This is a genomic window from Microbacterium sp. NPDC087591 (assembly GCF_044743625.1).
GTDB lineage: Bacteria > Actinomycetota > Actinomycetes > Actinomycetales > Microbacteriaceae > Microbacterium.
In genome coordinates, this window is sequence record NZ_JBIUWU010000003.1 from 559,452 (window position 1) to 614,877 (window position 55,426).

The window sequence follows — 55,426 nt, forward strand, 5'->3', positions numbered from 1 at the left end:
GCGCGAGACGCCCACGATCATGAGCATCCGACTCGAGGACCCGGACGGCGCTGTACTGCCTCCCTGGGAGGCCGGCGCTCACCTCGACGTGCAGCTGATCACCCGGCACGAGCGACAGTACTCGCTGTGCGGTGATCCCGCCGATGTGCACGGCTATCGCATCGCCGTCCGGCGCGAGCCGCTCTCCCGCGGCGGATCGCACTACATCCACAGCTTCCTCCGCGTCGGCAGCCGCGTCTGGGTGCGCCCGCCGCGCAACCTCTTCGCCCTGGCTCCCGCCCCGTCGTATCTGCTTCTGGCCGCCGGGATCGGTGTGACGCCGATCCTCGCCATGGCTCGCCACCTCGCGGCGGACGGTGCAGACTGGCGGATGCTGTACCTCTCACGTCGCGCGGAGGACGTCGCGTTCGCGAGCGAGATCGCCGCGCTCGGCGACCGTGCGCGCGTGCACGTGAGCGGTGAGCAGGGCCGCCTCGACCTCGCCGCTGTGCTCGCTGAACTCGCCCCCGGCACCGATGTGTATGCGTGCGGTCCGCAGCGATTCGTCGACGCGCTCTCGGACCTGACCGAGGTGCTGCCGGAGGGCAGCCGTGTGCACACGGAGAGGTTCGAACCGAAGAAACGCGAGTTCCGGCCGAACGAGCCGTTCTCGGTCGTGTGCGCGCGATCGGACGTCACGATCGAGGTGCCGGCCGACCGCTCCATGCTCGGTGTACTGGCGGGCACCGGAGTGCCTCTGGAGGGGTCGTGCCTGCGCGGCGTCTGCGGCTCGTGCGCGGTCAGTGTGCTCGACGGCACACCCGAGCACCGCGACTCGCTGACGAGCGACGAGGCATCGATGACGATCTACCCCTGCGTCTCGCGCTCCCTCACCCCGACGCTGGTGATCGACGCGTAGGAGAACGCCGCCGCACGCCATGCGGCCCGCACGATCTCGGCCCGGCTGCGACAGTCGACAGGCACTGGGGGTGCGGCACCGATCACGGCGTCGTCAGTCCCCGCCCGCCACAGCATCCCCGGAACTAGGGGATTTGGAAGACGTCGCACTCCGAATCCTCACCATCCGAGGAATTGCATACCGATATACGGGTCGCTATCACCAAGACTGTATGAGGCCGCAACCGCAGGCGGCCGATGACGTGGGCGTCACATGCTCCGCTGCCGCACTTCGGCGCCGCGGTCTCGGGATCACGGAACCGACCCAGTGGGGAACGGGAAACCGGCAGCCGCATGTGCTCGCGTCGTCCGTGACCGGCGGGTGCCCTCAGGCGCCCTCCGGTCACAGAGCGGTCACGCACCCCGTGCGTCCCACCGTTCGGGTATTGGCACTGCACACGATTCATGATGTAGTTGCCCTCCCGGGCGAAGATTCATGGGGTGCCCGGGAACAGAAGGACAAAACTGGGGGCAGTTCCATGAGCATCACGGAATCCAAGAACATCGGTGAGAGCAAGCAGCTGTTGGCTGACGAGGTCTTCCACCACATCGGACAGCAGATCATCGACGGCGTCCTGCCGCCACAGCATCGGATCCGTGACGTCGAGGTCGCCGAGGAGTTCCACGTGTCGCGCACCCCCGTGCGCGAGGCGCTCCAGCGGCTGGAGCGCCTCGGCCTTGTCATGATGTACCCCAGCCGGTACACCGAGGTCACGACCGTGACAGCGGAGATCGTCGAGCAGACGCGCGTGTTCGCCGGCTACCAGGCCGGGGTCTCGGCCCGGATGGGCGTCCCCCGCATCACGGCGACCCAGCGCACGCACCTCGCGAAGCTGGTCGACGACATGCACATCGCGCTGGAGGCCGACGAGGCGACGACCGAGAGCCGCTGGGCGGTGTTCTCGTATCTGAGCGACCACAGCGGCAACGCCCAGCATGTCTCCCTGATGACGGATGCCGAGGTCGCCCTGTTCCGCAACCTGCGCGACTGGCGCGTGCCGAGAGAAGATCACGAGCGCATGCACACCACGTACGCGAGCTTCCGGGCCGCCATCCTGCGTGGCGATGCGGATGAGGCGGAACGTCTCTCCCGGGCGATGTACTACGTGTGAGCGACGCTCACCACGTCGCTCGCCATCCCGTGACCCAGGTGGCGAGCCGACGGTACGCGTCCTCTCGCGCATCGTGCCGTGACAGGAAGATGTCGTGGAGTGCGCCGTCGACGCGCTCGACGGTCACGGTCGAGCCGAGCTTGAGCGATGCGCGCGCGATGTCGTCCACCACGAGCACCGAATCGGCCCTGGTGAGCTCGTCGGACCACCGTGTAGGCGTCGCCGAGCGGGCGGAGAGCAGCACGCACACGGGCGCGGAGATCGAGAGCCCGGCCGCGACCGTGTTGTGCCCCGAGAGAATCGCGCTGAGCCACCCGGCATAGACCGCCATGGTCTGCACCGGCCGCCATTTCAGATTGACCTCCATCGGGTCATCCGGATCGACGACCTCCTGCTGCGCCCGCGTGTAGAAGCCGAGATCCACCTGGGGCGCGACCTCGAGCGGACGCAGCCGCGCCGTCAGCTCGACCATCGGCGCGATCGCCGAGCGCACCGATGCGAACTGGAACTCCAGCCACGGGCTGTTCAAGATCACGGCATCCGCCACGTCCGGATGCCGTGATGCCCAGAGGCTCAGTGTCAATCCGCCGGTCGAATGCCCCAGGAGCACGAGTTTGCGCGTCGAGTGCTCTCCATCGTCACCGCGCCCCATCCCGTCGAGGGCGGCCGCGATGTCCTCGTCGTAGGTGCGGAGATCGGTGATGTACCCCGGTGTCTGTCCGTCACGCAGGCTGCGGCCGTACTTGCGCAGATCGAGCGCGAAGAACCGCGCACCGCGTGAGGTCCAGAAACGCGCCAACCGCTTCTGGAAGAAGTAGTCCGACCACCCGTGCACATACAGCACGTCGACATTCTCGAGTGGTCGCCGAGCGCCTCGGAGCCGGTCCCACCAGCTCGACGGCGCCGGCAGCGCCCGCACGAGCGTAGCGACCACCGGGCCCTGATCGTCTTCGCCGAGGTCGAGCGTCAGCTGCTCGAACTCGTCGCCGAGCACGTCCGGAGTCCAATCGACCATGTCGCCAGGCTAGCCGAGGCGACCTGGCAGACGGTGCCGCAGGCCCGTTCGGGCCGGTTCCTCACTCCCCGCGGGAGACCCGGACCATCTCGTCGCGCGGCACGACCTTGATGCGCGCACGCTCCTCGGGAGCGCCGAGGGCGATCTCGTGCTCGTCGAGTCGGTGCCAGCCGTCGAGGTCGGTCCACTTGACGTCCCGCTCCTTCAGCAGCGCGGGGATCGCCTCTTCCGAGGGGTCCTCCGGGTGCCACCAGGAGCCCTGGTCGTTGATGATGTGCCGCACGGTCTCCATCGCGTCGGACTTGGTGTGTCCGATGAGCCCGACCGGTCCGCGCTTGATCCAGCCCGTGGCGTAGACACCCGGCAGCTGCTGGTTCGAATCCTTCGCGAGCACCTGGCCCTCGCGGTTCGGGATGACGCCGTGCTTCTTGTCGAACGGCACGCCGGGCAGCGGTGAACCGAAGTAGCCGATCGCGCGGTACAGCGCCTGGATCGGCACCTCGCGCATCTCGCCGGTGCCGATGGCCCCGCCCTGCCCGTCGGGCTGGGTGCGCTCGTAGACGAGGGCGGCCACGCGACCGGCGTCGTCCGTGCGCACCTCGACCGGGCGTGCCCAGAAGTGCAGGTGGAGTCTGCGCGAGGCCGTTCCGCCGGCGTTGTTCACGGAGTCGCGCTTGCGCCACGACTGCAGCACCCGGTCAATGACCATGACCTGCTTGTTGCTGGCGACGGCATCCTTGGATGCCTCGTCGTAGTCGAAGTCCTCGTCGTAGACGACCATGTCGACGTCGCGCAGCTCTCCGAGCTCACGCAGCTCGAGCGGTGTGAACTTCACCTGCGCCGGTCCACGGCGTCCGAACACGTGGACATCGGTGACCTCGCTGGCCTTGAGTCCCTCGTAGACGTTCGCCGGCACCTCGGTGACGAGCAGATCCTCGGCGTGCTTCGCGAGCATGCGGGCGACGTCGAGCGCGACGTTGCCGTTGCCCAGCACGGCGACGGAGGGCGCATCCAGCGGCCACTCGCGCGGCACATCGGGGTGTCCGTCGAACCAGCTCACGTAGTCGGCTGCGCCGTAGGAGGCGACCGCATCGATGCCGGGGATGTCGAGGGAGGTGTCGTGGATCGCACCGGTCGCGAAGATGACCGCGTTGTAGTGGCGCTTGAGGTCTTCGAGGGTGATGTCCTCGCCGAAGCGGACGTTGCCGAACAGGCGGATGTCGCCCCGGTCCAGCACGTCGCGCAGAGCCGTGATGATGCCCTTGATGCGCGGGTGGTCGGGGGCGACGCCGTAGCGGACCAGACCGTAGGGTGCGGGGAGCTGCTCGAAGAGATCGATGGAGACGTCGAACTTGCGCTCGGCCTTCAGCAGGATGTCGGCGGCGTAGATGCCGGCGGGCCCTGCTCCGACGATGGCCAGTCTGAGCTTGGTCATAGGGGGTCCTTTCGTGTGCCGTCGCATCCGCCGCACGCAGCCGAGGAGGCCGCGCCGCGGTCAGCTGGAGCGTTCGACGAGGGTCTCTGCGAAACGGGTGAGCGCGTCGCGCACGGTGCCGCGCGGGAGCGGGGCGAGCGCGTCGATCGCATCCTGGGTCCAGGTGTGCGCGAGCGCGAGCGTCTTCTGAGTGCCGGTGTGGTCGCGCAGCTCGGTGAGCGGTCCGTCCAGGATCGCGGGATCGGCGCCCTCAGCGATGCGTGCGACGCCGTCGTCGATGCGCGCGGCGAGCTCGACCGACGCCGCATCCGACTCGGCCTTCAGCAGCAGGTAGGGCATGGTCGGCACACCCGCGCGCAGGTCGGTCCCCGGCACCTTGCCCGTGTCCTCGGGCTTGGCGGACAGGTCGATGACGTCGTCGAGCAGCTGGAACGCGACGCCGATCTTCTCGCCGTACACGCGCAGCGGCTCCTCGTACTCGGCGGGCGCGTTCGAGAAGATCACGCCGCCCTGCGTCGCCGCGGCGATCAGGGAGCCGGTCTTGTCGGCCAGCACCTGGATGTAGAACTCGATCGGGTCGTCGTCGGGCTGCGCACCGAGGGTCTCGTGCATCTGCCCGAGCACCAGACGCTCGAAGGTGTCGGCCTGCAGGCGGATGGCCCGCTCGCCGAGGCGCGACATCAGCTGGCTCGCCCGCGAGAACAGGATGTCCCCCGTGAGGATGGCGATGTTGTTGCCCCACACCGCGTGCGCGGCGGGCACGCCACGGCGGCGGTCGGCGCCGTCCATCACGTCGTCGTGGTACAGCGAGCCGAGATGCGTGATCTCCAGCGCCTTGGCGACGTCGATCACGGCCTCGGTGTTGCCATCGCCGAGCTGCGCGGCGAGCAGCGTGAGCACCGGACGGATGCGCTTGCCCCCGGCCTCGTACAGATAGCGGCTGGCAGCGTCGGCCAGCGGATCGGCGACGCGCACGTCTTCCGCCAGTCCCGTCTCGACGAGCTCCAGCCCGTCTTCGATGGACTGGGCGATTCGCCGTGCGGCGGGACCGATGAAGACGCGGTCGCTGAAACCGAGACGGCTCGCCAGTCGCGAACCCGGGGCTACGCGGCTCGAAGTCACGACCCCAGCCTACCGTCGTCGCGCAGGGGTGATACGTCCATGCGACTACTCCGGCTTGCGCGCACGGTGCAGGGCGACGATGCCGAACGTGAGGTTGCGGTACGCGACGTCGGTCCAGCCCGCATCGCGGATCCAGGCCGACAGCTTCTTCTGGTCGGGCCAGTCGCGGATCGACTCGTTCAGATAGTCGTAGGCATCGCCGTTCGTGCCGGCGACGCGGGCCACCCGCGGCAGGACCTTCGCGTTGTAGAAGCGGTAGGCGCTGCGGAAGAGCGTGCCGGGCGGGGTCGAGAACTCGTTGATCACGAGGCGTCCACCGGGCTTGGTGACACGGAACAGCTCGCGCAGCGCCTGGCGCGGGTCGCTGACGTTGCGCAGGGCGTACGACATGGTGACGGCGTCGAACTCCGCATCCGCGAAGGGCAGGTTCGTGGCGTCCGCCTCGACGAACGACAGATTGCGCATCGCGCCGTGGCGGCGCTGCCCCTCGGCGAGCATGCCGGGCGAGAAGTCGGCGGCGACGACCTGGGCGCCGCTGCGAGCGAGCGACGCGGAGGACGAGGCGGTGCCTGCCCCCAGATCGAGGATCCGCTCCCCCGGCTTCGGGGCGACGGCACGGGTCGTGGCGGCACGCCACAGCGCATCGTTGCCGAAGGTCATGGCCGTGTTGGTGCGGTCGTAGCCGGCCGCGACCTGGTCGAACATGCCGCTGACGCGGGCGGGGTCCTTGCCGAGATCGGCGCGATTGGGCTCGTTCGGGGTCACCTGACCCAGTGTAGGTGTCACGACCTGGGTGCGAGCCCCAGCGCCTCGAGCCGATCGAGCCAGACGTCGGCGGTCGCGTCGTCGAAGGGAGCGATCTGCCGGCGGACCCTGTCCTCGAGGTCGAGCGCGAGTGCCTCCAGCCGCGACATCACCTCGGCGGGATAGCCGTAGCGGATGCTGTGCTCCGCCCACTCGTCACGGTCGTCGACCCAGGTGCCTCGCTCGCCCTCCACCCGCACAACGTCGAGGTCCATGTCGATGCCGGTGGCCAGCAGCGGGTCATCCGACCACCGCACGTCCCACCCCAGGTCGATGTAGATGCGCATGCCTTTGGGATGGTCGCGGTTGACGGTGAGGGCGAAGTCGCCCTCCGGCGCGACGAGCGTGACGTTGGGCCCGGCGGCCACGAAGGCGGCACCGGGTCGCGCACTGTTCCACCCCACCGGCTGCCCGACCCAGTCGCCCCATCGGTCGGCACCGAGGTACACGCACTCGTGCCGCCAGTGCGGCGAGCCGTCCCACTTGCGCCACTGGAAGATCATCTCGGCACCTGCTGCGGGACGTGCGTCACTCATGCGCCCACCCTAGGACGACGCGCTGTGCCCGATGGCGTCCCGCCCACAGCGCCGAGTCTTAGGCTGGAGCAGTGAGCAGCACGCTGGTCGTGGAGACCCGAGAGATCGATCCGGTCGAGGATCTTCTGGCCGCGGCAGACCCCGCACGACCGCTGGCCTGGTTGCGACGCGGCGACGGCATCGTCGCGGTGGGAGAGCCGCTGCGCGAGCTGCGCGCGTCGGCCGGCTCCACCGGGCTGCGCAGTTCCGCCCTCGCGACGGCGTGGCGCTACCTGGCGTCCGGAGCCCGGATCGACGACCCTGTCGGCCTGCCCGGTACCGGGCTGGTCGCCTTCGGCGCGCTCGCCTTCGACGAGAAGTCGGCCTCCGACAGCGTGCTCGTGATCCCGTCGCAGGTCATCGGACGACACGGCCACACCTTCTGGCGCACGACCATCCGCGTCGCGGACGGCCCCGCCCCCGTCGTCGCCGACGACCAGCCGTATGGGCCGCACTGGGCCGGCACGGTCGGTCCTGGCGCGCAGAGCCCGCAGGGCTACCAGGACTCGGTGCGACAGGCGCTCGGGCGCATCGCCCAGGGCGAGCTCAGCAAGGTCGTGCTCGCGCGCGACCTCACCGGGACCATCCCGGCCGGTTCCGACCTGCGGCGACTGGTGCGCGCTCTCTCGACCGGCTACCCCGACACCTGGGCCTTCGCGGTCGACGGACTCATCGGCGCGAGCCCCGAGACCCTCGTCACGGTGCAGAACCGCACCGTCACGGCGCGCGTGCTCGCCGGCACGGTCAGTCGCGGGGCGGATGCCGATGCCGACACCGCCGCTTCGGCTGCGCTGGCATCCAGCACAAAGGATCTCGACGAGCACCAGTACGCGGTGCAGAGCGTGCTCGCCTCCCTCCGACCGCACACGCGGGCCCTCGCCGCGAGCGAACAGCCGTTCCTGCTCAAGCTGCCGAACCTGTTCCACCTCGCGACCGATGTCGAAGGAGAGCTCGCCGAGGGCGAGTCGGCGCTCGACCTGATCGGCGCCCTGCATCCGACCGCCGCGGTCGCCGGAACTCCGACCACGATCGCGATCGGTGTGATCCGCGAGCTCGAGCCCTTCGACCGCGGCCGCTACGCCGGACCGGTGGGCTGGGTCGACGCAGCGGGCAACGGCGAGTGGGCGATCGCGCTGCGGTGCGCGCAGTTCGAGGCAGGAGTCGACGACATCCACGTCACCGCCTACGCCGGAGCCGGGATCGTCGCGGGTTCCGACCCGGAGTCGGAACTGCTCGAGACGCGCGTGAAGTTCCGCCCGCTGGTCGACGCGCTGGCCTGAATCGGTCCAGGAGCCGGGGGCGCGACCTCCACAACTCAGGCACACCGGGACCGGCGACACCCGAATCCGCCGTTTCCGACGCGAGCGGGGCCGATCGTCCTGAGTTGTGGCGGGGCTCGGCGGTCAGCTCGCCTCGAGGCGCTTCTTCTCGGCCTCGACATCGAACTCCGCGACCGGCCATTGCGGATCGATGTCCTCCAACGCCGCGAGCAGCAGCTCCTGCACGGCCAGTCGCGCATACCACTTGCTGTTCGCCGGGATCACGTGCCACGGCGCCACCTCGGTCGAAGTGCGGTCGAAAGCCGTCTGATACGCCTCCATGTACTGCGGCCACAGCAGGCGCTCGTCGACGTCGCCGGGGTTGTACTTCCAGTGCTTGTCCGGCCGGTCGAGGCGCTCGCGCAGGCGCGCCTTCTGCTCGTCGGGCGAGATGTGCAGCATGACCTTGATGATGCGCACGCCGGATGCCGCGACCTGCGCCTCGAACGCGTTGATGGCCTCGTAGCGGCGCTCGATCTCGGAGGCGTCGGCGAGTGCGCGGACCTTGCCGATCAGCACGTCCTCGTAGTGCGAGCGATCGAACACGCCGATGAACCCCGGCTCGGGGAGGCGCTTCTCGATGCGCCACAGGAAATCGTGCTCCCGCTCCTCGGGGGTAGGGGCCTTGAACGCCGCGAGCGCGACGCCCTGCGGATCGACGCCTCCGACGACGTGCCGCACGATGCCGCCCTTGCCCGCCGAGTCCATCGCCTGCAGCACGAGCAGCACGGCGTCCTGCGCGACACCGGCGCGGCTCTCGGCGAACAGCCGTTCCTGCAGCGTGTTCAGCGACGCGAGCCCCTCGTCGAGGTCGCGCTTGCCGTGCGCCTTGCCGTGCTCGTAGCCTGGCGTGCTCGCGGGGTCGACGTCGGCGAGCCGGAACCCCTCGTCGACCCGGAGGATGTCTGCCCAGCGATGTGCGTTCATCATGTGCTCATCCTGCCCACTCTCGGCCGGATCCGCACGTGCGCGCGTCAGCGCGGCAACGGCACCTCGATGAGCTGGCGGCCGCCGACGGGTGTGGTGAGGACCTGGTCGAGCGCCGTGCGGGTGGTCACCCTCTGATACTCCCAGCCGTAGGCGAGGGCCAGGTGCTCCAGTCGCACGGTGTGCGGCGTGTAGAAGGCGCGGTCCAGATCGGCGGGTGCGGCGGAACCCGCGACCTCGAGCGAGTCGAAGATCGTGCCGCCCCCGTCGTTGCCGACGATGACCTGCAGTCGCGGCTCGGCCTCGTCCGGCGGCAGCAGCAACGAGCCGACGTCGTGCAGGAAGGTGAGGTCGCCGAGCAGTACCCGGGTGACACCGGGAGTGCCGTCCGCCTGACTCGCCAGCGCGATGCCGGTCGCGGTCGCGATCGTGCCGTCGATGCCCGCGAGACCCCGGTTGGCGTGCACCGGCACCTTCTTGCCGCCGAGCACCGCGTCCGCCACACGCACGAGCCGCGAGGACCCGAACATCAGCCGGTCGTGCGGCCACGTGGCCCGCCACACCGAGTCGACGAGCAGCTCCCGATCGAGCGGTCGGCGCACCGCGTCGAGCTCGGCGCGGACGGCGTCGCGTCGTGCCGCGAAGTGCGTGGAGGAGAGACCGTCCTGGTCGGGCGCCGCCTCGCTGAGGTCGACGGCCGCCGCGGCAGAGGCCTCGAGCCAGGAGCCGAGCCACTCCCGGTCGGTGGTGCCCTCGGCGACCGCCACGGACGCCACCGCGATCGTGCGGTGGTTCAGGTCGAGCCCCTCGCCGCCGCGCCGCACCGCCACGACATCGACATCCGCACGGGAGAGCAGCGCCGTGACCTCCCGGCTGAGCGTGGGGTGCCCGAGCACCACGGCGCGCTCGACGCGACCGCCGAGGTCGTCGCGGCGCAGGAGCCCCCGGTAGCCGTGCACGATCTGACGCCCGAACCGCGCCCCGCTGACGATCTCGGCGATCAGCGGCCAACCGCCGGCATGTGCGATCTCCTCCGCAGCGGCTCCGGCATCCGCCCCGGCGATCACGACCGTGCGTGGCCCTCGCTCCAGCACGAGCGGTTCGCCCGCCACGATCACGGGGGCCGGCCCCGGGACCACGGCGGGCGCGGAAATTCCTCCGGACAGCGGCTCGCGCGAGGGCAGGTTGAGATGCACGGGGCCGGCGACGCCGGCATGACCGAGCGCCGCGTCGGCGCCGAGGGCAGCCGAGACGACGCGCGCGGCCAGGCCCGACCATTCGTCGCCGCCCACCGGGACCGGTGCATCGATCTCCTCGCGTGCCCAGGAGGAGAACATCCCCGGCTGCGCGGTGGCCTGGTTCGCCCCGACCCCCCGAAGCTCCGGAGGGCGGTCGGCGGTCAGCAGCAGCAGCGGGACACCGGAATGGAAGGCCTCCATGGCCGCGGGCAGGAGGTTCGCCGCCGCGGTCCCGGAGGTGCACAGCACGGCGGCCGGGAGCCCGGTCTCTCGCGCGATGCCCAGAGCGGTGAACCCGGCGACGCGCTCGTCGATGCGCACGTGCACGCGGAGCAGTCCCTCATCGGCCCGACGGACAGCGGCGAGCGCGAGTGCCTGGGAACGTGAACCCGGCGACAGCACGAGGTCGCGCACGCCGTGCTCGATGAGTTCGGCGATGAGCGATGCCGCCGCATCGGAGGCGGGCGACGCGGTCACGCGCGAGGTTCCGGCGCCGGACCTTCGTCGGTCTCGTCGTCCAAGCGGGCGAGTTCCTCTTCGAGACGGCGGATGCGGGCATCCTGCTCGGTCTTGCTGATGCTGCGCAGGAACGCGGGGTCGTCATCGGGGGCGAGCATGCGGGGCACGCCCTGGTCGTTGGCGCGGCGGCGTCCGATGACGAACCACAGGATCCCGCCGATGACCGGGATCAGGATCACGATGATCAACCACACCGGCTTTCGCACGCCACGATGCCGCGTCGCCGGCTGCACAGCGCAGTCGACGATGCTGAACACCCAGAACACGGCGGCGAGGAAGCCGCCGATGATCAGTAGTCTCGCCACCCTTCCAGTGTAAGCGGGTCGCAGACGGCCAGGTCCGTCTCCCGCTGCCCCCTGAGCCGTCGTTGCTAGACTGCCCGGGAAATGCCGCCCTCGCTCCCTCGTCTTCCGCTGCGAGCGCGGACCGAGCAGATGCTGTGGGCGAAGGTCGTCACGGCCCTCGGTCTCGCGCTCCTGCTCGTCGTGGGCGCCTGGTCGACCTCGCGCGGGGACGCCGACGTGCATGCCGCGCTCTGCCTGGCTCCTGGCGTCTCCGCCCCGGCTGCCGCGGCGGGAGCCGAGCACCACGACGACGTCGCCGCCGTCGATGTGCTGTCGTCGGATGCGGCACTCTGCGTGATCGCCGTGCTCTGCGGTGTCGCGCTCGTGCTCCTGCTGCGCCGTCTGCTCACGCGCGGCCGTGGCGTTCCCACGGCACGAGCGCCCCGGACGGTCCCGCCCGCGCGCGCGGGCCCGCGCCGGCTCCCCTCCGCTCTCACCCTCGCCCAACTCTCCATCTCCCGTACCTGAACGACAGCGCGTCGAACGAGCCGCCGCGCGCGGCACCCTTCCCCTGTCGTTGCACCTGTACCTGGAGACCCCTATGAGAACCTCTGTCAAGGCGACCCTGATCGCCATCGCCGTCGCCATCGTCCTGCTGATCGTCGGCATCGTCTTCGCCATCAACCAGCGCGCTGCCACACCGGAGCCGCAGGCCGGAGAGAAGCTGCAGACCGTCCGCGCCGACTCGCATGTGCTCGATCAGGGCGGTGCGGATGCCGTCACGGTCGTCGAGTTCCTCGACTTCGAGTGCGAGGCGTGCGGCGCCTTCTACCCGATCGTGGAGGAACTCCGCGAGACCTACGCCGGAGACATCACCTACGTGGTGCGGTACTTCCCGCTCCCCGGCCACATCAACTCGACCCAGGCCGCACTCGCTGCGGAGGCCGCAGCCCAGCAGGACCGGTTCGAGGACATGTACCACCGCCTGTTCGAGACTCAGGCGCAGTGGGGCGAGGGTTCCGAGGAGACCCCGGCCGTGTTCCGCGCGTTCGCCGAGGACCTCGGTCTCGACATGGCTGCGTACGACGCCGCGATCGCCGACCCCGCCACGCTGCAGCGCGTCGAGTCGGACAAGGCCGACGGCGAGAAGCTCGGCGTGAGCAGCACGCCCTCGTTCTTCATCGACGGCGAGCCCGTGGTGCTGCAGGAGTGGGGCGACCTCGAGCAGGCGATCGAGAAGGCCGTGAACGGCTGAGCCCCCGCTTCCCTGTCGGCGCCCGGTGCGGCGCCGACAGGGGTGCACGCCGTGTTCCGGGGCCGCCGATACGCTGGGGGCCACACCGTGGAAGGGACCCTGGACGATGGACGTGACCTCTGTGCTGCCCGTGACGCACAACTCCCGCGAACTGTCGGGACTGCCGACATCGGACGGAGGCACGGTGGCATCGGGCATCCTGTTCCGCTCGGATGCATTGGGCGCACTCACCGACGAGGGTATGCAGGGGCTGGTCGATCTCGGCGTCGGCACGGTGATCGATCTGCGCACGGACGGCGAGCGCGCCCGGTCGGCCGATCGTCTTCCGTCCGACGGCAGCATCACGCTCATCCCCCTGTCGGTGCAGGGCGGGGCCATGGACGAGATGGTGCAGAAGCTGCTGCCGGCCGCCGACGGAACCCCGCTCTCCGAGGCGCAGCTCGCGGACGTCCTGGACCAGGTGCCGACGCTGGAGGACCTGTACACCGCGATCCTCGGAGGCAGCGCCGCGCAGTTCGCGACGGTAGCCCGCGCGGTGATCACCGCATCCGGCACAGATCGTCCCGGCGTGCTGTTCCACTGCACCGCCGGGAAGGACCGCACCGGGCTCGCAGCGGCGCTGCTGCTTCAGGTCGCCGGGGTGCCGCGCGAGGTCATCGTCGAGGACTACACGCAGACCGGGAAGAACCTGGCGCGGGGCTTCGCCGAGGCGCTGACGGGTCTGATCACCGCGATCGGCGTGCCGCTGACCCCGCGCCTGAAGACCCTCGCGACCGAGTCGCCCGCGTCGGCCATCGAGGCGGCGCTCGATTGGATCGCCACCGAGCACGGCGACGCGGCCGCGTATCTGCGCAGCGGCGGCCTGACCGACGACGAGGTCGCCGCGCTACGGCGGGTGCTGCGCGGCGAGTAGTCCTCGGGCGGAGGTCACTCCACGTCGAGGCGGAGGATACGGTCGTCGCCGTCTGAGGGATCGCCGCGGCCGTCCGTGTTGTTCGTGACGATCCACAGCGCGCCGTCCGGGGCGACGACCGCGTCGCGCAGGCGGCCGAGCTCCCCGCGGAACCACTCGGATGCCGTCGCCGGATCGCCCAGCGGCACGACCCGTAGTCGCTCACCCCGCAGGTTCGCGATCATGATCCGGTCGTCCAGCACGGCGATGCCACTCGGGCTGGCGTCCGACGGCGTCCACTGCTGTACGGGGTCGATGAAGTCGTCGTCACCGGCGATGCCTTCGACGACCGGCCAGCCGTAGTTGCCGCCCGCCTCGATCACGTTCAGCTCATCCCACGTGTCCTGCCCGAACTCGCTCGCGTACATCGTGCCTGCCGCATCCCAGGCGATGCCCTGGGGATTGCGGTGACCGTAGCTGTACACCGACGAGCCGTCGAACGGGTTGTCCTCCGGCACGGCGCCGTCGGGGGTGAGCCGCAGGATCTTGCCGGACAGCACGTCGGGGTCCTGCGCGCTGTCGCGGTCCCCGGCATCGCCGGCCGTGACGTAGAGCATCCCGTCGGGCCCGAACGCGATGCGGCCGCCGTTGTGGGTGCCGGCGGACGGGATGCCGGCGAGCACGGTCTCCGGTGCACCGAGAGTCAGCGCGCCGGGGTCGCCGAGGATCGCGCGCTTCTCGATGCGGTTCCCGTCGTCGGCGGTGAAGTACGTGTAGAGCTCGTCGTCGTGCACCGCGAGGCCGAGCAGCCCGCCCTCGCCACCGGCGGCGACGTCAGCGATGAGGGCGACCTCGCGGACAGCGCCGTCGTCGCCGAGTTCGAGCACGCGTCCGCTGTCGCGCTCGCTCATCAGGGCGATGCTGCCGTGGAACGCGATCGACCACGGCGCCTCCAGCCCCTCGGCGATGACCTCGGGCGACGGCTCGGGATCGGTGCTGACCGGCCCAGTGGCGGCAGGGACGGATCCCGGCTGCGGCGTGCACGCGGCGAGCGCCAGCATCGTGGCGATGGTCGCTGCGAGCATCGTCCCGCCCCGCCTGACCGCCATGTGTCCTCCCTCCTCCATCCCACACCGAACGGCGCGTTCAGGGAAGGGCGGATGTGTGCCGCCGCCGCCCTCGCTACGCTGAGCGCATGACCGAGGCGCGAACGCACACGCCGAACCGCGTGCTCTCCGTGGTGAGGCGCATCCCGGCGACGCTGTCGATGGTGCTGCTGATCCTGGCAGTGGGCGTGATCTGGCACGGCCTGTGGGCCCCGTTCGAAGACACGGCTCTGTTCCGCAGCGTGGCCTACGGCCTGCCGAACCTCGCCGACGGCAAGTGGTGGACCCCGCTGACCGGCACGTTCTTCGTCAACCAGCCCTGGGTGTACATCTTCACGATCACCGGCTTCTGGGGCATGGCCTACCTGGAGTTCCGACGCGGGTCGCGCGTGGCGCTCGCGTACTACTGGATCGGTCAGCTCTTCGCGATCTTCGCCACTGCGCTCCTGCTTCTCGCGCTCTCGCAGTTCCCGTGGGCGTGGGCCACGGCACAGGCGCAGGCGCTCGACGTCGGAGCATCGGGCGGCACCATGGCCTGCATCGCGGCGGCGGTCGGCCTCTTCCGTCCGCCGTGGCGGGTGCGCGGCTGGTTGATCCTGCTCGGCTTCGTGTTCATCGCGATGCTGTTCTGGGGCAAGCTCGCCGACCTCGAGCACCTGCTCGCGGTGCTGCTGATCCTGGTCATCGACCGGTCGCTGCGCGTGCGCCGCACCACGGTGCGGGAGCAGCGACTCATCGCCGTGGTGGCGATCCTCGTGCTGGGAGCGGTCGAGATCATCACGACCTTCGTGGCGACCGACGGCCCCTTCGGCCCGACCGACCCGGCATCAGGCGGGTTCATCGATCTCGCGATCGACCTCGTGGTGATCCTCGTGCTGGTGAACGGTCTGCGTCGGGGCCGGCGCTTCGCCTGGGTGCTCGCGATCCTCCTCGGTCTGTACAACCTGCTGGGCGCCGCACTGGTGCTGACGCTCATCATCCTGACCAGCCAGGCCGAGCTCGATCTGCGCTGGGATGGCGAGACCGAACTCGTGATGGCCAACGGATTCCTGTGGCTGGTCATGCTGGTCTACCTGGTGTGGGTACGGCGCGCATTCCGAGCCCGCCGGAAGTCGACTCTGGGGAGCCAGCCCTCACCCACGGTCGACGCGGTGAAGGAGGAGCTGCGCGCTCACGGCGGCGGGACCCTGTCGTGGATGACGACGTGGGACGGCAACAGCTATGCGCGGGTGACCGGCGGCATCGTGGCCTACCAGCGGCGCAACGGCGTCGCGCTGGCGCTCGCCGACCCCATCGGTCCCACGCCGCTCCGGGCCGCCGCGGTCGACGCCTTCATCCGCGACGCGGAGCATGCCGGACTCGTGCCGTGCTTCTTCAGCGCGGATGAAGCCACCCGCGCCGCGGTGCCCCCGACCTGGCGCAGCATCGTGGTCGCCGACGACACGATCGTCGACCTGCCCGGTCTCACCTTCACCGGCAAGCGATGGAACTCCGTGCGCACCTCGCTCAACAAGGCGGGTCGAGAGGACATGACCTTCCGGATGACGCACCTGAAGTCGGAATCGTGGGGCGTGCAGCAGCAGCTGCGTGCGATCTCCGAGGCCTGGGTCGGCGATAAGGACCTGCCCGAGATGCGCTTCACGCTGGGCACGCTGGAGGAGGCGGAGGACCCCGAGGTGCGACTCGCACTGGCGCTCGCGCCCAACGGCGACGTCGACGGCTTCCTCTCGTGGCTCCCCGTGTACGGCGAGGGCGGCACGGTGCGCGGCTGGACGCTCGACCTGATGCGGCGCCGCGAGGGCGGCTTCGGTCCGGTGATGGAGTACCTGATCGGATCGTCGGCGCAACAGTTCTCGGAGGAGGGTGCCGCGATCATGTCGCTGTCCGGTGCCCCGCTCGCGCACGACTATCCGCCGGATGCGGGAGTGATCGCCGCGCTGAGCGATCGGCTCGCCGAGGCGCTGGAGCCGGTCTACGGCTTCGGATCACTGCACCGGTTCAAGCAGAAGTTCCACCCGCGCTACGAGACCATGTATCTGCTGTTCCGCGACGAGAGCGACCTCACCCGGATCGGCGGGGCGCTGACGCGGGCCTTCCTGCCGGATGCGACGCTGCGGCAGTTCGCTGGCGCCGGCCTGGAACTGGTGCGCGGCGGCGAGAAGGACTGACAGCGACCGGGTCAGGCGCGCACGACCGCGTGCGACCGTGTGCGACCGCGTGCTGCCGCGTGCGACCGCGTGCGACGTGCAGGAAGAAGTGCGAGATGCAGGAGCATCCGCCCCCATTTCGCCCCGCACGTCGCGGATGATCCTGCAGGTCGCGCCGGGAACGAGGCGGGTGTGAGCACGCCGGATGCCGGCCGTCAGGAATCGCGCGGACGCTGACGCAGCTGCTTGACGTCGGTGCGTCGCTGCTTCGCCTTCAGGCGACGCTCCTTCGCGCCGCGGCTCGGTTTCGTCGGGCGACGCGGCGGGGACGGCGGGCGCAGAGCTTCGGCCACCAGGGCCACGAGCCGCTCCCGCGCGGCGTCCCTGTTGCGCAGCTGGGCACGATGCTCGGACGCGGCGATCGTCAGCACGCCATCGACCAGGCGCCCGGCCAGGCGCTGGAGCAGCCGCTCCCGCTGCGCCGGAGATAGCGCGGTCGAGGCGGCGGCGTCCCACACGAGCTCGGCGCGGGAATCGGCCGTGTTCACCCCCTGTCCGCCGGGGCCGGATGACCGCGAGAACCGCCACGACAGCTCCGCCTCGGGGATCGTGAGACCCGCCGAGACGCGCAGACCGGGGCGGTGGGCGGAGGGCATGAGTCCATCATCCTCCGCCCACCACCCCGGCGGCCAGCCGGGGCTCAGGCGAGAGCGTCCGCCCGCTCGACGTGCGCCTCGTTCGGCGCGACCTTCGCCGTGTTGGCGATGTGCGCGCGGGCGACCACGATGGCGGCGACGACCATGAGCGCGGCCCCGAGCCAGTACGGAGCCGCGTGGCTGACCGTGACGTACAGCGCTCCGGCGATCAGCGGGGCCGCGGTGTTCATAGCTGCGGTCAGCGACTGCGTCGCCCCGCCGAGCCAGCCCTGCTCGTCGTCGCCGACCGCATTCGACATCGCGCCGTCCATCGCGGCCGTCGATGCGCCCTGACCAGCGGCGAGCATGAGCGCGCCGACGATGAAGACCCAGGGCTGGGCGAAGACCGAGGCGACGACCGCGAGAGCGATGAGACCGATCATCTGCGCGATGATGGCGCTCACGATCACGCCGCGCTCGCCGATGCGCGGGAGAAGGATGCCGAGCAGCACGCCCTGGATCAGGATGTCGATGATGCCGACGGCCGCGGTCAACAGCCCGATCTGTGTCGGGCCCCACTGGATCGCGTCGAACGCGAGCACGCTGAAGTTGTTGACGAAGAACCCGAACGGCAGCGCGAGGATGCCGAAGCCGATCATCAGACCGCGCAGCTCCTTGCGACCGAACGCCTCCTTGAAGACGCCGAACGGCTGGATCTCGCGCAGCGCGATGCGGGGGATGCGGTTCTCGGGCTTGAGGCTCTCGGGGAGCAGGAAGATGCTGAGGATCGCGATCACGAGACCGACGCCGGCCGTGACGAAGACCGGGAGCTGGATGCTGACCGCTGCGAGCAGCCCGCCGACGGCCGGGCCGACCATCATTCCGATACCGGTGAGGGCGCCGAGCAGACCGAATCGCTTGGCGCGCTGCTCCGGTGGTGTGATGTCGGCGAGATAGGCGAACAGTGCCGGCATGTCACCGGCGGTCAGGCCCTGGATGACGCGGGCGAGCACCAGCACCCAGAGGGCTCCGCCGATGCCGAAGAGCGCCATCGAGAAGGCGGCGCCGAACGCGGCGCCGATGATGACGGGGCGACGCCCGAAGCGGTCGGAGAGACGGCCGAGGAACGGCGCGACCAGGAAGGCGCACAGGCCGTTGACCGCTTCGAGGATGCCGACCCAGACCGCGAGGTCCTTCTCCTCCGAGACGTACTGGAGCACCACGAAGGGAAGAACGGGGAGGACGACGGTCATGCCGATGACGGTCAGCATCGTCAGCACGACGAGCATGACCCAGGCGCGGTTCACGCCGCGCACGGAGGAAATGAGTGAAGTCATACCGAAAGTGTATCGATACCAGTTTTGGTGTCAACCCAGTTTTGTATCGAGTGCGCGATAGGCTGGGGAGATGAGCAGCACTGAGCCGATGGGGCGCCGTGAGCGGAAGAAGGCCGCGACCCGCAAGGCGATCTCCGACGTCGCGACGATGATGTTCCTCGAGCGCGGCTTCGACAACGTGAGCATCCGGGAGGTCGCGGATGCCGCCGACGTCTCCCCCACCACCGTCTTCGCGCACTTCCCCCAGAAGGAGGCGCTGGTCTTCGACGAGGACGACGAGCAGCGGGACCGGCTCGTCTCCGCCGTGCGCGATCGCCCCGATGGGAGCACGATCAACCGCGCGATCCACGACTTCTACGCCACCGAGCTCCGCGCCAACGTCGATGAGCACGGCGACGACGTCACCCGCATCTTCATGACGTTCCTGAACGAGACACCGGCACTGCGGGACTACGCGGCGCGCATGTGGCTCCGCCACGAGGACGCCCTCTCGGACGCGATCGCGGACGAGCTCGGGCTGTCGGAGCCGACCGCCGAGATCCGGGTCTACTCGCGCTTCATCCTGCAGATGCAGCTGCTCGTCAACGACACGGACGACCAGCTCGGCACGCTCGACGCCGGATTCGCGATCCTGGAGAGCGGATGGTCGCCGATCGAGGCACGATTGGCGCGCACGACCGACGAACACCGATGAACTCATACCGGCAGGATGATTGGGAGGCGAGCCCGGAGCTCGCGTCGACCGTGGTCCCGCCGTACCTCATGGGAACGGGGGTCGTCACCGGGGAGGACACCGGCACCCGCCCGCTCTCCCCTCCGCACTCCCACGCCGACGCGATGCTCGCCTGGTGCTATCGCGGCACCGTATGGGTGCACCTGCAGGACGCGATGTGGCGCCTCGCTCCCGGCCAGGGCGTGTGGATCCCCGCGCGGACGCCGCACACGGCACACCACGAGCGGGACTCCGTCGGCTGCTACACGTACCTGCCCGCGACATCCGCGATCACACCGATCGACGACATCACCCGGGTCCTCGTGCCGCGGGCCGTGCAGGAGATGCTGCTGCACCTCAGCATCAACGACATGCCCACCGATCTGCGCGTGCGCATCCAGTCCACACTGATCGAGATGCTGCAGCAGCCGGCTCCTGAGGCACTCGACGGCTGGGGCGAAGTGCCGCTGCCCACCGACGAGCGCGTGCGCGCCCTGGTGCAGGCGGTGCTGGACGACCCGGGCGACCCGCGCAGCGCCGGCGAGCTCTTCCTCGCCCACGGGCTGCACGAGCGCACCGTGCTGCGCATCTTCCAGAACGACGTCGGCATGACGTTCGGCCGGTGGCGCACCGGCGTGCGGATGACCCTCGGCGCCCGCCTGATCGTCGACGGCACCCCGATCGGCGCTGCCGCTCACCGCTGCGGCTACGCCACGACCAGCGCCTTCTCCGCGAGTTTCAAAGAACGGTTCGGACTCACGCCGCGTCAACACGTCGCCCGCGTGCAGGCCGACTCCGCGCACCACCTCTACTGGCGCTGACGTTCGCGCCCATCCGACGCGATCTGTCCGTTTCGCGACACAAGTCGTCCGTCGATCGACACTGGCCGCGGCATCCGCGTTCTAGCATCGTTCTGTTAGGGCATGCTTACCTAACTTCTCGCCGCGTCGACGCGGCACTCCCCTCCCCATCTCTCTGAAGGAGAACCATGTCGCACGCTCTCGCGCGCCCGAAGATCCGACGAGGCTCTGCGCTCGTCGCCGCGGCCATCGCCGCCGCCCTCACCCTGGCCGGGTGCTCGACCACAGGCGAAAACGCCGAATCCGCCCCGTCGTCGACGTCTACCGACGGCGTGGTCATCGAGCACGGCCACGGCGAGACCGTGATCCCCGAGAAGCCCCAGCGCGTCGTCGCCCTCGGCTGGATGACGCCTGACATCGTCGCTGCCCTCGGCACCAATCCCGTCGGCATCGAAGAGGTCTGGGGCGCCGGCGAGAGCGGCTACCAGCCCTGGTTCGAGGACTTCGTCACCGAGGAGTACGGCGAGACCCCCGAGATCATCCCGTTCACCGAGGACGGCCCCAATTACGAGGCGATCAAGGCCCTCAAGCCCGATCTGATCCTCAGCCTGTACTCCGGCGTGAGCGACATCGAGTACGAGCGCCTCAGCGAGATCGCGCCGACCGTGCCGTACATCGAAGGCCCTTGGAACCCCGGCACCTGGGAGGGGATGACGCGCACCGTCGGCAAGGCTCTCTCGGAGGATGCGAAGGCCGAGGAGCTGATCGCCGAGACGGAGGAGCAGATCACCACCCTCGCCGGCGAGCACCCCGAGTTCCAGGACAAGACCTTCGTGTGGGGCCTGACCCTGAACGAGGGCGGCACCGATCTCGGCGTCTACCTGGAGTACGACCCCCGCGTGCGCATCACCGAGGCGCTCGGCTTCACCTCCACCTCCTCGATGGACAGCTTCCTCGCGAGCGCCGAGGGCGACAACTGGTACACCGGCGTCAGCCTGGAGAAGCTGTACGACGTGCAGGCCGACCTGTTCGCCGCCTGGGGCAGCACCGCCGCCGAGGGCGAGTACACGGTCGAGAACAAGGTCGTCTCGCGCTGGAACCCGATCGCCAACGGCTCCTACGTGATCTACGCGGATGCCGCAGAGGCCTCCGCGATCAGCGCTCCGACCGTGCTGTCGCTGAAGTACATCCTCCCGACGTACGTCGACGACCTCGCAGCCGCGCTGCAGGGCGAGCCGACCATCGCGGGAGAGTGACGCGCGAGATGTCCCTGGCGACGGAAGACGGCACGGACGTCTCGAACACAGGTGCGGGTGGTCGTGCAGACGGCTCCCCGCACCGGCGCGGGACGATGGTGGTGGGACTGATCGTCTCGGCGGTGGTGCTGGTGCTCGCCACCGTCGCCTCGCTCGCGGTCGGCAACCGCGCGATCGATCCCGTCACGGTGCTGCAGTCCCTCTTCGCCTACGACGATGAGAACGCGCTGCACCTCATGGTCATGGAGCTGCGTGTTCCCCGCACGCTGCTCGGCATCGTCGTCGGCGCCGCTCTGGCGGTGTGCGGCGGTCTCATCCAGGCCTTCACCCGCAATCCCCTCGCCGACCCCGGCATCCTGGGTGTCAACGCCGGTGCGTCCTTCGCCGTCACCTTCGCGGTCGGCGTGCTCGGCCTGACCACGCCCGGCGCCTACGTGCCCTTCGCTCTGGCCGGCGCCTTCGTGCTCACGATCCTCGTCTACACGCTGGGCTCGTTCGGGGCCTCCGGCGCCACGCCGATGAAGCTGACGCTCGCCGGGGTCGCCCTCGGGGCCGCCTTCACGGGCCTCACCACCGCGATCGTGCTGCGCGATCTGGGCACCCTCCAGGTCATGCGCTTCTGGGGCGTCGGCTCCATCGGCGGGCGCACCCTCGACCAGCTCGCCTGGGCGGCGCCGCTGATCGTCGCCGGCCTCCTGATCGGGCTGCTGTGCGCTCGCTCTCTGAACGCGCTGGCACTCGGCGACGACCTGGCACAGGCGCTGGGCGCCCGCGTGCAGGTCACGCGCGTGCTGGTGATCATCGCGGTCACCCTGCTGGCCGGCACGAGCGTCGCCGCCGCCGGTCCCATCGCCTTCGTCGGACTGATGATCCCGCACATCGTCCGCTGGTTCACGGGCCCGGATCAGCGCTGGGTGCTGACCTACTCGATGATCATCGGTCCATCCTTCCTGCTGTTCGCCGACATCATCGGCCGCATCGTGCTTCCCAGCGGCGAGCTCCGCGTCGGGATCGTCACCGCGCTGTTGGGCGCCCCGCTCCTGATCGCGCTCGTGCGCCGCAAGCGGGTGAGCGGACTGTGAGCATCGATCAGCGCCCCACCGCCGCCACCGCCACCGCAGCCGCCACCACCGCAGCCGCCACCACCGCAGCCCCCGACGGCGCGGAGTTCACCCCCGTCGATCACGGACGCCGGCAGATCCGGATCGAGACCGCGCGCATCGCGACGCTCATCCCGGTGCGCTCGATCGTGGTCTGCGCCGTGCTGGCCGTCGTGATCATCGCCGCGGGTCTCGCGTCGATGACGATCGGAGCCTACGAGGTGGACTTCGGCTCGGTCATCCGCGCCATCGTCGACCCGTCCTCGGACCCCGACATCCGCCAGGTGGTGTTCGAGTGGCGGCTGCCGCGCGTGCTGTTCGCGGTGCTCTGCGGCGCGGCTCTCGCCCTCGCCGGCGGCATCTTCCAGTCGCTCACCCGCAATCCGCTCGGCTCCCCCGACATCATCGGCTTCGGCATCGGCGCGCAGTTCGGCGTGACGCTCATGATGGTGGTGCTGGAACTCAACACCTACATGTTCAAAGCCGTGGGTGCGCTCGTCGGCGGTCTGATCACCGCGCTGCTCGTGTACGTGCTGGCGAACAAGAACACCCTGTCGTCGTTCCGCCTGATCATCGTCGGCATCGGCGTCTCGGCCGGGCTCGGATCGCTCACCTCCTGGATCCTGATCTCGGTCAGCGTCGAGAAGGCGATGATGGCCGCGACCTGGGGAGCGGGTTCGCTGGCCTCGCTCGGGTTCGACCAGCTGATCCCCGCCGCGATCGTGTTCGCGATCGTCACCCTGCTGTCGCTGCCGCTGAACCGCACGCTGCCGGTGCTCGAGATGGGCGACGACGCGGCCACCGCGCTGGGTATCGGCCCTGGTCGCACCCGGCTCGCGGCGATGGTCTTCGGCGTCGCCCTGGTCGCACTCGTCACCGCGGCCGCCGGTCCCATCTCGTTCATCGCGCTCGCGGCTCCGCAGATCTCGCAGCGCCTCACCCGCTCGAACACCCCGATGGGCACCATGCCCGTGATGCTCACCGGCGCCGCCCTCGTCGTGGTCTCCGACGCGGTCGCCCAGCTCGTCGCCGTCCCCGTCGGCGTCGTGACGGTCTCGGTCGGCGGACTCTATCTCGCCTGGCTGCTGGCCGCCCAGTACGCGCGCCGCACCTGAAAGGAACACGCATGACCGCTTCGCTGCTGGCCCGCGACATCACGCTGGGCTACGGGGACACCCCGATCATCTCCGACCTGTCGCTGGAGGTGCCGGACGACTCGTTCACGATCATCATCGGACCGAACGCATGCGGCAAGTCGACCCTGCTCCGCGGGTTCGCCCGGCTGCTGCGTCCGACCACCGGAGCCGTGCTGCTCGACGGCGCCGAGCTGCGCTCCCTCAAGCCGAAGGAGGCGGCCCGCAAGCTGGGCCTCCTCCCCCAGGCATCCATCGCCCCCGATGGGATCACGGTCGCCGACCTCGTCGGACGAGGACGGTTCCCGCACCAGAGCGCCCTGCGCACCTGGAGCAGCGCCGACGAGCGCGCCGTCTCCGAGGCGATGGCGGCAACCGGGGTGACCGATCTGTCCCGCCGACTTGTCGACGAGCTCTCGGGCGGCCAACGACAGCGCGTGTGGGTGGCGATGGCCCTCGCCCAGCAGACCACGCACCTGCTGCTCGACGAGCCGACGACCTTCCTCGACATCGCGCACCAGATCGATCTGATGGAGCTGTTCGCGGATCTGCACCGCAGCGGCACCACCCTGGTGGCCGTGCTGCACGACCTCAACCACGCCGCGCGCTATGCGACCCACCTCGTGGCGATGCGCGACGGGGCCATCGTGGCGCAGGGCGACCCGCGCGAGATCATCACGGCTGAGCTCGTGCAGGCGGTGTACGACCTGCCGTGCAAGGTCATCACCGACCCCGTCTCGGGCACGCCGCTCGTGCTCCCTCTCGGTCGGAGGACGCCGTGACGAGCACCCCGCGGCGGCTCTTCGGGATCGCGCTGAAGGCGGAGGGACGCGGCATCGCCCTGGCCGGAGCGACGGCTCTGCTCATCGTGCACGCACTGGCGGAGGCCACGATCCCCGTCATCATCGGTGCGACCATCGACCGTGCCGTGCTGCCAGCCGATCCGGTCGCGCTCGCGCTCTGGATCGGCGTGCTGGTGGCGACGTTCCTGGTACTGACCGCGAGCTACCAGTCGGCATCGCGCCTGATGGTCTCGATCTACGGGTACGGCGAGCAGGCGCTGCGCCACCTCACCCTGTCGCGGATGCTGCGCCCCCGGCTCTCCCGCCGGGCGATGACGCCCGGCGAGGCGCTGACCTTCGTGACCTCCGACACGTATCGCGTGGCAGGTGTCGCCTGGTCGGTGGCGCAGCAGTGCTCCACGATCGCCGCGATCATCGGAGCCGGGCTGGCGATGCTGGTGATCTCGCCGGTCGCGACTCTCGTGGTGTTCGGCTCCACGATCGCGATGATGTTCGTGATGCAGGTCGTGTCGCGTCCGCTCGAGCACCGTGGGTTCGCCGAGCAGCACGCGGCCACCGAGGCCGGGGCCGTCGCCGCCGACTTCATGAGCGGCTTCCGGGTGCTCGTGGGCATCGGCGCCCGCGAGGAGGCCGTGCGGCGCTACGTCGCCGCGAGCGATGCCTCCCGTCGCGCTGCCACCGCCGCCGGTCGGTCCCTCGCCTCGTACGAGGCGATCAGCAGCACGCTGGCCGCGGTCGCCACCACAGCACTCGCCGGCATGTCGGCCTGGTTCGCTGCCGAGGGCCGCATCAGCATCGGCGAGCTGGTCACCGTGCTCGGCCTCGCCCAGTTCATCAGCGGCTACCTCGCCTACGCCGGTTCGTTCCCCTCGAACTGGATCCACAAGCTTGCCTCGGCCAAGAGACTCGCCGAGGTCATCGATGCCGGGGACCTGCTCGATGCCCCGGTCGCACACGAGGGTCGCGCAGATCCGGCGGATGACATCGTGCTGGCCTTCCGTGCGGGCGCGGCGTACGAGTCGCGCGTGGAGGTGCGAGAGGGGGAGCTGCTCGGCATCCGCCCCGCCGACAGCGACAGCGCGCGGGACCTCTCCCGGGTTCTCGGCCTGCGCACCCCGCCTCAGCGCGGCCGGGTCCAGCTCGCCGTCGACGGCGAACGGCGAGACCTGACGGAGTGGGATCCGGTGGAGTACCGCCGCCGCGTCGTCGCTCCGCCGCACGGCCAGACGATCGTCAGCGGCACGCTGCGTGAGGCCGTGCGCGGACACGGTGTCGACGGAACACCGCACCCCGCACTCGTCGACATGGCGGCGCTGCAGGACACCGTCGTGCAGGTCGGCGGGTGGGAGTCGCAGGTGGGCGAAGCCGGTCGACGTCTCTCCGGCGGACAGCGTCAGCGCATCGGGATCGCGCGGGCGCTGCATGCGGATGCCGACGTGCTCGTGCTGGATGAGCCGACATCGGCGGTGGACGCCGTCACCGAGGCGCACATCGCGCGAGCGCTCGCGGCACACGCCGACACCGTCATCGTGATCACCACGTCACCCGTGCTGCTCGGCGCGTGCGACCGGGTCATCGAACTCCCCGCTCACGGATCGGATGCTCGGCATGAGTGACGCCATCGACACCCCCGCACCCCTCTTGCCGATCGCCTCCGGCGCCCGCGTGCGCGCCGCGGTCGGGACGCTGCTGCGGCAGCATCCGGGCAGGGCGACCGGCGTCGCCGTGTTGTTCCTCGCCGCCTCCGCTCTCGGGATCGTGATGCCGGCGTGCCTGGGGCGAATCGTCGACGCCGTGTCATCCGACGCCGGGTTCGCGACCATCACCGGATGGGTCGTGGGCGCCGGCGCCGGTGCGATCGGTGCCGCTGTCGTGATGCTGTGGGCGGTGCGGGTGCTCACCGGTCTCGTGCAGGACATGCTGGCCACCCTGCGCGAAGACGTGTTCACCTCGGCCATGCGCCTGCCGGTGAGCACGGTCGACGACGGCGAGAGCGCCGACCTGCTCTCGCGCGTCACCGGCGACGTCGACGCCGTAGCCGAGGCCGGAGGGAACGTCGCACCGACCCTGTTGTCCGCCGCCTTCGCGATCGCCGTCTCGGTGGTCGCGCTGACCGCACTCGACCCCTGGCTCGCGCTGGCGGGCGTCGCATCCGCGCCGCTCTACGTGCTGGGCACCCGGGCGTTCCTGCGCAGGTCGCGCGTGGTGTTCCGCGAGGTGCGCGTGCGCGAGGCCGCGCGCAGTCAGGCCGTGCTCGACGCGGTCGAGGGCATCGACACCCTCACCGCGTTCAACGAGCAGGAGCACGCACTCGCCCGCGTGTCCGAGCGGGCTGAGGCCTCGATCCGGATGCAGATCGAGGGCGTGCGCGTGACGAACCGGCTGTTCCGGTGGATCAACGGCGGCGAGCTCGTCGGGCTGGCCGCGATCCTCGGCACGGGGTTCCTGCTGCAGTCGGCCGGCGCGGTCACGGTCGGCATGGTCACCACCGCCGCTCTGCTCTTCCACCGCCTGTTCGGGCCGGTCGGTCAGCTGATCTTCGGGCTCGACGACATCCAGCGCGCGACGATCGGGCTCGCCCGCCTCGTGGGCGTCATCGATCTCGCCCCGGCGAGCTCGGGGGCGCAGGCCGCCGACCCGGATGCAGCGCCGACGGCATCCGCCGGCATCGAGGTGCGCGACCTCACGTTCCACTACCCCACCACCGGTCGCGGCATCAGCGACGTGACCCTGCACGTCGCACCCGGCACGACCGCTGCGCTGGTCGGCCCCTCGGGGTCGGGCAAGAGCACCCTCGCCCGGGTGATCGCCGGCCACCACCCGCCGACCTCGGGCAGCGTGCACCTGGCCTCGACCACGGACGCGCCGTACTACCTGTCGCAGGAGCTGCACCGGTTCCGCGGCACGATCGCCGACAACCTGCGACTGGTCGCGCCGAAGGCGAGTGATGACGAGCTGGTCGCCGCGCTGCGGGCGGTCGGGGCGGAGTGGGCGGTCGACGCGCTGAACCGCGGGGCCGGCGACGCAGACTCGTCGGATGAGCCCGCAGTGCCGATGGACGAGGGCCGCATCCAGCAGCTCGCCGTCGCACGGGCGTTCCTGGCCGACCCCTCCGTGGTGATCCTCGACGAGGCGACCGCCGACGTCGGACTGCATCACCGCGACGCGGTCGAAGATGCCATCTCGGCGCTGCGCAGAGGCCGCACGGCGCTGCTCATCGCGCATCGGCTGCAGCAGGCCGTCACGGCCGAGCAGATCGTCGTGTTCGCCGACGGGCGCCCGACCCAGCGCGGCACGCATGAGGAGCTCCTCGCCACCGAGGGGCTCTACCGCGACTCCTGGCTCGCCCAGACCGCGCACGCCCCGACCACCCCCACTCACTCCCCCACCCCGAACGAAGAGACGGAGACTCCGTGAGCATCCACCGCGGCATCGTCAGCAGCACGGCCACCCTCACCCCGAACCTGGTGCGCATCACCCTCGGCGGCGAGGGCGTCGCCGACTTCCTCAGCACCGGCATCGGCGACGAGTACGTGCGCGTGTTCTTCCCGCATGGAGAGGATCCCACCGACGTCTCGCTGCCCGTGCCGGCCGGCGACTGGTGGGAGACGCCGGAGGGGGCGCCGGAGGCTCCGATGCGCACGTACACGGTCAGCGGCGTGCGGCCGGATGCCGGCGAGCTCGACATCGACTTCGTCATCCACGAGGCGGGGGTCGCCGGTCCGTGGGCCGCGCGCGCGAAGCCCGGCCACGTGCTCGGGCTGAATGCGCCGACCGGCCTGTACGCACCCCCGGCCGACATCACCTGGCAGGTGCTCGTGGCCGACCTGACCGGTCTGCCCGCGGTCGCGCGCATCGCCGCGGAGGCACCGGAGGGCGTGCGCACCCGGATCGTGCTCGAGGTGCCCAGCGCGCAGGATCAGATCGCGTTCGAGGTCGGCGGCGACGTGGAGGTCACCTGGGTCGTCGGCGGCAACGGTCACGGGCCGAGCGCGCTCGGGCAGCTGGTGCGCGGCATCGTCGACGAGCGCCTCGCCCTCGACGAGGGATACGTCTGGGTGGCCGGCGAGACGGTCGCGCTGCGCGATGTGCGCAAGTACCTGCGCAAGGAGCTCGGTCTGCCCGCGACGCGTTTCAAGGTCGTCGGCTACTGGACCCCGATCGCCGCGTGGGACGAGAAGTTCGCCGCGCTGCCCGCCTCGGTGCAGAAGGAGCTCGACGCGATCTGGAGCGAGATCGAGGATGACGAGCCGGAAGACGTGCAGGTGCGGTTCGAGGAGAGGCTCGACCAGCTCGGGCTCTGAGGTTTCGGCGGCACTGAGGCTCTGTGAGGCGCCGCGCCGGCATCTGTTGCTGCGCGCGGCGCCTTCGCCGTACCGTTGTCGCACACCCGACAAGCCCATGGAGATGACATGTCCCTCGTCCGCGTGCACAACTTCTCGGTCTCGCTCGACGGCTTCGGCGCCGGCGAAGGGCAGACCCTCGAGGCGCCGTTCGGCCACGCCGACTCGCGCCTGATGCAGTGGGCGTTCGGCACGCGCACGTTCCGCGAGATGGGACTGCCGGGTCCGACCCCCGGCTCCACCGGCGTCGACGATGCGTTCGCCCGCCAGTGGGGACCCGGCATCGGCGCGGAGATCATGGGGCGCAACAAGTTCGGCCCGCAGCGTGGACCATGGGAAGACGAGGAGTGGCAGGGGTGGTGGGGCGATGAGCCCGTCTTCCGCACCCCGGTCGTGGTGCTGACGCATCACCCGCGGCCGACGCTGGAGATGGCGGGTGGCACCACGTTCCACTTCGTCGATGCCGACCCCGTCGACGCACTGGCCCAGGCGCGTGCTCTGGCCGGCGATGGCGACATCCGCATCGGCGGAGGCGTCGACACCGTGCGGCAGTTCCTCGCTGCCGACCTGATCGACCACCTGCACATCGTGCTCGTGCCGATCGTGCTCGGCCGAGGCGAACGCCTGTGGGACGGACTGGAAGGACTCGAGGAGCGCTTCGACATCGAGGCGACGCCGTCACCCTCCGGCGTCGTGCACCTGGTGTTCACGCGGCGATCCGCACGGTGACGACCTGACGACCGGGAGGGGTCGTCAGGTCGCGAGGCGTCACGCCACCCGTGGGTGGTCGCGGTGTTGCTGCGACCACCCACGGAACGTCAGGGCTCGTTCACGCGAGCCCTGACAGGTCAGGCCGTCACTGCCTTGGCGTTGTGAGAGCCGACCGAATCGATCTGGATCTTGCGCGGCTTGGCACGCTCGGCGATCGGGATCACCACGCTGAGCACGCCGTTGTCGTATGTGGCGCTGATGCCCTGCGCGTCTACGTCGTCACCGATCGTGAAGCGGCGGACGTAGGACCCGAACGGGCGTTCCTGTGCCAGCCAGCGCGAGTTGTCACGGTTCGCCTCGGTGCGTTCTGCGCGGATCGTCAGAAGGTGGCCGTCGACGTCGACATCCACCGACCCTGGGTCCACCCCGGGGAGATCGGCGTTGAGGACGTAGCGGTCGCCTTCACGGAACAGGTCCACAGGCATCAGGCGCGGTTGCCGACTGGTGTCGAACACGCTCTGGGCGATTCGATCCAGCTGGCTGAAAGGATCAAATGACATCGACATGGTGAAAGATTCTCCTTCCAATGGAGGACGGCGTCAGGAGCCGTCCGGTCGTAGCGGGTGATGAGAACGGCCGCGCGCGGCGGCCCCACGCGGAGGCGCCCTCACCCGTTCGGACAGCGCGCGGACCCACAGATCCACGACCGGTGCTGTTCGGCGGCCCCGGAGAGCACCGCGTTCGTCTGCGGGGCGCGGCACGGTGGCGGTCGCCGTGGACTCGGCCACCAGGACGGCCACGATCTGCGCGAATTCCGACGCGACCCACTCCGCATCCGCGGACACGATGTCCGCGAACGCGTCCTGCGCAGCAGTCACCTGCATGTCATCCGCCTGGCACATCGCCGCCATACGCGATCACCTCCATACCTGTCGTCGCCTGCCGTCGCGGTGCCCGTGAGTCGTGGCATCGCGACCCGGATAGATCTGGATCAACTGATGCATATTTTCTACACCGAGGTTTGACGAAATGCAAGCCCATGGGGGATGCTCTCTTCATGGACCCGACTTCCCGCGCCGTGCCGGTGTACACGATGAGCGTCGCGGCCGAGCTCCTCGACCTGCCCCCGGCGACGCTGCGGCTGTACGAGCGGAAGGGACTGGTCCTCCCGGCACGCACCGACGGCGGAACCCGGCGCTACAGCGCGGATGACATCGACCGCATGCGCCGCATCGCCGACCACCAGACCGACGGCATCAATCTCGCCGGCATCAGAGCGGTCATGGGCCTCGAGGATGAGAATGCGCAGCTCAGGGCGACGCTCGACCGACGAGATCCCCGACCCGACGCCCTCGACCAGGACGACCCCGCCCCCCTGACGCGACACCGGGAGAAGCGGGCGGATCGACGGGTCAGGGTCGCGCGGACGACGGAGGGCGCGCGGCCAACGTGATCGCCACCGCAGTCAGCACCACGGCGGCGATCAGGAGGGCCACCCCTCCTCCGAGCCGATGAGCGGCAGCTCCCACCACCGCGCCACCCGCGAGCGATCCCCACAACAACAGGGGACGCTGCCACGCGGTACGCGAGCGTCCTGTGACCAGCGCCGCGAGCGCCAGCCCGAGGCTCACGAGCGTGCCCGTGGCATAGGTGATCGCGACCCGCGCTCGCCCCTCCGAGAGGTACAGGGTGTTCAGCGCCCCCATCGCCGCTGCGAGCAGCAGGAACCGCCACGGTCCGTCGGGCAGCAGGAAAGAGAGCGCGGCGCTGAGCGCGACGGCGGCTGCGGATGCGGCCACGGGGCCTGCGCGCCGTTGCCCGTGCCGACCGACGAGCGCCCCGGCGACGACGCCGACGACGAAAGCCGCGACGAGCGAGAGCGGCAGAAGCACGACCGCCGCGCCCTGCGCGATGACCTCGACACCCGCCTGAGTGGAGTTGCCGCTCATGAACGAGACGAACAGGCCGCCCGTCTCGATGAACCCGATGGCGTCGACGTATCCCGCGATACCGCCGAGCAGCAACGAGAGCAGCAGGCCGCGACGTGTCACGTCTCTCATGCCAGGAGCCTCATGCTGCGAGTCTAGGAGTCCGTGCCATCGCAGCCGTCGAAGGAGAAAGCCCCGCCGCCTGAACCGACAGGACGAGCGGGGCTTCCGAAATGGACGCGACGGCGGGAGTCGAACCCGCAACGCCACCAGGTATGAACTGAGGCCCGGGACCGCCCGGATCGCCGCGATGAGGACGACGTTACCGGGCCGTGATCTGCAAAGCCAGGGACGACGCCCGAGATAACGCCATGAGTCGACGGATGACGCAGGGTGTCATCGACCGGGACGGGTCGGGCACCAGCGCGCGGCATCCGGACGGGCGGATGCCGCGCGCCCGCTCAGTCGGCGAGTGTGATCACGGTCTTGCCGCGGCTCCCTCCTCCGGCGAGCCCGGCCAGCGCTTCCGGCAGTCGCGCGAACGGATACGTCTGCGCGACCACCGGCCGCAGCACGCCCTGATCGACCAGGGCGGCGATCTCGCCGAGTTGCGCGCCATCGGCCCGCATGAACAGGAACTCGTACGTCACACCGAGCTTCTTCGCGTGCCGACGGATCTTGCGGCTGAGCGCGGCGATCGCCAGCCGCAGGAACGGATTCATGCCCCGCGCGGCGGCGAACGCGGGATCGGGCGGTCCGGAGATGCCGATCGCCGTGCCGCCCGGCTTCAGCACCCACAGCGACTTCTCGAGGTTCTCGCCGCCGAGGCTGTCGAGCACCAGGTCGTAGCCCGACAGCTCCTCCGCGAAGTCCTGCGCGCGGTAATCGATCACGACGTCGGCGCCGAGCTCGCGCACGAACTCGGCGTTCGCCGCGCTCGCCGTGGTCGCCACCGTCGCCCCCAGATGTGCAGCGAGCTGGATCGCGATCGAACCGACTCCCCCCGCACCCGCATGGATGAGCACCTTCTGCCCCGGACCCACCCCGCCGCGCTCCACCAGTGCCTGCCACGCCGTGAGCGCGACCAGCGGCAGCGAGCCCGCCTCGACCATCGAGATGCTCGTCGGCACGACGGCGAGGTCGGCCTCCGCGACCGAGATCCGCTCGGCGAAGGTCCCGATGCGGGAGTCGTCCGGGCGCGCGAAGACGCGATCCCCCGGCTGGAAGCGCTGCACCAGCCGGCCGACACGGATCACCGTGCCGGCCAGGTCGTTGCCCAGGACCACCGGCAGCGCGTAGGGCAGGATCTGCGCGAACTCGCCGCTGCGGATCTTCTCGTCCAGCTGGTTGAGACTGGCCGCTTCGACCCGCACCAGCACGTCCCGCTCCCCCACGACGGGTTCCGGAACGTCTCTGAGGACCAGGGGCTGCTTGTACTTCTCGACGACGAATGCGCGCATGACTCCGTACTCTCCCGTGCTCGATCGACGGTGGCGGCTCAGGCCGACGCAGCCCGGAGCTGCGGGTAGAGCGCCTCCAGCGGCGCGCTCAGGCCCGCCTTGACCTGTACCGAGGTCTCGTCGGCGAGCACTTCGTACTCGCCACGCTCGGTCGCGTCCAGGACGGCGCGCACCAGCTCGGCGGGGTCGGTCTTCGGGTCGTCGACGTGCGCGGCCATCGCGGTGTCGACGTAGCCGACGTGCACTCCGACGACGTGCACCCCGGCCGGCGCCAGCTCGAGGCGCAGCGAGTTCGTCACCGACCACAGCGCCGCCTTGGTGGCGCTGTAGATGCCGGCGACCGCGAACCACGAGAGCGCGGAATGGATGTCGATGATCGTGGCACCGGGGCGACCGGCAAGGAACGGGGCGTAAGCGCGCGCGAGGAACAGCGGCCCGAGAAAGTTGGTCTCGACGTTGCTGCGGATGTCGTCATCCGAATGGGTCAGGATGCCGGGCGTGGACACGGACGCCCCCGCATTGTTGATCAGCACGGTCACGTCGGGGGCCGCCTCCACGACGGCACTGATCGATGCGGGATCGGTGACGTCGAGGACCAGGGGCACCACCCGCTCGTCCTCCCAGGTCCGCGGCGTGCGGGCCGTGGCGTAGACCTTGGCGGCACCGCGCGCAAGCGCCTCGGCGACGAACTGCGTGCCGATGCCTCCGTTCGCTCCGGTGATGAGGACGACGGCTCCGGTGAGTGAAGGCATGGACTGTTCTCTCTTCTTTGCGACAATGGATATCTGAGTGCGCACGTAAGCGACTCCACTCATAACTGAGCGCACTCAGTTTCTATTCCCGGAGGTTCCATGTCGTCCGACGCAGCCGTGGGCCGCCGCGAGCGCAACAAGCAGCAGAAGCTCGCGCGCATCACCGCGGCAGCGTCCGAGCTCTTCGCGGACCACGGTATCGACGACGTCACGACGCAGCAGATCGCCGAGCGGGCGGATGTCGGCACCGGCACGCTGTTCCTCTACGCCAAGACCAAGGGCGAGCTGCTGCTGCTGGCGCAGAACACCCACTACGCCGTCGCGCTCGAGTCGGGGATCGCGATGGCCGCGCGCATCTCCGATCCCCTCGACGCGCTCATGGCCCTGCTGCGTCCGATCATCGAGTGCAACCGCGTGCAGATCGACAACGGGCGCGTCTACCTGCGCGAGATGGTGTTCGGCGATCCATCGGACGCTCCTCACGCAGAAGCGCTTCGCATCGTCGCGGCCACGGAGGATGCGGCAGCCGCGATCCTGCGACGCGACCCGGCGGTCGGTGAGGACGACGCCGCATCGCTGGCGCGGATCATCTCGGGCATCATGTTCCTGACACTGGGAGCAAGCCTCAACGTCGGCCTCACCGTCGACGAACTCGCCGACGACGTGCGCCGACAGATCGGCGCCCTGCTCGCCCGCTAGTCACCTACCGTCGGATCGAGTCCTGGAAGGGGTTCGGTTCGAGCGTGTAGTCCGTGGACGCGTCGGACCAGGTGCCGCCGTCGGCCGACTGACGTCTCCGGCGCACCGCGGCGAGCGCACCCGTGACCGGAACCCCGACCGCGAGTGCCGCTGCTCCCCGCACGGTGCGGTCTTCGGCGCCGAGCACGCTCGCCCGATGCCACGCCTCATGCAGCGCGCCGCCGCGTGCCGTCGGCACACGCTTCGCGGGCAAAGCCCCCGCGCGGCGGAGGGCGACGAGCTGCTCGACGCGCTCCCACCATGTGGAGTCGGATTCGGGGTGGAAGTAGTTGTCGCGCAGCCAGTCCGGATGCGGATGCCGGAACCTCCCCGCGACGACCTCGCTCCGTCCTCCGAGCAACCCGCTCCCCACGAACACCGTGTTCAACAGGCTCTTGCTCACACCGAACGAGTCGAGCGCGATCACCGGGATGCCGAGCGCCGTCGCCTCGATCGCGGCCGTCGAGCTCACGGTGACGAGCCCGGCCGCGCTGTCGAGCGCCGAGGCCATCGAGTCGTACGAGAAGACCAGGTTGTCGGGGAGCCGCTCCGGCAGCAGGTCCGCATACGGGGTGCGTTCGAGATGCGTCTCGGACTCGCCGGGTCGTGAACGCAGTTTCACGACCACGCGTCTTCCCGGATCGGCCTCGGCGGTGCGCACCAGCATCGCCGCGATCTCCGCACGCTCCGCGCGCTCGACCGGCACCAGTGCCTGCGCGGCGAACACGATGTCCGTCGCCGCCGGCCGCACCGCGACGGGGGGCGACGGACGCTCGGCCACCACGACCCCGCCCTGGCTCGTCGCCACCGAGTCCACGCGGACCTGCTTCGGGGTGAGCATCCGCTGTCGCCGCCGCGCGAAGGGCAGTGTCGCGAGCGCGGTGGGGAGCGTCACACCGATGCGTCGCCCCAGCTCCGCGAAGGCGCGCTCCTCGCGGTGGGAGTGCAGGATGAGCAGATCGGTGTGGCGGCGGTAGTCCAGCGCGCCACGCTGCGCGGGGATCGCCATGCCGGGAAGCCCGGAGATCGTGACCGGCCGGTGTGTGAGCGCGTCGATCACCCGCCCCAGCAATCGTACGAACGGCCCGCGTCCGGCGAGCAGCACGACGTCGGGCCGCTGCCCTTCCAGCCAGGCCTGCACGTCGGTGAAGCGCACCCGCGTGACCGCCTCGGCGGGCAGCCCGGTGCCGGCCAGAGCGGTCCGCTGCTGTGCCACGCTCGCGGCGAGAGGCGTGCGCACCAGCAGCAGGTGCGCACGGATGCCGGGCACCGCACCGAGCAGCGACGCCGACCACTTCACGAACGAATCGGCATCGGCGATCGCGACGACCCGCAGACCGTCGCGACTCCAACCGTCGCCGCTCAGGCGCTCTCCGCTCATGCGGGGACGCGGCGCAGCTTCGCCATGGGGGCCAGCTCGCTGTCGAAGACGCGCTTGACGCCGTCACCCAGGGCCGTCTCGATCACGCGGATGTCGCGCACGAGGTGCTCGAGTCCGGTCGGCTCCAGCGAGGCCGCGTGGTCGGATCCCCACATCGTGCGGTCCAGAGTGATGTGACGCTCGACCGCCACGGCGCCGATCGCCACGGCGGCCAGCGAGATCTGCAGTCCGCGCTCGTGGCCGGAGTAGCCGATCGGGATGCCGGGGTAGCGGTCGCGCAGCGTGGCGATCGCCCGGAGATTCGCCTCCTCCGGCTCCAGCGGATACGTCGAGGTGGCGTGCATGAGCACGACGCGGTCGGTGCCGAGCGTGTCGAGCGCGCGGTCGATCTGCGCGATCGTCGACATGCCGGTGGAGAGGATCACGGGCTTGCCGGTCGCTCGCAGCGCCTGCAGCAGCTCGATGTCGGTGAGGCTGGCCGAGGCGACCTTGTGGGCCACCACATTCAGATCCTCCAGGAAGTCGACGCTCGGAACGTCCCACGGCGAGGCGAACCAGTCCAGGCCCTGCAGCGTCGCGTGGTCGCCGATCGCGACATACTCATCGCGCCCGAACTCCACCCGGCGGCGGTAATCCAGGTAACTCATCGTGCCCCAGGGGGTGTCCCGCGGCACGTCGCGCATGTGCTCCGGCGTGGAGATCTCGGGGGTGCGCTTCTGGAACTTCACCGCATCCGCGCCCGCTCGCGCGGCGACGTCGATCAGTTGCTTGGCGATGTCGACATCGCCGTTGTGATTCAGGCCGATCTCGGCGATGACGTAGGCGGGACGTCCGCCTCCGATGACGCGCGATCCAATGCTGACAGTCATGATTCCTCCGGTCGTCGAGCGGTCTGAATTCCCCGCCCCTCCTGGCTACGCCTCGCGGGTGAACGACGTGCGACCAGAGGGTGACCGGCACCGGTCAGCTCGACAACACCCGCTCGATGAGCTCGCGCACGGCCCCGTGCCCACCGCGGCGGGTGAGCACGATGCGCGCCTCCTCGAGCACGAGCGGATGCGCGTCGGCGACGGCCGCGGGCCACCCCACGATCCGCATCGCCGGAAGGTCGTTGACGTCGTTGCCGAGGTAGGCGATGTCACTGAGCGCGACACCGACCTCCTCCGCCCATCCGCGCAGTGCCGACTCCTTGTCGTCGATGCCGTGCAGCACGGGCACGCGCAGTTTCTCGGCCCGCGACCGCACCACCGGGTTGACCTCGGTGGAGAGGATCAGCATGGGCAGTCCCGCCCGCCGCAGCAGCGCGACCCCCATCCCGTCCTCGCGGCTCACCCGCACACGTTCCCGCCCGTCCGCATCGATGAGGGCGGTGTCGTCGGTGTGCACGCCGTCGAAGTCGGTCACCACCGCCTGCACGCTGATCGCCTCGACCACGTCATGCCGCACCGCGAGCGCCCGGGCGATCCCGAGCTGCTGCTCGTCGTCGATCTCGATCGCCGACCACTCCGGCACCTCGGCGATGCGGACCCGGCCGAAGAAGCGATGCCGGCTCTCACGGAACCCCTCGGCCCGGAACACGTAGAACGCGCCGGTCTCGAGGTGGTGCGGCTCCCGGTCCTGGCGTCGGGGGCGATGGGCGGCCTCATGGTTGAGCGCGACCGCCTGCGCGTCGGCAGCCTGGCGCCAGAGGAATCCGTAGGTCTCGTACGCCGAGAACACGCTGTCGGCGCGGTCGGCCGCGACGTCGGCGACGGCTGCGGCGAGCGCGTCGCTCGGGATGAACGGCGACGTCGCCTGCAGGAACGCCACGATGTCGTAGTGCTCGCCGCCGTTCTCGAGCTCGTCGAGGGCGTGCAGGATCGCGCTCTCCGACGACGCCGTGTCACCCGAGATCTCGGCGGGGCGACGGATCACGCGTGCGCCCGCGGATGCCGCGACACCGGCGATCTCCTCGTCGTCGGTCGACACGACCACCAGGTCGACGCCGGCCGCAGCCGCAGCTCTGACGGCGCGCGCGACCAGTGCCACGCCGCCCACGCGCTGCAGGTTCTTGCGCGGCACCCCCTTCGAGCCGCCGCGCGCCGGGATGATCGCCACCGTGCGTGCAGCCGTGGTCCTCGTGGAGCCCGCCGAAGCGTCTGTCATCATCGTCCTCGTATCTCCCGCCATGCTCGCCGGGCACGGTTCCTGACCCCCACGGCCGTCAGTCGCCAGCGCTCGACCCGTCCCACACCGCCGCTGCCACGTCGCATCCGCCGTAGCCACGCCTCGACGGGGGCACCCGGGAGGCGCAGGGCGGACAGCCTCTCCGGCGTGAAGTAGCGATCGCGTTCCGCCGGCGCCGCTTCACGGAGAAACGCCTCCGCACGGGGCCTGAGATGCGCGGCGTTCTCGGGCTGCATGACGTACCCGACCGCGTCGATCAACAGCTGGAGCCGTGCGGGGTCCGCGTAGGGAGAGGCCTCGCGGGTGAGCGCATCGACGATCACGATCGGCACGCGATTGTTGTTCTCGAAGGCGGTCAGCGCGGTCAGCAGCTCGGCGGTTCCGGCGGATCCGATGGCAAGACCGAGCGCCGCACGCGCTGTGGGCACGGCAGTCGAGAACACGGCGACGACAGCGGTCGCCCCGATCCGTTCCGCAAGCACCTCGGCGCTGAGCGCACCGCGGTACTCGGCGAACTCCACACCGTGTGAGAGCGCCCGGTCGCGGACGACGTCGTTCTGCAGAGGAGGCGCTGCCGGGTGCGGTTTGAACACCACGCGCCGCGGAGACCAGCGCATGGCCTGATCGATCAGGTCGCGATGCAGCGTCGCCTCCTCCTGGATCGTCAGCAGGCCGAGCGCGGACAGGTACTGGCCGAGCACCAGCACGGTGGGAACATCGTCGTCCAGGACCGCACCCGCCGAGTCGGTCACCGGGTCGCCATCGTCGGTCTCCCGCAGCACCCGCTGCAAGGCGGCGGCGGGAATCGGGCGCGGTGTCGCGGTGGTCCCGCCGACCAGAGGGTGCACCTCCGGCACGACGTCGGCGTAGACGACCTGCCCGATCCGCGCGGCGACCGAACGGCCGAGAGCCACGCGCATCGGCGAGTAGGTCATCAGTCCGTCTCCGACGACCGTGATGCGCGCCAGCGGGAAGATCGACATCAGCGTGCGAGCGGGCGCGATCTGCGGACTCTGCACGAACAGCTCGACGTCGTCGGGGTCGATTCCCCAGACGCGGGTGAGCAGCTTCTCCAGCATCGGCAGGTCCGCGTCACTCGGCCGCCATTCATTCGGATGCAGGGGCCCGAGCAGGGCGCCGAGGTCTTCGATACGGTCGAACCGTCCGCGCAGCGACTGCAGTGTCGGGTCGACGCCGATACCCACCACGGTCTCGGGGACGCGTGCGGAGTCGATCGTCACGAGAAGGCGATCGTCGGATTCGCCGAGCACTCCCTCGTCGAGCGCCGCGACGGCCGTCGCGAGTCCGTAGGCGCTGTGCAGCGCGAACACCTGGGTCATCGCGTGTGCCCTGCTCTGCGCAGGCTCGGGGCGAGCACACGTCGACGGGATCCCTCGAAGCGTTCGACCGCCGAGACGACCTCGGCATGGGGCAGCCGCTCCAGGAGGTCGCGGATGACGGCACGCATCTCGGAGCGCAGCGCCCGGGGCATCTGTCGCGAGCGCACCAGATGGTGACAGCTGAGCGCGAGCGCCGTCCAGACCGCCTTGGGCAGGAACCTCTCCGCTTCCGGATCGATCTCGACCAAGTCGATGACCTCCTTCATGGCCGTGGCGAAGTCCAGCTGTCGCCGGTCGTGCACCTGGGTGAGCGAGGTCGCGACGCCGCGACGATAGAGCAGGGCGGGGGCATCCACCACCGCGAAGGACTCCGCCTGCAGGTGCAGCCGCCAGATCCAGGGCCGGTCCTCCGCAGTAAAGAGTCCGGGCGAGAACCCGGCCAGGCCGTGATCGATCACACGGCGATGGAAGATCCCCGCCCACGCGAACGGGTAGTCCACCATCGTCGACTCCGCGTCCGGAAGGATCGCCTCGCGCGGCGGCACGACCTGCTCGCGCCACGGGTGCGGTGCCCGCACCAGCGCGCGCACCCCGTCACGCACCGTGACATGGTCGGTGCGGAGGAAATCGGCACCGAGGTCCCGCAGCCGCGCCGCCAGCACCGACAGGCGCCCCGGCTGCATCCAGTCGTCACCGTCGACGAAGCAGAACGCCTCGGCCTCGACCAGCGCGAGCCCCTGGTTGCGCGCGCTCGCGAGACCCCGCGGTGCAGGATTCACGATCACCTCGGAGTTCGGGAAGCGGGCCGCATAACGACGCATGAGGTCGCCGGTCCCATCGCGAGAACCGTCGTCGATCGCGATGAGCTGGAGCGCAGAAGGATCCTCGAACTGCCGCAGCAGGGTCTCCAGCGTCGTCGCGATGTAGGCGTCGGCGTCCTTCGCGGGGAGGATGACGGTGACGAGCGGTCTGCGCACGGGACTCCCGGGGGTTGACGGTGTCGGCATGTTCCCAGCTGTGCATGGCCGGATGCCGACGCCGCGGTGAACACGGGGTGTCCTGGTCCCGGGACCCGCACGGATCGGCGACGATGGACAGATGCTCTGGTCTCGGCACTCGCACGGTCGCCCGATGCGGCGACGCGTGCGCGAGACGGACGAGTTCCGCTGGGTGACCGCCCGCGCCTGGACCACCCGCTGGTATCCGCAGGGAATCGACGTCGGTTCCTGGCGCGGTCGACGCACTCTCGCGGTGAGCTGGTTCCGGCAGGACCGCAGCGGCAGCCACCTCGCCTCCCGTGTCGTACTGATCGATCTGCAGCGCTCCCGCCACATCGACATCGCGCTCGCGATCGAAGAGGACGGAGAGCTGCAGCCCGCCCGCATCCACACCGGCGGGATCGCGTGGTTCGGCGATCGGCTGTTCGTCGCAGCGACCAAGCAGGGCATCTGGGAGTTCGACCTCGGCGATGTGCGCGAGGTGCGGGGCGCCGTCGCCCGACGTGTGCGCGGGATCTCCGGACGCCGCCCCGGCGCGAGGTCGCTCGTGGCAGTGCGCACGCGGGTGCACCCGGTCGCCCTGCGCTGCTCCTTCCTCGGCCGCCTCTACGACGAGGACGGCACCTCCCCGCCGCAGGTGCTGATCGGCGAGTTCTCCTCGGACGACCGCGGACGTGTCGGCGAGTTCACCCTCCCCGAGGGCGTGGAGGGCGGCTTCGAGGAGAAGGACCGGTTCGTGCCGGGCATCGGCCACATGCAGGGTGCCGTGCGCTGGGGCGACCGGGTCTTCGTGTCGCAGTCCGACGGCATGCGACCGGGGACGCTGTGGTCAGGACCGGTCGGAGCCCTGACCCCGCACACGTACCGGCTGCCCGTCGGCTGCGAGGACCTGGCGCTCGACCCCGAGGGGCGGATGCTGTGGTCGCTGGGCGAGCATCCGCGCAAGCGCGTGGTCCGCGGCATCCCCTTCGCACGGATCGGGCTCGAAGGCTGAGCTGTGGCCGCGCGTTTAGACTGGTGGAGTGAAGCCTGCACCTCTCCTCGTCTACACCGTGCTGCGGCTGCTGGCGTTCCTCATCCCCCTCGCGATCATGTGGTTCTTCTTCCCGATCTTCCGGGAGTTCTGGTGGCTCGCCGCGATCTTCGCCGCGCTGATCGGCACCAGCATCTCGATGCTCTTCCTGCGCGCGCCGCTGTCGAAGGCATCCGCCGAGCTGCATGAGCGCCGCGAGGGACGCACCTCCGCACGCCAGGCCGACGCCGATGCAGAGGACGCCGCCGTCGAGGACGCGGCAGCCGAAGGCGCGGCCGCCGAAGGTGCCGCAGCCGAGGATGCCGTCGTGGAGGATGGCACCACTGCCCGCGACTGACCGGTTGCGCTACCCGCGACCGACTGGTCGCACATCGTCGCATCCGCACCCTTGTGGCGACCATTCGCGACCACTCCCCGAGCCCACGGGACTCAGCTGGTCGCCATCAGGAGCACGAAGCGGCCGGTTGCGCCCAGTGCCCCGCCTCGGCGAGGCAGGATGCCGCTGCCGCAGCGCGTGTCAGCCGGCGAACGCCCAGAACAGCGCGCCGGCGTAGAGCAGTGACGTCAGCGAGGTCAGCGCGAGGGCGATGACGAGCTCGCGCGGCTGACGGTACGTCCAGACGATCAGCACCGCGGGCAGCCCTGCCAGCAGCGCCAGGAGCGAGATCCAGGCGATCGGGAACACCAGCGCGAGCACCACGGCGATCCCGAACGGCGCCAGGAGGAACAGCGTGAACAGCACCTGGGTCGCGCGGCGGCCGATCAGCACGGTGAGCGTGCGCTTGCCGACCTCACGGTCCTGATCGATGTCGCGCAGGTTGTTGGCCAGCAGCACGGCGCAGGCGAAGAGGCCCGCGGCGACCGCTCCGAGCCAGGCCTGCTGCGGCAGCTCGAAGACCTGCACCCACGTGGTGCCGAGGGTGGCGACCAGGCCGAAGAACACGAAGACGAAGACCTCGCCCAGACCCGCGTAGCCGTAGGGCCGCTTGCCGCCGGTGTAGAACCACGCGGCCACGATGCATGCCGCGCCGACCGCCAGCATCCACCACTGCTCGGTGCGCACGACGATCGCGAGGCCGACGAGAGCCGCGAGGGCGAAGAAGCTCAGCCCGATGATCAACACGGTGCGGGGCTTCACGCGTCCCGAGGCGGTCAGTCGCGCCGGCCCCACGCGCACGGCGTCGGTGCCGCGGATGCCGTCGCTGTAGTCGTTCGTGAAGTTCACGCCGATCTGCAACAGCACCGCGACGGCGAGGCACGCGAGGGCGATCACCCAGTGGAACTCCGGGCCCGTGCTGCGCGCCGCGCCGGAGCCGATGATGACCGGAGCCGCGGCGAGCGGCAGCGTGCGCAGTCGCGCAGCGCCGATCCAGTCCCCCGCCGTGACCGGTCCGGCTTCGACGATGGGGCGTCGGGCCGGGTTGCCGCTGGTGCGACTCGGGGTACGCGGGGTGCTCTTGGTGCGCGCAGAACTCTTGCGCTTCGACGATGCTGCCACGCTCGGAATCCTACTGGGCGCGCTGATGACGCCCCTCGACCGAGACGCGGCTTCGCGCGCGGACTCGGCGCGCGACCTCAGGCGTCGGGGTTGAAGTCCTTGCCGTCGAGCCAGAGCGTGTCGCTCTTGTCACCGTGCGCACCGGGCTTGCCGACGTGCTTTTCGCCGATCTTCGGCCCCTTGGTGATGACGTGCACGAGCGCCATCGCATGACCCTGGCCCAGCTGGTACTCCTCCTTCAACCACGCGACGATCGGCGTCGCCTTGGTCGTCTCGTCGAAGCCCTTCTCCTTCGCGAGTTCGATGAACTGGCGTGGGGTGAGGCCGGTCTTGGTCTCGATGTTGTCGAGGTAAGCCTGGAAGGACATGAGGTCTCCTGTGTTCAGCGGTGCGACAGCCATCATGGCCGAGTACGCAGCGGATGACAATGCCGACAGAGCACCCGTCAGGCCTCGATCGCGTCCTCGGCGCCGAGGGGCAGGATCGGCCGGTGCTCGTAGTAGGTCTGCAGCACGACGGTCGTGCGAGTGCTGACGGATGCCGCCGTGCGGATGTCGCGGACGAGCTCCTCCAGCGCGCGCGGCGAAGCCACACGCACGAAGAGCATGTAGCTGGCATCACCGGCGATGGAGTGGCAGGCCTCGATCGCGTCGAGGTGCTCCAGCAGCTCGGGGGCGTTGTCGGGCTGCGCAGGGTCGAGCGGGGTGATCTCGATGAAGGCGGAGAGGGGCGTGCCCACCAGCTCGGGGTCGAGGATCGCGCGGTAGCCGGTGATCACGCCGCGGGTCTCGAGCCGCCGGAGCCGCGACTGCACGGCCGACACCGAGAGGCCGACGGCATCCGAGAGCTGGGAGAGCGTCGCGCGTCCGTCACGAGCGATCTCCGCGACGATCGCGCGGTCGACAGAATCATCCATGGATGTAAGATTATCGTCAGTATCCCGTTATGACCGGAAAGTTTCCGGCATGCCGCATGATCGGAGGTCCCGATGTCCATCATTTCCGCCCACAGCTCTGCTGCACAGGCCATCGTCGGCGAACCCGAGGTCGTCGAGGATGCCTCTCTCGCCGAGCAGTCGAGCGCCTGGGCCCAGCTCAAGGACGCCGCGATCGCGATCCGCGAGTTCCAGATCAAGGACGGCTCCATTCCGGATGCCGCGCACCACGCCACCGCACGCGATCTCGTTGGCGCCATCACCGCAGCCATCCGCGCTCTCGCCCCCGCCTTCCCGCACGACGCGGAGTACCTGTCCGCCTCGATCGTCGACTTCGACCGCTGGGTGGCCTCGGGCTTCGGCGTTCCGGACTTCCTCGACTCGCTCATGGCCTTCCAGCCGCAGCAGCACCGCGTCGACGGCATCCGTCACCTGGTCGTGTTCCCCATGTACACGCAGAACGGATCCAGTGACCGCCTCGTCGAGGCCCTGATCGTCGAGACGATCTGGCCGGAGTTCATCGCGGCGCTCGAAGCCGGCGACTACGGCAACAAGCTGTTCGTCTCGCTGCGCCTGGTGGACTTCACGCCCGGCTACGACACCAACTCCGCCGTGCTCTTCCCCGAGACCGTCGCGATGCGCGAGATCCCGTCGTTCACGTGGGGCGCGATCTTCCAGGACCGCGAGGCAGCCCGGTACCGCCGGGTCACCCGCGCCGCCGCCGAGATCACGAATCTCGATCTGCCGGAGCGCGCGGCCGCGATGCTCGACGATCAGCAGGTGGCCGAGAAGACCTTCGTGATGTGGGACATCATCCACGACCGCACCCACATGCGCGGCGACCTGCCCTTCGACCCGTTCATGATCAAGCAGCGGATGCCGTTCTTCCTCTACTCGCTGGAGGAGATGCGCTGCGACATGACCGCGTTCCGCGAATCGGTGAAGATCGAGCGCGCTCTCGCCGCCCGCATCGCCGCCGGCGAAGAGCTCACCGAGACCGAACAGGAGATGCACGACTACGCGCACCTCGTGCAGTACGCGGTGATCTTCGACCGCATCTTCCGCTTCTCGATCACGGGCACCCGCACCCGCAACTACGACGCGGTCGGCGGCCAGCTGCTGTTCGCCTGGCTGCACCAGCGCGGCGTGCTGCACTGGACCGACACCGCTCTCGCCTTCGACTGGGAGAACGTGCCGGACGCCGTCGTGGCGCTGGGCGACGCGATCGACGACCTGTACTGGCACTCGATCGACCGTCCGAAGGTCGCACATTGGCTCGCCGCCTACGAGCTCGTCCGCGGCACGCTCACGCCACACCCGGCGTCGCAGTGGGCGCGCGGCCTGTCCGACGAGATCCTCGCCGGCGCGCCGAAGGGCTATACGGATGCCGTGATGGACGACGAGTTCCCGCTGTCGATGTTCTTCGAGACCCTCGACAAGAAGATGAAGCCCGTCATCGAGTCGACGGTCGGCATCCGCGGCACCGACGACTGACCGTCACGCGCCTGAGGCGCGTGTGAATACGGCGCTGGGGGCGCGCTGTTTCTGCGGCCGGAACCACTTTCTGCGGATCACTCCGCCGGTTCTGGCCGCAGAAGCGTCTTCCATCCGCGAAAGTGAGAGACATGACTGAGCACGAGGACCTCTCCGGGCGCACGGTGCTGCTGGCCGGGGCGACGAGTGCGGCGGGGCTCGCGGTGACGCGAGCGCTGCGGGCCGCCGGAGCCGACATCATCGCGACCGGCCGCTCGGCGGAGCGGCTGCAGGAGCTCGCGGATGCCGGTGCGCAGGTCGAAGTCGCCGATGCCACCTCTCTCACCGAGATGACCGACCTGGCTGCCCGCATCGGCCGCGTGGATGCCGTCGTGCCGCTGGTGGGCGGATGGCGCGGTGGCGGCGGGCTCGCCGGGCAGAGCGACGAGGACTTCGCCGCTCTGCTCCCCGCGCTCGAGGCCGTGCGCGCGACCAGTCGCGCGTTCGACACCGCACTGCAGGCGTCGGAGGCCGGACGCTTCGCGATCGTGTCGTCCACCGCTGTCGCCCGGCCGCTGGCCGGAGGCGCGAACTACGCCGCGGTCAAGGCCGCGAGCGAGGCATGGGCCCGGGCCGTCGCACAGGGCTTCGCCAAGGCGGCCCGTGAGTCCGGAGAACCGCTGCGCGCGGCATCCGTCGTGTTCCGGGCGAAGGCTCTGGACCCGGAGAGCCTCGCGGCGCGGATCGTCGCACTGTGGGACACGGATGCCGCAGACCTCAACGACCGCGTGATCGACCTGGGCTGACCCTCCCGCTGCGTTCCTTCGTCACGGGCATCGTCACCGGGTGTCCGGAGGCATCCCCGGAACGATCGGTGGAGCGTCGAACCTCCTGGCTCCCTCGCTCGGTTGCCGCCCCGACGACACGGCATCCGGCAGCTCGCTCTCAGAGACACCCGGATCTCGATCGCTCCCCGCATCCGTCTCGTCGTCACGCTCGGGAGCAGGATCCGGCGCGTTCGCATACAGCTCGGTGAGCCGTCGATAGGACTTCGTGAAGAACGCGAGCGTGCCGACCACCACCATGATCAGACCTGCGAACAGGCAGATCAGGGCGATACCGCGGGCCTCGCCCTCGCCGAGGAGCCACCCCCACTGCTGCTGCCCCTCGCGCGTCTTCATGTACGGGATGATCAGGAACTCGGCGATCGGGGCGATCAGGAACGCGGTGATCGGCGCCGCGGCCGCCTCCATCGCGGCCGCGACACCGAACACGCGGCCCTGACGCTCGAACGGCACGACCTTCTGGATCACGGTCTGCTCGGCCGCCTCGACCGGCGGCACCAGCGCCATGTAGACCCACATGCCCAGTACGTACAGGGGCCACCACTCGCGCAGCATGAACACCGAGCCCAGAAGCCCCATCGCGATGACGACGAGCAGCATGGTGCGCATCGGCTTCGCGCCGAGACCGAACTTCGCGACCACCAGGCCGCCGATCAGGAACCCGGTCGAGGCGAACGCCAGCGCGAAACCCCACATCTGCGCGTTGAAGAGAGTGAGTCCGTAGGGATCCATGAGCGCCATGTAGACGCCGCCGATAAGGTTGTTGAAGGTCGAGAAGATGATCAGCGCGAACAGTCCTGGCGCCGACCGGATCGCCCGGACGCTCCCGTGGAAATCCAGGGCGCTCTTCGCCTCGGGGTCGACCTCGGGAGTGCCCTCCGGGATGCGGATGAACAGCAGGTGCGCGAAGGTCAGCACCATGGCGGCGATCGCGATCGCGAGGGTCCACCCCATGCCGAGGAACCCGATCGAGAGTCCCGAGAAGACGCTCGTCACCAGGAAGGCGAGCCCCTGGACCGTGCCGACGAGGCCGTTGGCGTTCGCCCGTTTCTCCTCCTCGACCAGCAGCGTGACCGTGGTCGAGAGGGCGATGTTGCGCAGCTGCTCGATCACGCCGCCGAACAGGATGACCGCCGAGAACAGCCAGAACCACGGGCCGCCGAGGTCGAGCAGAGCGCTCTCGGGCTGCGAGACGTACAGCACGCCCGCGAGCAGGAACGCGATCGCGGAGATGACGCTCGAGAGCAGCATGACCGTGTGCTTGCGATGCCGGTCGACGATCGTGCCGAAGATCATCGCGAAGAACGCGATCATGAGCATGTACGCGCCGCCGATGATTCCGGTGGCCAGCACGGACTCCGTCTCGATGTACACCCAGAACGTGAGAGCGAACCACAGGAAGCTCGTCGTGACGTTGGCGATCAACGTGTTGACGAGGACATTCGCGAAGGCGGTCTTCGCTGCGGTGCGCTGCATGTTCCGAGGGTAGAGCCCGCCTCCGACATCCGGAACCCCTCCCTGCACCGACGGCCTCACGGACGAGTCGGAGCCGACGATCCACGGAGATCAGGACGATCGGCGGAGGTTCTCCCGTCGATCGGTCCGTGATCCGTCCGTTCGTCCGTGATCCGTCCGTTCGTCCGTGATCCGTCGGCAGCTCGACGAACCCGTCCGCAGCTCGACGACCCCGCACCCCCGGCCAGGGGGAATCGGGCGCCCGTCCGCCGGCCGCAGCGGGCCGGGGCCGTAGGCTGTATCGGTGACCATCCAGCATGACCCCGCGATCCGGGGCTTCGCCAGCGACAACTATTCCGGCATCCACCCCGAGGTCCTCGCGGCCATCGCGGAGGCCAACGACGGGCACCAGGGTGCATACGGCAGCGACGTCTACACGGCACGCCTGCAGGAGGTCTTCCAGGAGCAGTTCGGCGAGGGCGTCGAGGCTTTCCCCGTGTTCAACGGAACCGGGGCGAACGTCACCGGACTCCAGTCGATGCTGCCGCGCTGGGGCGCCGTGATCGCGGCCTCCACGGCACACATCAACGTCGACGAGGGCGGTGCCCCTGAGAGGATCGGCGGCTTCAAGCTGCTCACGGTCCCGACCGACGACGGCAAGCTCACCCCGGAGCTGATCGACCGCGAGGCGTGGGGCTGGGGCGACGAGCACCGCGCACAGCCCCTCGTCGTCTCGATCACGCAGTCGACCGAGCTGGGCACGCTGTACACCGCGGAGGAGATCCGCACGATCGCCGACCACGCCCACGAACGCGGCATGAAGCTGCACCTCGACGGCGCACGCCTGTCGAACGCGGCCGCCGCGCTCGACCTGCCGCTGCGCGCGTTCACCCGCGACGTCGGCGTCGACGTGTTGAGCTTCGGCGGCACCAAGAACGGCGCCATGCTGGGCGAGGCGGTCGTGGTGCTGAACCCCGCGGCATCCGATGGGCTCGTGTACTCCCGCAAGTTCAACATGCAGCTGTCGTCGAAGATGCGCTTCGTGTCGGCGCAGCTGATCGCACTGCTCGAGGGCGACCTGTGGCTGCGCAACGCCCGCCACGCGAACGCCATGGCAGCCCGCCTGCGCGGCGAGATCGAGACCGCCATCGCGGCAGGCTCCATCACCGGCGTCTCGTTCACGCAGCCGACGCAGTCCAACGGCGTCTTCGCGACGGTCCCCGACGGCGTCGCCGACGCGTTGCGCGAGTCCTTCCGCTTCTACGACTGGGATGCCGCGCGCAACGAGGTCCGCTGGATGTGCAGCTTCGATACGCACGAGTCCGACGTCGACGCGTTCGTCGCGGAGCTGTCGCGCCTCACCGCCGCCTGACCAGAGGCGGCACCCCACCGTCGAGTGCACGGCTTCGTGCCGAGTGGACGGCCTGCCTACGGCGGCATCCCGTGCACTCGGCAGCATCCCGTGCACTCGGCGGATGCCTCGGCGGCATCCCGTGCACTCAGCGCTTCGACTTGCGGTACCCCGCCTTGATCGCGGCGCCCTCCGAGGAGAAGCACTCCTCCGGCTTGGTGCGCGAGTAGTACTGGCCGGACGGCACGTGGAAGATCATCGAACTCGCATTTCCCTTGATGGGCGCCCAGGCCGGGCAGTTCCAGGTCGACACGGGTGTCGTGCGGGAGGGGTAGCTCACGGCTCCGGTCTTCGCCGAGGTCTTGGCGGCCGTCACATACCCGCTCTTGGTTCCGGTCACCCTGACGGTGATGTTCTTCTTCACCATGGCCGCGGTCACGACCAGCGACGACCCCGTCGCCCGTTTGATCGCCGTGCCGTTCGCGTACCACTGGTACGTGAGCGTGGTGCCGCTGGTCCAGGTGCCGGTCGACACGGTCAGCCGCGAGCCGACGACGGTCGATCCCTTGATCTTCGGGGTCGACGCCTTCAGGATGCCCTTCACGACCGCGGTGGCCTTGGACTGCTTCGACGCGGTCGCGTATCCGGACTTGGTCCCCGTGACCACCACGGTGACCGTCTTCAGCGTCGCCGAGGCAGGGAGAGTGAAGGAGGCCGCCGTGGCCTTCGCGACCGCGACGCCGCCGATGTACCACTGGTACGCCAGCCTGGTCCCGGTCGTCCAGGTGCCCGGCTTCACCGTGAGTTTCTGGCCGACCGTGGTCGTGCCCGTGATGGTCGGGACGGGAGCGGTGAGGGGACGCCGGACGGCCGCGGTCGCGGCGGACGTCTCGGACTTCGTACCGAACCCGGCCTTCTTCCCGGTGACCCTGACCGTGATCTTCTTGCCGGCGACGGCGGCGGGAAGCTTCAGCGATGCGGCGGTCGCCTTCGCGATGGCAGCCCCGTCGGCATACCACTGGTACGTGAGTGTCGCTCCGGGAGTCCACGCCCCCGTTGCGGCCGTGAGTGTCTGCCCGACGGTGGTCGTTCCGCTGATCTTCGGAATCGAGGTGTCGAGGATGCCGAGCGCCGCGAGCGTCACGTCGGCAGTCGCGACCTGCGCCTCCCCCAGCCGGATCGAGCGCGCCTTGGCGAAGCTGGGCGCGTCGTTCCACCATTCGGATGCCGCTCCGGCCGCCGCCGAGACGAAGGCCAGACGGTAGTCACCGGCGGGCAGGCCGCCGACCGCATAGGCACCGCCGTCCGCGACGTAGTTCGCCGCCACGGCGAGCCCCTCTGCGCCACCCGCGGGATAGACGACCGCCACGACCTTCTGCCCCGCGATGCTGACGGGGGCGCTCACTGCACCGGTGATCAGCGCGGACCGGGCGAGCGTCGGACTGAACTCCAGGCCGTCCGCATCCAGCACCCTGATGTCGTCTGGACTGGATCCGCCTGCGGACGCGCCGCCGATGTCGAACACCGCGCGCCTTTCGGAGAGCACGGCGAGGACGATGTCGCCGACGGGCGCCCAGAACGTGTAGCTGCCGTCCGCTGCCACCGGTGCAGCGGCGAGGGGTGATGAGGTATCGGCGTTCGTCGCGTAGGCGGCGACGACGGTGCGCCCCTTCGTCAGGTCGACACCGACCGGGAAGTGGACGATGCCGGACACCGGCGCGGTGCCCTCCGGCGGCTCGGCGGGAGACTCGGCGGCGACGGCGACGGCGTCGGAGAGGGCGACGGGCAGACGGTCGGCGACACCGGCGTGCGCGGGGTCGACGACGGCGGTCGTCGGCGCGACGGATGCCGACGCCGGCGCGGCGACCGCGACCAGCATCGACGCCAGGAGCGCCGCGGCGATGGCAGCGGCGGCGGAACGCGCTGACCGGGACAGGGCGGGGAACACCATGAGGGCATCCTCTCGGGCAGGACGCGGCCGGGCGACCGCACAGGAAAGGGCGGTCTGAGCAGATCCCCTCCGTCATGCATACACGGGAACCGGCGCGGGCGCCACACTCCCTGGACATATGCCCACCGCACGCAACGCAGCTACGAGTGCACGGCTTGGTGCCGAGTGGACGGCGTACGTGCGTCGCCAGGTCGTGCGCTCGGCAGCATCCCGTGCACTCGGCGGGATCAGGCGGGGCGGGGTCAGGTGGGGCGGGGTCAGGTGGGGCGGGGTCAGCGCAGCAGGCCGAGGTTCGCGAGGGCCTGACGGATGAGCGTGCCGCGGCCGCCCTCCATCTCGGCGGCGACCGCGTCGGAGCCTGCGGCCTCCGGCGAGAACCAGGTGACCTCGAGGGCGTCCTGGCGCGGCTCGCACGTGCCGGTGACGGGCACGACGAAGGCGAGCGACACCGCGTGCTGACGGTCGTCGTGGTAGGCGCTGACTCCGGGGATGGGGAAGTACTCGGCCACCGTGAACGGGAGCGGCTGCGGCGGCAGCAGCGGGAACGCCATGGGTCCGAGGTCGTTCTCGACGTGACGGAAGAGCGCATCGCGGATGGTCTCGCCGAAGCGCACGCGGCCGGAGACGATGGTCCGCGTCATCTCTCCCATCGGAGTGGACCGCAGCAGGATGCCGATCTCGATCACCTGACCGGAGCCGTCGGTGCGCACCGGGATCGCCTCGACGTAGAGCATCGGCAGGTGCCGGCGCGCCTCCGCGAGCTCGAACTCGCTCAGCCAGCCGGGGTTGGAGTCCCGGGAGGGCTGCTGCCCGTCGCCGAAACCGCCGAGGCCGTCGTCGGGCTCAGGATCGGGATCAGGTGTGCGAACGGCCATGCGTCCTTTCTACCAGCCACACCTCTGCGCCGACACAGCGTGCGCGTCGGAGGCCCCTGGCAGGATGAAGGAGTGAGCGAGAATCTGACGATCGACGACACCGCGACACGCTGGTCGACCCGCGACCGCGCCGGGATGCCGCTGGTGGTGCTGCTGCATGGCTACGGCGCAGACGAGCACGACCTGTTCGGGCTCGTCCCCCACCTGCCGCAGGGCATCGCCGCCGCGTCGGTGGCCGCGCCGCTCACACCGCCGTGGCCCATGCCCGGCCGCTCCTGGTACCCGATCGAGGGCCTCGACGGCCGCAGTGCGGACGCCGTGACCGCAGCCGCCGACGCCTTCCTCCGGTGGCTCGACACCGCGGCGGCGGAGGCCACCTCGGTCGCCCTGCTCGGTTTCTCCCAGGGTGCAGCCGTCGCGCTGCAGGCCCTGCGACTGGCGCCGGAGCGCTTCGGTGCCGTGGCCGCCCTCAGCGGTTACGCGACACCGGGCGAGCTGCCCCTCGACGACCACCTGAAGGAGCTCCGTCCCCCGGTGTTCTGGGGGCGCGGCTCGCACGACGACGTCATCCCCCCTGCGCTGATCGATCACACCGCGCAGTGGCTGCCCGAGCACTCCGAGCTCTCCGGCCGCGTCTACATCGGCCTCACCCACAGCATCTCCGAGGAGGAGCTCGCCGACGTGCGGCTGTTCCTGACCAAGTGGGTCGAGGGCATCACCCCCTGACATCGCGGTCGATCGCCGGCCCGCGATACGACACGCCCGAGGGTTGCGATACGCGACACGCCCGGGTATCGTCGGGGAGTCCTGTCCGCCGTGTCTGGAAGTCCTTTGATCTGATCCGTCGCCTCCGCGCCTCTCTTTCCGCGCGCTGACCCGACGATCGCCGACTCACACGGCCCGCACCGCCCTTCGAGGGCGTCGATTCCCGACGACCCCACCGGTGTTCCGGTGTCAGTGCACCCTCGCACTCGACAGGAGACTCCATGTCCACCCCCGCACTTCTCGCCTCGATCACCCTCGACGGCCTCACGTTCACCTGGCCGGACGGCTCGACCGCGCTGGACAGCGTGTCCGGCTCCTTCGGCACCGGCCGCACCGGACTCGTCGGCCGCAACGGCTCCGGCAAGTCCACACTGCTGCGTCTGATGGCCGGTGAGCTGACTCCGACGTCCGGCACCATCAGCAGCAGTGGAGACATCGCCTATCTCCCGCAGCGGCTCACGCTCGACGTCGACCGTCGGGTGTCCGAGCTCCTCGGTGTCGCTCCCGCGCTCGACGCGGTGCGTGCCATCGCCGCGGGCGACGTCGACCCCGCGCACTTCGACACCGTCGGCGACGACTGGGACATCGAGGCGCGCGCCGAAGCGTCACTCGCGGAGGCGGGGCTCGCCCCGGACTTCCTCGACCGTCGGGTCGGTGAGCTCTCGGGTGGTGAGGCGGTGCTGGTGGCGATCGCCGGCATCCGCCTGCGCCGCGCACCCATCACCCTGCTCGACGAACCGACCAACAACCTCGACCGCGACGCGCGCGCGAAGCTCGCCGCCATGGTCGCGGCGTGGAAGGGCACCCTGATCGTGGTGAGCCACGACGTGTCGCTGCTGGAGCTGATGGACGACACCGCCGAGTTGTACGCGCACACGCTGAGCGTGTTCGGAGGCCCGTACTCGCAGTGGCGCGCCTGGCTGGATGCCGAACAGGATGCGGCGAAGCAGGCGGAGCGCGAAGCGGCGCAGTCCGTGCGCAAGGAGAAGCGGCAGCGCATCGAGGCCGAGACCAAGCTCGCGCATCGAGCCCGCACGGCGAAGAAGGCCGAGCGGGAGAAGCGCGTGCCGAGGATCGTGGCGCACGGGCGCAAGATGGCCGCCGAGGTCTCGGCCGGCAAGCTGCGCACGGAGGTCGGCGCGAAGGAGGATGCCGCGCGCGCCGCGCATGACGAGGCGGGCCGTCGCATCCGCTCCGATGCGTCGATGAAGATCGAGCTGCCGGATCCGGAGGTGTCCCGTACCCGCCGCATCGCGACGATCGGCGACGCCGAACGGTCGTGGGTGCTCCAGGGGCCGGAGCGTGTCGCTCTGGTCGGGCGCAACGGCGCAGGCAAGACCACGCTGCTGGAGCGTCTGGTGGCGAGTGCCGGTGCGGTGTCCGGCGACGCGGTCGTCCCCAACTCAGGAGAATCGGAGCCTCGGAGCCTCGAAACGCCCGGTTCGGGCGACACCGACGCGGATGTCCTGAGTTGTGAACGGCCGCCGTTGCAGGCGCACGCGCACACCGCGCTGGTCGGCTACCTGCCGCAGCGCGTGGACGGGCTCGAGGAAGGCCGCTCGGTGTTCGAGAACATCGCCGCGGCCGCACCGCACGTGCCGGAGAAGGAGCTGCGCAACCGGCTCGCCCGCTTCCTGATCCGCGGTGCGACGGCCGACCGACCGATCGCCTCGCTGTCGGGAGGAGAGCGGTTCCGGGTGGCGCTGGCGACACTGTTGCTCGCCGATCCGGCACCGCATCTCGTGGTGCTCGACGAACCGACCAACAACCTCGACCTCGACACGGTCGACCAGCTCGTCGATGCACTGCGCGCCTATCGCGGAGCGGTGCTCATCGTGAGCCACGACGACGCGTTCCTCGCTCGGCTCGACCTGGATCTGCGGCTGGAGATCGACGCCGACGGCGCGCTCCGGGAGGTCGATGCGCGCTGAGGCGGTCCGCACCGGGCGACGGTGTGGCGGGTCAGTACGACAGCGGCGAAACTGCCGGCTCCCTGGTGACACCCGTCACACCGTCCCCCGCGTCAGCGCGGAGAGGGCGGCCCGATTCGAGTCGAACTCGACGACGCCGTCCAGCAGATCGAACTTTGCGAACCGCTCTCGCAACCCCGGGCGCAGACGCGACACAGCGATCGTGATGTCGGCACCGCGCAGCGACCGCTCAATCCCCCGCAGCGCCTCCGCCCCTGTGACATCGACGTCCGTGATGCCCTCCGCGTCGATCACGACCGCGTGCAGACCGGACCCGGCAGCGTGCACGATCTCGGCAACGCGGTCGACGAGCACGGCACCGTTCGCGAAGAACAGTGGCGCCGCGAAGCGGATCACGAGGACGCCGGCTACACCGGCCGTCGGCACTCCGACGACAGGTGTCTCCTGCGGATCCTCGGACGCGTGGAGCACGTCGATCTCCGGATTCGACGCTCTGCGCGCCAGGTTGACGAGCGCCAAGAAGAAAGCGAGGAACAGGCCGCCGAGCGGTCCGATGATCAGCACCCCGAGCAGGCAGGCCACGGCGATGCCGAACTCGTAGCGCGAGAGCCGGAAGAAGGCGCGCAGCTCTCCCAGCCCGATCAGCTTGATCACGGCCACGGCGACGACCGCACCGATCACCGGGGACGGTATCTGGGCGAGAAGTTCGGTGCCGACCAGCAGCAGTATCAGCGATCCACCCGCCAGGACGAGGCTCGGCAGCTGCGTGCGCGAGCCGAGTTGATCCATCGCCGCCGTCCGTGAGGTCGAGGACCCCATCGAGAAGGACATCGATATCCCCGCCGCGACATTCGCCGCGCCGAAGGCGAGCAGATCGCGATCAGCGGACACTGGATACCCGCGTGTGTCCGCATACGACCGCGATATCAGCACGCCCTCCGCCATCGTGATCATGGCCAGCGCAAGGGCAGAAGGGACGAGCGCCAGCCATTGCGCCCATCCCAGTGCGGGGAACGCGAACTCCGGCGGACCTCCG

The 55,426-nt window shown here is 70.0% G+C and carries 54 protein-coding genes and 1 tRNA gene (2 of these 55 only partly in view); 26 read left to right on the forward strand and 29 right to left on the reverse strand.

Annotated features, from left to right (window positions below):
* Together ACIOVG_RS17270 and ACIOVG_RS17275 are read left to right on the forward strand one after the other, a co-directional pair.
* Window positions 1-898, forward strand: partial view of a PDR/VanB family oxidoreductase gene (locus tag ACIOVG_RS17270; protein ID WP_400876156.1) — the 3' portion only. It extends 47 nt beyond the left edge of the window; 898 of the gene's 945 nt are visible here — the last part of the coding sequence; its start codon lies beyond the left edge, outside the window; the stop codon is at window positions 896-898.
* A 517-nt stretch (window positions 899-1,415) separates the two neighbouring features.
* Window positions 1,416-2,048 carry a GntR family transcriptional regulator gene (locus ACIOVG_RS17275; protein ID WP_400876159.1) on the forward strand — a complete coding sequence of 211 codons (633 nt, stop codon included), beginning with the start codon at window positions 1,416-1,418 and terminating at the stop codon, window positions 2,046-2,048.
* Window positions 2,049-2,055: 7 nt separating this feature from the next.
* Here the strand turns inward: ACIOVG_RS17275 and ACIOVG_RS17280 are convergent, their stop codons facing one another.
* The 5 genes from ACIOVG_RS17280 to ACIOVG_RS17300 all read right to left on the reverse strand — a co-directional run bounded on the left by ACIOVG_RS17280 (window position 2,056) and on the right by ACIOVG_RS17300 (window position 6,960).
* Window positions 2,056-3,063 (reverse strand): alpha/beta hydrolase, encoded by a 1,008-nt coding sequence (locus tag ACIOVG_RS17280; RefSeq protein ID WP_400876162.1) that lies wholly within the window; start codon window positions 3,061-3,063, stop codon window positions 2,056-2,058.
* Window positions 3,064-3,124: 61 nt separating this feature from the next.
* Entirely contained in the window at window positions 3,125-4,498 is a 1,374-nt protein-coding gene (locus ACIOVG_RS17285; RefSeq protein WP_400876166.1) for an FAD-dependent oxidoreductase, read from the reverse strand.
* A gap of 60 nt (window positions 4,499-4,558) precedes the next feature.
* A complete protein-coding gene (locus ACIOVG_RS17290; RefSeq protein WP_400876169.1) occupies window positions 4,559-5,620 on the reverse strand; it encodes a polyprenyl synthetase family protein in 1,062 nt (353 codons plus the stop codon).
* Between the two features lie 45 nt (window positions 5,621-5,665).
* Window positions 5,666-6,385, reverse strand: coding sequence for a class I SAM-dependent methyltransferase (locus ACIOVG_RS17295; RefSeq protein ID WP_400876172.1), 720 nt, complete (start codon window positions 6,383-6,385; stop codon window positions 5,666-5,668).
* Between the two features lie 17 nt (window positions 6,386-6,402).
* Window positions 6,403-6,960 (reverse strand): hypothetical protein, encoded by a 558-nt coding sequence (locus ACIOVG_RS17300; RefSeq protein ID WP_400876175.1) that lies wholly within the window; start codon window positions 6,958-6,960, stop codon window positions 6,403-6,405.
* 71 nt (window positions 6,961-7,031) lie between these two features.
* Here ACIOVG_RS17300 and ACIOVG_RS17305 point away from each other — a divergent pair, with 71 nt between their 5' ends.
* Window positions 7,032-8,279 (forward strand): isochorismate synthase MenF, encoded by a 1,248-nt coding sequence (locus ACIOVG_RS17305; protein ID WP_400876178.1) that lies wholly within the window; start codon window positions 7,032-7,034, stop codon window positions 8,277-8,279.
* A gap of 123 nt (window positions 8,280-8,402) precedes the next feature.
* Here the strand turns inward: ACIOVG_RS17305 and ACIOVG_RS17310 are convergent, their stop codons facing one another.
* The 3 genes from ACIOVG_RS17310 to ACIOVG_RS17320 are packed head-to-tail and all read right to left on the reverse strand — an operon-like array spanning window position 8,403 to window position 11,307.
* Window positions 8,403-9,248, reverse strand: coding sequence for a PPK2 family polyphosphate kinase (locus ACIOVG_RS17310; protein WP_400876181.1), 846 nt, complete (start codon window positions 9,246-9,248; stop codon window positions 8,403-8,405).
* A 44-nt stretch (window positions 9,249-9,292) separates the two neighbouring features.
* Complete coding sequence (gene menD, locus ACIOVG_RS17315; protein WP_400876184.1) at window positions 9,293-10,960, reverse strand: 2-succinyl-5-enolpyruvyl-6-hydroxy-3-cyclohexene-1-carboxylic-acid synthase; 1,668 nt, start codon at window positions 10,958-10,960, stop codon at window positions 9,293-9,295.
* Window positions 10,957-11,307, reverse strand: coding sequence for a PLDc N-terminal domain-containing protein (locus ACIOVG_RS17320; protein ID WP_400876187.1), 351 nt, complete (start codon window positions 11,305-11,307; stop codon window positions 10,957-10,959). Before ACIOVG_RS17320 ends, menD begins: the two co-directional genes overlap by 4 nt.
* 81 nt (window positions 11,308-11,388) lie before the next feature.
* Here ACIOVG_RS17320 and ACIOVG_RS17325 point away from each other — a divergent pair, with 81 nt between their 5' ends.
* The 3 genes from ACIOVG_RS17325 (at window position 11,389) to ACIOVG_RS17335 (ending at window position 13,454) form a co-directional block, all read left to right on the forward strand.
* On the forward strand, window positions 11,389-11,814 hold the full coding sequence (locus tag ACIOVG_RS17325; protein ID WP_400876190.1) for a hypothetical protein: 426 nt from the start codon (window positions 11,389-11,391) through the stop codon (window positions 11,812-11,814).
* A 73-nt stretch (window positions 11,815-11,887) separates the two neighbouring features.
* The gene (locus tag ACIOVG_RS17330) at window positions 11,888-12,541 is read left to right on the forward strand and encodes a DsbA family protein (protein WP_400876193.1); all 654 of its coding nucleotides are present in this window, start codon (window positions 11,888-11,890) and stop codon (window positions 12,539-12,541) included.
* Window positions 12,542-12,647: 106 nt separating this feature from the next.
* Window positions 12,648-13,454, forward strand: coding sequence for a tyrosine-protein phosphatase (locus ACIOVG_RS17335; RefSeq protein WP_400876196.1), 807 nt, complete (start codon window positions 12,648-12,650; stop codon window positions 13,452-13,454).
* 14 nt (window positions 13,455-13,468) lie between these two features.
* Here ACIOVG_RS17335 and ACIOVG_RS17340 read toward each other — a convergent pair whose 3' ends face one another.
* Window positions 13,469-14,542 carry a PQQ-dependent sugar dehydrogenase gene (locus ACIOVG_RS17340; protein WP_400876199.1) on the reverse strand — a complete coding sequence of 358 codons (1,074 nt, stop codon included), beginning with the start codon at window positions 14,540-14,542 and terminating at the stop codon, window positions 13,469-13,471.
* Between the two features lie 86 nt (window positions 14,543-14,628).
* On the opposite strand from ACIOVG_RS17340, the gene ACIOVG_RS17345 reads away from it, so the two are divergent.
* Window positions 14,629-16,707 carry a bifunctional lysylphosphatidylglycerol flippase/synthetase MprF gene (locus ACIOVG_RS17345; RefSeq protein WP_400876202.1) on the forward strand — a complete coding sequence of 693 codons (2,079 nt, stop codon included), beginning with the start codon at window positions 14,629-14,631 and terminating at the stop codon, window positions 16,705-16,707.
* 194 nt (window positions 16,708-16,901) lie between these two features.
* Here ACIOVG_RS17345 and arfB read toward each other — a convergent pair whose 3' ends face one another.
* On the reverse strand, window positions 16,902-17,342 hold the full coding sequence (gene arfB / locus ACIOVG_RS17350) for an alternative ribosome rescue aminoacyl-tRNA hydrolase ArfB (protein ID WP_400876205.1): 441 nt from the start codon (window positions 17,340-17,342) through the stop codon (window positions 16,902-16,904).
* A gap of 44 nt (window positions 17,343-17,386) precedes the next feature.
* Window positions 17,387-18,658: an MFS transporter gene (locus ACIOVG_RS17355; protein WP_400876208.1), complete on the reverse strand. Its 1,272-nt coding sequence runs from the start codon at window positions 18,656-18,658 to the stop codon at window positions 17,387-17,389.
* A gap of 70 nt (window positions 18,659-18,728) precedes the next feature.
* On the opposite strand from ACIOVG_RS17355, the gene ACIOVG_RS17360 reads away from it, so the two are divergent.
* From ACIOVG_RS17360 to ACIOVG_RS17405, 10 genes are all read left to right on the forward strand, one after another.
* The gene (locus ACIOVG_RS17360; protein ID WP_400876211.1) at window positions 18,729-19,352 is read left to right on the forward strand and encodes a TetR/AcrR family transcriptional regulator; all 624 of its coding nucleotides are present in this window, start codon (window positions 18,729-18,731) and stop codon (window positions 19,350-19,352) included.
* A complete protein-coding gene (locus ACIOVG_RS17365) occupies window positions 19,349-20,191 on the forward strand; it encodes a helix-turn-helix domain-containing protein (RefSeq protein WP_400876214.1) in 843 nt (280 codons plus the stop codon). The genes ACIOVG_RS17360 and ACIOVG_RS17365 overlap by 4 nt, the downstream gene beginning before the upstream one ends.
* Window positions 20,192-20,358: 167 nt before the next feature.
* Window positions 20,359-21,426, forward strand: coding sequence for an ABC transporter substrate-binding protein (locus ACIOVG_RS17370; protein ID WP_400876216.1), 1,068 nt, complete (start codon window positions 20,359-20,361; stop codon window positions 21,424-21,426).
* Window positions 21,427-21,434: 8 nt separating this feature from the next.
* On the forward strand, window positions 21,435-22,508 hold the full coding sequence (locus ACIOVG_RS17375) for a FecCD family ABC transporter permease (RefSeq protein WP_400876219.1): 1,074 nt from the start codon (window positions 21,435-21,437) through the stop codon (window positions 22,506-22,508).
* A complete protein-coding gene (locus ACIOVG_RS17380; RefSeq protein WP_400876221.1) occupies window positions 22,505-23,641 on the forward strand; it encodes a FecCD family ABC transporter permease in 1,137 nt (378 codons plus the stop codon). The genes ACIOVG_RS17375 and ACIOVG_RS17380 overlap by 4 nt, the downstream gene beginning before the upstream one ends.
* Window positions 23,642-23,652: 11 nt before the next feature.
* Complete coding sequence (locus tag ACIOVG_RS17385; RefSeq protein WP_400876223.1) at window positions 23,653-24,441, forward strand: ABC transporter ATP-binding protein; 789 nt, start codon at window positions 23,653-23,655, stop codon at window positions 24,439-24,441.
* Complete coding sequence (locus ACIOVG_RS17390) at window positions 24,438-26,078, forward strand: ABC transporter transmembrane domain-containing protein (RefSeq protein WP_400876226.1); 1,641 nt, start codon at window positions 24,438-24,440, stop codon at window positions 26,076-26,078. The genes ACIOVG_RS17385 and ACIOVG_RS17390 overlap by 4 nt, the downstream gene beginning before the upstream one ends.
* Entirely contained in the window at window positions 26,071-27,879 is a 1,809-nt protein-coding gene (locus ACIOVG_RS17395; RefSeq protein ID WP_400876229.1) for an ABC transporter ATP-binding protein, read from the forward strand. The genes ACIOVG_RS17390 and ACIOVG_RS17395 overlap by 8 nt, the downstream gene beginning before the upstream one ends.
* The gene (locus ACIOVG_RS17400) at window positions 27,876-28,766 is read left to right on the forward strand and encodes a siderophore-interacting protein (RefSeq protein WP_400876232.1); all 891 of its coding nucleotides are present in this window, start codon (window positions 27,876-27,878) and stop codon (window positions 28,764-28,766) included. The genes ACIOVG_RS17395 and ACIOVG_RS17400 overlap by 4 nt, the downstream gene beginning before the upstream one ends.
* 108 nt (window positions 28,767-28,874) lie before the next feature.
* Complete coding sequence (locus ACIOVG_RS17405) at window positions 28,875-29,534, forward strand: dihydrofolate reductase family protein (RefSeq protein WP_400876235.1); 660 nt, start codon at window positions 28,875-28,877, stop codon at window positions 29,532-29,534.
* 119 nt (window positions 29,535-29,653) lie between these two features.
* Here ACIOVG_RS17405 and ACIOVG_RS17410 read toward each other — a convergent pair whose 3' ends face one another.
* Together ACIOVG_RS17410 and ACIOVG_RS17415 are read right to left on the reverse strand one after the other, a co-directional pair.
* Entirely contained in the window at window positions 29,654-30,082 is a 429-nt protein-coding gene (locus ACIOVG_RS17410; RefSeq protein ID WP_247631135.1) for an Hsp20/alpha crystallin family protein, read from the reverse strand.
* A 33-nt stretch (window positions 30,083-30,115) separates the two neighbouring features.
* Complete coding sequence (locus ACIOVG_RS17415; protein WP_400876238.1) at window positions 30,116-30,400, reverse strand: hypothetical protein; 285 nt, start codon at window positions 30,398-30,400, stop codon at window positions 30,116-30,118.
* 173 nt (window positions 30,401-30,573) lie between these two features.
* Between ACIOVG_RS17415 and ACIOVG_RS17420 the strand changes: the two genes are divergently transcribed.
* Window positions 30,574-30,969, forward strand: a complete 396-nt coding sequence (locus ACIOVG_RS17420; RefSeq protein WP_400876241.1) for a MerR family transcriptional regulator — start codon at window positions 30,574-30,576, stop codon at window positions 30,967-30,969.
* Here ACIOVG_RS17420 and ACIOVG_RS17425 read toward each other — a convergent pair.
* The 4 genes from ACIOVG_RS17425 to ACIOVG_RS17440 all read right to left on the reverse strand — a co-directional run bounded on the left by ACIOVG_RS17425 (window position 30,929) and on the right by ACIOVG_RS17440 (window position 33,656).
* The gene (locus ACIOVG_RS17425) at window positions 30,929-31,576 is read right to left on the reverse strand and encodes a DUF1275 family protein (protein WP_400876244.1); all 648 of its coding nucleotides are present in this window, start codon (window positions 31,574-31,576) and stop codon (window positions 30,929-30,931) included. The genes ACIOVG_RS17420 and ACIOVG_RS17425 overlap by 41 nt on opposite strands.
* A 102-nt stretch (window positions 31,577-31,678) precedes the next feature.
* Window positions 31,679-31,754: transfer RNA gene (locus ACIOVG_RS17430), tRNA-Met, on the reverse strand.
* A gap of 151 nt (window positions 31,755-31,905) precedes the next feature.
* Window positions 31,906-32,904, reverse strand: a complete 999-nt coding sequence (locus ACIOVG_RS17435; protein WP_400876246.1) for an NADP-dependent oxidoreductase — start codon at window positions 32,902-32,904, stop codon at window positions 31,906-31,908.
* A gap of 38 nt (window positions 32,905-32,942) precedes the next feature.
* Window positions 32,943-33,656, reverse strand: coding sequence for an SDR family oxidoreductase (locus tag ACIOVG_RS17440; RefSeq protein ID WP_400876248.1), 714 nt, complete (start codon window positions 33,654-33,656; stop codon window positions 32,943-32,945).
* 99 nt (window positions 33,657-33,755) lie between these two features.
* On the opposite strand from ACIOVG_RS17440, the gene ACIOVG_RS17445 reads away from it, so the two are divergent.
* Window positions 33,756-34,355, forward strand: coding sequence for a TetR/AcrR family transcriptional regulator (locus ACIOVG_RS17445; protein ID WP_400876251.1), 600 nt, complete (start codon window positions 33,756-33,758; stop codon window positions 34,353-34,355).
* A 4-nt stretch (window positions 34,356-34,359) separates the two neighbouring features.
* Here ACIOVG_RS17445 and ACIOVG_RS17450 read toward each other — a convergent pair whose 3' ends face one another.
* The 5 genes from ACIOVG_RS17450 to ACIOVG_RS17470 all read right to left on the reverse strand — a co-directional run bounded on the left by ACIOVG_RS17450 (window position 34,360) and on the right by ACIOVG_RS17470 (window position 40,258).
* Complete coding sequence (locus ACIOVG_RS17450; RefSeq protein WP_400876254.1) at window positions 34,360-35,775, reverse strand: DUF6716 putative glycosyltransferase; 1,416 nt, start codon at window positions 35,773-35,775, stop codon at window positions 34,360-34,362.
* Window positions 35,772-36,644: an N-acetylneuraminate synthase family protein gene (locus ACIOVG_RS17455; RefSeq protein WP_400876256.1), complete on the reverse strand. Its 873-nt coding sequence runs from the start codon at window positions 36,642-36,644 to the stop codon at window positions 35,772-35,774. The genes ACIOVG_RS17450 and ACIOVG_RS17455 overlap by 4 nt, the downstream gene beginning before the upstream one ends.
* A gap of 94 nt (window positions 36,645-36,738) precedes the next feature.
* Window positions 36,739-37,923, reverse strand: a complete 1,185-nt coding sequence (locus tag ACIOVG_RS17460) for a cytidylyltransferase domain-containing protein (protein WP_400876259.1) — start codon at window positions 37,921-37,923, stop codon at window positions 36,739-36,741.
* A complete protein-coding gene (locus tag ACIOVG_RS17465) occupies window positions 37,920-39,281 on the reverse strand; it encodes a polysialyltransferase family glycosyltransferase (RefSeq protein WP_400876262.1) in 1,362 nt (453 codons plus the stop codon). Before ACIOVG_RS17465 ends, ACIOVG_RS17460 begins: the two co-directional genes overlap by 4 nt.
* Window positions 39,278-40,258: a glycosyltransferase family 2 protein gene (locus ACIOVG_RS17470; protein ID WP_400876265.1), complete on the reverse strand. Its 981-nt coding sequence runs from the start codon at window positions 40,256-40,258 to the stop codon at window positions 39,278-39,280. Before ACIOVG_RS17470 ends, ACIOVG_RS17465 begins: the two co-directional genes overlap by 4 nt.
* A gap of 154 nt (window positions 40,259-40,412) precedes the next feature.
* On the opposite strand from ACIOVG_RS17470, the gene ACIOVG_RS17475 reads away from it, so the two are divergent.
* Both ACIOVG_RS17475 and ACIOVG_RS17480 read left to right on the forward strand, forming a co-directional pair.
* Window positions 40,413-41,273, forward strand: a complete 861-nt coding sequence (locus ACIOVG_RS17475; protein ID WP_400876267.1) for a hypothetical protein — start codon at window positions 40,413-40,415, stop codon at window positions 41,271-41,273.
* A gap of 28 nt (window positions 41,274-41,301) precedes the next feature.
* Window positions 41,302-41,649: a DUF4229 domain-containing protein gene (locus ACIOVG_RS17480; RefSeq protein ID WP_400876269.1), complete on the forward strand. Its 348-nt coding sequence runs from the start codon at window positions 41,302-41,304 to the stop codon at window positions 41,647-41,649.
* A gap of 180 nt (window positions 41,650-41,829) precedes the next feature.
* Here the strand turns inward: ACIOVG_RS17480 and ACIOVG_RS17485 are convergent, their stop codons facing one another.
* From ACIOVG_RS17485 to ACIOVG_RS17495, 3 genes are all read right to left on the reverse strand, one after another.
* Window positions 41,830-42,810: a 1,4-dihydroxy-2-naphthoate polyprenyltransferase gene (locus ACIOVG_RS17485; protein WP_400876272.1), complete on the reverse strand. Its 981-nt coding sequence runs from the start codon at window positions 42,808-42,810 to the stop codon at window positions 41,830-41,832.
* A 77-nt stretch (window positions 42,811-42,887) separates the two neighbouring features.
* Window positions 42,888-43,178, reverse strand: a complete 291-nt coding sequence (locus tag ACIOVG_RS17490; RefSeq protein WP_400876275.1) for a DUF4287 domain-containing protein — start codon at window positions 43,176-43,178, stop codon at window positions 42,888-42,890.
* A 77-nt stretch (window positions 43,179-43,255) separates the two neighbouring features.
* On the reverse strand, window positions 43,256-43,726 hold the full coding sequence (locus ACIOVG_RS17495) for an Lrp/AsnC family transcriptional regulator (RefSeq protein WP_400876277.1): 471 nt from the start codon (window positions 43,724-43,726) through the stop codon (window positions 43,256-43,258).
* A gap of 72 nt (window positions 43,727-43,798) precedes the next feature.
* Between ACIOVG_RS17495 and ACIOVG_RS17500 the strand changes: the two genes are divergently transcribed.
* Window positions 43,799-45,238 carry a DUF6421 family protein gene (locus tag ACIOVG_RS17500; RefSeq protein WP_400876280.1) on the forward strand — a complete coding sequence of 480 codons (1,440 nt, stop codon included), beginning with the start codon at window positions 43,799-43,801 and terminating at the stop codon, window positions 45,236-45,238.
* A gap of 131 nt (window positions 45,239-45,369) precedes the next feature.
* The gene (locus tag ACIOVG_RS17505) at window positions 45,370-46,023 is read left to right on the forward strand and encodes an SDR family NAD(P)-dependent oxidoreductase (RefSeq protein WP_400876283.1); all 654 of its coding nucleotides are present in this window, start codon (window positions 45,370-45,372) and stop codon (window positions 46,021-46,023) included.
* Between the two features lie 33 nt (window positions 46,024-46,056).
* On the opposite strand, the gene ACIOVG_RS17510 is transcribed toward ACIOVG_RS17505, so the two are convergent.
* Window positions 46,057-47,538 (reverse strand): MFS transporter, encoded by a 1,482-nt coding sequence (locus ACIOVG_RS17510; RefSeq protein WP_400876285.1) that lies wholly within the window; start codon window positions 47,536-47,538, stop codon window positions 46,057-46,059.
* 283 nt (window positions 47,539-47,821) lie between these two features.
* Between ACIOVG_RS17510 and ACIOVG_RS17515 the strand changes: the two genes are divergently transcribed.
* Window positions 47,822-48,889, forward strand: coding sequence for a threonine aldolase family protein (locus ACIOVG_RS17515; protein ID WP_400876288.1), 1,068 nt, complete (start codon window positions 47,822-47,824; stop codon window positions 48,887-48,889).
* 127 nt (window positions 48,890-49,016) lie between these two features.
* On the opposite strand, the gene ACIOVG_RS17520 is transcribed toward ACIOVG_RS17515, so the two are convergent.
* Together ACIOVG_RS17520 and ACIOVG_RS17525 are read right to left on the reverse strand one after the other, a co-directional pair.
* A complete protein-coding gene (locus ACIOVG_RS17520) occupies window positions 49,017-50,819 on the reverse strand; it encodes a hypothetical protein (RefSeq protein WP_400876290.1) in 1,803 nt (600 codons plus the stop codon).
* A 272-nt stretch (window positions 50,820-51,091) separates the two neighbouring features.
* A complete protein-coding gene (locus tag ACIOVG_RS17525) occupies window positions 51,092-51,694 on the reverse strand; it encodes an NUDIX hydrolase family protein (RefSeq protein ID WP_400876292.1) in 603 nt (200 codons plus the stop codon).
* 72 nt (window positions 51,695-51,766) lie between these two features.
* Here ACIOVG_RS17525 and ACIOVG_RS17530 point away from each other — a divergent pair, with 72 nt between their 5' ends.
* Window positions 51,767-52,420, forward strand: coding sequence for an alpha/beta hydrolase (locus ACIOVG_RS17530; RefSeq protein ID WP_400876295.1), 654 nt, complete (start codon window positions 51,767-51,769; stop codon window positions 52,418-52,420).
* Between the two features lie 260 nt (window positions 52,421-52,680).
* The gene (locus ACIOVG_RS17535) at window positions 52,681-54,390 is read left to right on the forward strand and encodes an ABC-F family ATP-binding cassette domain-containing protein (RefSeq protein ID WP_400876297.1); all 1,710 of its coding nucleotides are present in this window, start codon (window positions 52,681-52,683) and stop codon (window positions 54,388-54,390) included.
* A 75-nt stretch (window positions 54,391-54,465) separates the two neighbouring features.
* On the opposite strand, the gene ACIOVG_RS17540 is transcribed toward ACIOVG_RS17535, so the two are convergent.
* Window positions 54,466-55,426, reverse strand: the 3' portion of a protein-coding gene (locus ACIOVG_RS17540; RefSeq protein WP_400876300.1) for a SulP family inorganic anion transporter. Its footprint extends 677 nt past the window's final position; only the last 961 of its 1,638 coding nucleotides appear in the window; its start codon lies beyond the right edge, outside the window; it ends in the stop codon at window positions 54,466-54,468.

What these genes read in the sequence shown, in the direction of transcription:
- ACIOVG_RS17360 (WP_400876211.1), top strand. Translation starts at nt 18,729, where the DNA reads ATGAGCAGCACTGAGCCGATGGGGCGCCGTGAGCGGAAGAAGGCCGCG.
- ACIOVG_RS17420 (WP_400876241.1), top strand. Translation starts at nt 30,574, where the DNA reads ATGGACCCGACTTCCCGCGCCGTGCCGGTGTACACGATGAGCGTCGCG.
- ACIOVG_RS17535 (WP_400876297.1), top strand. Translation starts at nt 52,681, where the DNA reads ATGTCCACCCCCGCACTTCTCGCCTCGATCACCCTCGACGGCCTCACG.
- ACIOVG_RS17445 (WP_400876251.1), top strand. Translation starts at nt 33,756, where the DNA reads ATGTCGTCCGACGCAGCCGTGGGCCGCCGCGAGCGCAACAAGCAGCAG.
- ACIOVG_RS17475 (WP_400876267.1), top strand. Translation starts at nt 40,413, where the DNA reads ATGCGGCGACGCGTGCGCGAGACGGACGAGTTCCGCTGGGTGACCGCC.
- ACIOVG_RS17415 (WP_400876238.1), bottom strand. Translation starts at nt 30,400, where the DNA reads ATGCAGGTGACTGCTGCGCAGGACGCGTTCGCGGACATCGTGTCCGCG.
- ACIOVG_RS17405 (WP_400876235.1), top strand. Translation starts at nt 28,875, where the DNA reads ATGTCCCTCGTCCGCGTGCACAACTTCTCGGTCTCGCTCGACGGCTTC.
- ACIOVG_RS17325 (WP_400876190.1), top strand. Translation starts at nt 11,389, where the DNA reads ATGCCGCCCTCGCTCCCTCGTCTTCCGCTGCGAGCGCGGACCGAGCAG.
- ACIOVG_RS17395 (WP_400876229.1), top strand. Translation starts at nt 26,071, where the DNA reads ATGAGTGACGCCATCGACACCCCCGCACCCCTCTTGCCGATCGCCTCC.
- ACIOVG_RS17440 (WP_400876248.1), bottom strand. Translation starts at nt 33,656, where the DNA reads ATGCCTTCACTCACCGGAGCCGTCGTCCTCATCACCGGAGCGAACGGA.
- ACIOVG_RS17410 (WP_247631135.1), bottom strand. Translation starts at nt 30,082, where the DNA reads ATGTCGATGTCATTTGATCCTTTCAGCCAGCTGGATCGAATCGCCCAG.
- ACIOVG_RS17490 (WP_400876275.1), bottom strand. Translation starts at nt 43,178, where the DNA reads ATGTCCTTCCAGGCTTACCTCGACAACATCGAGACCAAGACCGGCCTC.
- ACIOVG_RS17435 (WP_400876246.1), bottom strand. Translation starts at nt 32,904, where the DNA reads ATGCGCGCATTCGTCGTCGAGAAGTACAAGCAGCCCCTGGTCCTCAGA.
- ACIOVG_RS17335 (WP_400876196.1), top strand. Translation starts at nt 12,648, where the DNA reads ATGGACGTGACCTCTGTGCTGCCCGTGACGCACAACTCCCGCGAACTG.
- ACIOVG_RS17340 (WP_400876199.1), bottom strand. Translation starts at nt 14,542, where the DNA reads ATGGCGGTCAGGCGGGGCGGGACGATGCTCGCAGCGACCATCGCCACG.
- ACIOVG_RS17425 (WP_400876244.1), bottom strand. Translation starts at nt 31,576, where the DNA reads ATGAGAGACGTGACACGTCGCGGCCTGCTGCTCTCGTTGCTGCTCGGC.
- ACIOVG_RS17510 (WP_400876285.1), bottom strand. Translation starts at nt 47,538, where the DNA reads ATGCAGCGCACCGCAGCGAAGACCGCCTTCGCGAATGTCCTCGTCAAC.
- ACIOVG_RS17285 (WP_400876166.1), bottom strand. Translation starts at nt 4,498, where the DNA reads ATGACCAAGCTCAGACTGGCCATCGTCGGAGCAGGGCCCGCCGGCATC.
- ACIOVG_RS17355 (WP_400876208.1), bottom strand. Translation starts at nt 18,658, where the DNA reads ATGACTTCACTCATTTCCTCCGTGCGCGGCGTGAACCGCGCCTGGGTC.
- ACIOVG_RS17465 (WP_400876262.1), bottom strand. Translation starts at nt 39,281, where the DNA reads ATGACCCAGGTGTTCGCGCTGCACAGCGCCTACGGACTCGCGACGGCC.
- ACIOVG_RS17330 (WP_400876193.1), top strand. Translation starts at nt 11,888, where the DNA reads ATGAGAACCTCTGTCAAGGCGACCCTGATCGCCATCGCCGTCGCCATC.
- ACIOVG_RS17370 (WP_400876216.1), top strand. Translation starts at nt 20,359, where the DNA reads ATGTCGCACGCTCTCGCGCGCCCGAAGATCCGACGAGGCTCTGCGCTC.
- ACIOVG_RS17345 (WP_400876202.1), top strand. Translation starts at nt 14,629, where the DNA reads ATGACCGAGGCGCGAACGCACACGCCGAACCGCGTGCTCTCCGTGGTG.
- ACIOVG_RS17280 (WP_400876162.1), bottom strand. Translation starts at nt 3,063, where the DNA reads ATGGTCGATTGGACTCCGGACGTGCTCGGCGACGAGTTCGAGCAGCTG.
- ACIOVG_RS17455 (WP_400876256.1), bottom strand. Translation starts at nt 36,644, where the DNA reads ATGACTGTCAGCATTGGATCGCGCGTCATCGGAGGCGGACGTCCCGCC.
- ACIOVG_RS17525 (WP_400876292.1), bottom strand. Translation starts at nt 51,694, where the DNA reads ATGGCCGTTCGCACACCTGATCCCGATCCTGAGCCCGACGACGGCCTC.
- ACIOVG_RS17275 (WP_400876159.1), top strand. Translation starts at nt 1,416, where the DNA reads ATGAGCATCACGGAATCCAAGAACATCGGTGAGAGCAAGCAGCTGTTG.
- ACIOVG_RS17460 (WP_400876259.1), bottom strand. Translation starts at nt 37,923, where the DNA reads ATGATGACAGACGCTTCGGCGGGCTCCACGAGGACCACGGCTGCACGC.
- ACIOVG_RS17505 (WP_400876283.1), top strand. Translation starts at nt 45,370, where the DNA reads ATGACTGAGCACGAGGACCTCTCCGGGCGCACGGTGCTGCTGGCCGGG.
- ACIOVG_RS17450 (WP_400876254.1), bottom strand. Translation starts at nt 35,775, where the DNA reads ATGAGCGGAGAGCGCCTGAGCGGCGACGGTTGGAGTCGCGACGGTCTG.
- ACIOVG_RS17520 (WP_400876290.1), bottom strand. Translation starts at nt 50,819, where the DNA reads ATGGTGTTCCCCGCCCTGTCCCGGTCAGCGCGTTCCGCCGCCGCTGCC.
- ACIOVG_RS17365 (WP_400876214.1), top strand. Translation starts at nt 19,349, where the DNA reads ATGAACTCATACCGGCAGGATGATTGGGAGGCGAGCCCGGAGCTCGCG.
- ACIOVG_RS17310 (WP_400876181.1), bottom strand. Translation starts at nt 9,248, where the DNA reads ATGATGAACGCACATCGCTGGGCAGACATCCTCCGGGTCGACGAGGGG.
- ACIOVG_RS17500 (WP_400876280.1), top strand. Translation starts at nt 43,799, where the DNA reads ATGTCCATCATTTCCGCCCACAGCTCTGCTGCACAGGCCATCGTCGGC.
- ACIOVG_RS17375 (WP_400876219.1), top strand. Translation starts at nt 21,435, where the DNA reads ATGTCCCTGGCGACGGAAGACGGCACGGACGTCTCGAACACAGGTGCG.
- ACIOVG_RS17300 (WP_400876175.1), bottom strand. Translation starts at nt 6,960, where the DNA reads ATGAGTGACGCACGTCCCGCAGCAGGTGCCGAGATGATCTTCCAGTGG.
- arfB (WP_400876205.1), bottom strand. Translation starts at nt 17,342, where the DNA reads ATGCCCTCCGCCCACCGCCCCGGTCTGCGCGTCTCGGCGGGTCTCACG.
- ACIOVG_RS17495 (WP_400876277.1), bottom strand. Translation starts at nt 43,726, where the DNA reads ATGGATGATTCTGTCGACCGCGCGATCGTCGCGGAGATCGCTCGTGAC.
- ACIOVG_RS17385 (WP_400876223.1), top strand. Translation starts at nt 23,653, where the DNA reads ATGACCGCTTCGCTGCTGGCCCGCGACATCACGCTGGGCTACGGGGAC.